This is a genomic window from Gaoshiqia sp. US2, assembly GCF_059705485.1.
On the sequence record NZ_AP048550.1, the window covers coordinates 2537113 to 2594783 of the forward strand.

Annotated in this window: 48 protein-coding genes and 2 tRNA genes (1 of these 50 running past the window's edge); 36 read left to right on the forward strand and 14 right to left on the reverse strand. The window is 45.0% G+C overall.

Annotation, left to right across the window (positions count from 1 at the left end; genetic code table 11):
- Positions 1 to 90: 90 nt before the first annotated feature.
- From AC6H3C_RS10090 to map, 3 genes are all read right to left on the reverse strand, one after another.
- A complete protein-coding gene (locus AC6H3C_RS10090) occupies positions 91 to 474 on the reverse strand; it encodes a co-chaperone GroES (RefSeq protein ID WP_497520645.1) in 384 nt (127 codons plus the stop codon).
- A gap of 63 nt (positions 475 to 537) precedes the next feature.
- The gene (locus tag AC6H3C_RS10095) at positions 538 to 1845 is read right to left on the reverse strand and encodes a sensor histidine kinase (protein WP_497520646.1); all 1308 of its coding nucleotides are present in this window, start codon (positions 1843 to 1845) and stop codon (positions 538 to 540) included.
- Positions 1846 to 1916: 71 nt separating this feature from the next.
- Positions 1917 to 2690, reverse strand: a complete 774-nt coding sequence (gene map, locus AC6H3C_RS10100; RefSeq protein WP_497520647.1) for a type I methionyl aminopeptidase — start codon at positions 2688 to 2690, stop codon at positions 1917 to 1919.
- A 92-nt stretch (positions 2691 to 2782) separates the two neighbouring features.
- On the opposite strand from map, the gene AC6H3C_RS10105 reads away from it, so the two are divergent.
- Positions 2783 to 3520 carry an acyl-[acyl-carrier-protein] thioesterase gene (locus tag AC6H3C_RS10105; RefSeq protein ID WP_497520648.1) on the forward strand — a complete coding sequence of 246 codons (738 nt, stop codon included), beginning with the start codon at positions 2783 to 2785 and terminating at the stop codon, positions 3518 to 3520.
- A 26-nt stretch (positions 3521 to 3546) separates the two neighbouring features.
- On the opposite strand, the gene miaA is transcribed toward AC6H3C_RS10105, so the two are convergent.
- On the reverse strand, positions 3547 to 4473 hold the full coding sequence (gene miaA, locus AC6H3C_RS10110; protein ID WP_497520649.1) for a tRNA (adenosine(37)-N6)-dimethylallyltransferase MiaA: 927 nt from the start codon (positions 4471 to 4473) through the stop codon (positions 3547 to 3549).
- Between the two features lie 60 nt (positions 4474 to 4533).
- Between miaA and AC6H3C_RS10115 the strand changes: the two genes are divergently transcribed.
- Both AC6H3C_RS10115 and smpB read left to right on the forward strand, forming a co-directional pair.
- The gene (locus AC6H3C_RS10115) at positions 4534 to 5118 is read left to right on the forward strand and encodes a YIP1 family protein (RefSeq protein ID WP_497520650.1); all 585 of its coding nucleotides are present in this window, start codon (positions 4534 to 4536) and stop codon (positions 5116 to 5118) included.
- The gene (gene smpB, locus AC6H3C_RS10120; protein ID WP_497520651.1) at positions 5108 to 5566 is read left to right on the forward strand and encodes an SsrA-binding protein SmpB; all 459 of its coding nucleotides are present in this window, start codon (positions 5108 to 5110) and stop codon (positions 5564 to 5566) included. Before AC6H3C_RS10115 ends, smpB begins: the two co-directional genes overlap by 11 nt.
- A gap of 5 nt (positions 5567 to 5571) precedes the next feature.
- Here smpB and AC6H3C_RS10125 read toward each other — a convergent pair whose 3' ends face one another.
- Together AC6H3C_RS10125 and udk are read right to left on the reverse strand one after the other, a co-directional pair.
- Entirely contained in the window at positions 5572 to 6294 is a 723-nt protein-coding gene (locus AC6H3C_RS10125; protein ID WP_497520652.1) for a ribonuclease H-like domain-containing protein, read from the reverse strand.
- Between the two features lie 4 nt (positions 6295 to 6298).
- The gene (gene udk / locus AC6H3C_RS10130) at positions 6299 to 6904 is read right to left on the reverse strand and encodes a uridine kinase (protein WP_497520653.1); all 606 of its coding nucleotides are present in this window, start codon (positions 6902 to 6904) and stop codon (positions 6299 to 6301) included.
- 128 nt (positions 6905 to 7032) lie between these two features.
- On the opposite strand from udk, the gene AC6H3C_RS10135 reads away from it, so the two are divergent.
- The 8 genes from AC6H3C_RS10135 to AC6H3C_RS10170 all read left to right on the forward strand — a co-directional run bounded on the left by AC6H3C_RS10135 (position 7033) and on the right by AC6H3C_RS10170 (position 12384).
- Complete coding sequence (locus AC6H3C_RS10135; protein WP_497520654.1) at positions 7033 to 7332, forward strand: Dabb family protein; 300 nt, start codon at positions 7033 to 7035, stop codon at positions 7330 to 7332.
- Between the two features lie 27 nt (positions 7333 to 7359).
- Positions 7360 to 8340, forward strand: coding sequence for a type I phosphomannose isomerase catalytic subunit (locus AC6H3C_RS10140; protein WP_497520655.1), 981 nt, complete (start codon positions 7360 to 7362; stop codon positions 8338 to 8340).
- A complete protein-coding gene (gene yihA, locus AC6H3C_RS10145; RefSeq protein WP_497520656.1) occupies positions 8340 to 8942 on the forward strand; it encodes a ribosome biogenesis GTP-binding protein YihA/YsxC in 603 nt (200 codons plus the stop codon). The genes AC6H3C_RS10140 and yihA overlap by 1 nt, the downstream gene beginning before the upstream one ends.
- 148 nt (positions 8943 to 9090) lie before the next feature.
- A complete protein-coding gene (locus AC6H3C_RS10150; RefSeq protein WP_423128114.1) occupies positions 9091 to 10029 on the forward strand; it encodes a ribose-phosphate pyrophosphokinase in 939 nt (312 codons plus the stop codon).
- 111 nt (positions 10030 to 10140) lie between these two features.
- Complete coding sequence (locus AC6H3C_RS10155; protein ID WP_497520657.1) at positions 10141 to 10716, forward strand: 50S ribosomal protein L25/general stress protein Ctc; 576 nt, start codon at positions 10141 to 10143, stop codon at positions 10714 to 10716.
- Between the two features lie 177 nt (positions 10717 to 10893).
- A complete protein-coding gene (gene pth / locus AC6H3C_RS10160; RefSeq protein WP_497520658.1) occupies positions 10894 to 11460 on the forward strand; it encodes an aminoacyl-tRNA hydrolase in 567 nt (188 codons plus the stop codon).
- Positions 11438 to 11839, forward strand: coding sequence for an RNA-binding S4 domain-containing protein (locus AC6H3C_RS10165; RefSeq protein WP_497520659.1), 402 nt, complete (start codon positions 11438 to 11440; stop codon positions 11837 to 11839). Before pth ends, AC6H3C_RS10165 begins: the two co-directional genes overlap by 23 nt.
- A 2-nt stretch (positions 11840 to 11841) precedes the next feature.
- Positions 11842 to 12384, forward strand: coding sequence for a DUF4924 family protein (locus AC6H3C_RS10170; RefSeq protein ID WP_497520660.1), 543 nt, complete (start codon positions 11842 to 11844; stop codon positions 12382 to 12384).
- On the opposite strand, the gene AC6H3C_RS10175 is transcribed toward AC6H3C_RS10170, so the two are convergent.
- Together AC6H3C_RS10175 and AC6H3C_RS10180 are read right to left on the reverse strand one after the other, a co-directional pair.
- Positions 12381 to 12785, reverse strand: coding sequence for a thiol-disulfide oxidoreductase DCC family protein (locus AC6H3C_RS10175; protein ID WP_497520661.1), 405 nt, complete (start codon positions 12783 to 12785; stop codon positions 12381 to 12383). The two genes, AC6H3C_RS10170 and AC6H3C_RS10175, sit on opposite strands and share 4 nt — an antisense overlap.
- Complete coding sequence (locus tag AC6H3C_RS10180; RefSeq protein WP_497520662.1) at positions 12782 to 13873, reverse strand: N-acetylmuramoyl-L-alanine amidase family protein; 1092 nt, start codon at positions 13871 to 13873, stop codon at positions 12782 to 12784. The genes AC6H3C_RS10175 and AC6H3C_RS10180 overlap by 4 nt, the downstream gene beginning before the upstream one ends.
- A gap of 91 nt (positions 13874 to 13964) precedes the next feature.
- Here AC6H3C_RS10180 and AC6H3C_RS10185 point away from each other — a divergent pair, with 91 nt between their 5' ends.
- The 20 genes from AC6H3C_RS10185 (at position 13965) to AC6H3C_RS10280 (ending at position 45179) form a co-directional block, all read left to right on the forward strand.
- The gene (locus AC6H3C_RS10185; RefSeq protein WP_497520663.1) at positions 13965 to 14741 is read left to right on the forward strand and encodes a 5'-nucleotidase C-terminal domain-containing protein; all 777 of its coding nucleotides are present in this window, start codon (positions 13965 to 13967) and stop codon (positions 14739 to 14741) included.
- Positions 14716 to 15654: a bifunctional metallophosphatase/5'-nucleotidase gene (locus AC6H3C_RS10190; RefSeq protein ID WP_497520664.1), complete on the forward strand. Its 939-nt coding sequence runs from the start codon at positions 14716 to 14718 to the stop codon at positions 15652 to 15654. Before AC6H3C_RS10185 ends, AC6H3C_RS10190 begins: the two co-directional genes overlap by 26 nt.
- Positions 15655 to 15658: 4 nt before the next feature.
- Entirely contained in the window at positions 15659 to 17254 is a 1596-nt protein-coding gene (gene lnt / locus AC6H3C_RS10195) for an apolipoprotein N-acyltransferase (RefSeq protein WP_497520665.1), read from the forward strand.
- A gap of 651 nt (positions 17255 to 17905) precedes the next feature.
- Positions 17906 to 17995, forward strand: a tRNA-Ser gene (locus AC6H3C_RS10200).
- Positions 17996 to 18017: 22 nt separating this feature from the next.
- Positions 18018 to 18092, forward strand: a tRNA-Pro gene (locus tag AC6H3C_RS10205).
- Between the two features lie 148 nt (positions 18093 to 18240).
- Entirely contained in the window at positions 18241 to 18849 is a 609-nt protein-coding gene (locus AC6H3C_RS10210) for an Arm DNA-binding domain-containing protein (protein ID WP_497520666.1), read from the forward strand.
- Positions 18850 to 19500: 651 nt separating this feature from the next.
- Positions 19501 to 23511, forward strand: a complete 4011-nt coding sequence (locus tag AC6H3C_RS10215; protein ID WP_497520667.1) for a hybrid sensor histidine kinase/response regulator — start codon at positions 19501 to 19503, stop codon at positions 23509 to 23511.
- 50 nt (positions 23512 to 23561) lie between these two features.
- Entirely contained in the window at positions 23562 to 23771 is a 210-nt protein-coding gene (locus AC6H3C_RS10220) for a hypothetical protein (RefSeq protein WP_497520668.1), read from the forward strand.
- 353 nt (positions 23772 to 24124) lie between these two features.
- Positions 24125 to 27316 carry a SusC/RagA family TonB-linked outer membrane protein gene (locus AC6H3C_RS10225; RefSeq protein WP_497520669.1) on the forward strand — a complete coding sequence of 1064 codons (3192 nt, stop codon included), beginning with the start codon at positions 24125 to 24127 and terminating at the stop codon, positions 27314 to 27316.
- Between the two features lie 8 nt (positions 27317 to 27324).
- On the forward strand, positions 27325 to 28908 hold the full coding sequence (locus tag AC6H3C_RS10230) for a RagB/SusD family nutrient uptake outer membrane protein (protein ID WP_497520670.1): 1584 nt from the start codon (positions 27325 to 27327) through the stop codon (positions 28906 to 28908).
- A gap of 17 nt (positions 28909 to 28925) precedes the next feature.
- On the forward strand, positions 28926 to 30149 hold the full coding sequence (locus AC6H3C_RS10235; protein WP_497520671.1) for a glycan-binding surface protein: 1224 nt from the start codon (positions 28926 to 28928) through the stop codon (positions 30147 to 30149).
- 127 nt (positions 30150 to 30276) lie between these two features.
- Entirely contained in the window at positions 30277 to 31764 is a 1488-nt protein-coding gene (locus AC6H3C_RS10240) for a cellulase family glycosylhydrolase (RefSeq protein ID WP_497520672.1), read from the forward strand.
- Positions 31765 to 31803: 39 nt separating this feature from the next.
- Entirely contained in the window at positions 31804 to 33765 is a 1962-nt protein-coding gene (locus tag AC6H3C_RS10245) for a glycoside hydrolase family 97 protein (RefSeq protein ID WP_497520673.1), read from the forward strand.
- 49 nt (positions 33766 to 33814) lie between these two features.
- On the forward strand, positions 33815 to 34087 hold the full coding sequence (locus tag AC6H3C_RS10250) for a hypothetical protein (protein WP_497520674.1): 273 nt from the start codon (positions 33815 to 33817) through the stop codon (positions 34085 to 34087).
- Positions 34088 to 34215: 128 nt separating this feature from the next.
- The gene (locus tag AC6H3C_RS10255; protein WP_497520675.1) at positions 34216 to 36639 is read left to right on the forward strand and encodes a glycoside hydrolase family 2 TIM barrel-domain containing protein; all 2424 of its coding nucleotides are present in this window, start codon (positions 34216 to 34218) and stop codon (positions 36637 to 36639) included.
- A 38-nt stretch (positions 36640 to 36677) separates the two neighbouring features.
- Positions 36678 to 38228, forward strand: coding sequence for an alpha-L-fucosidase (locus AC6H3C_RS10260; RefSeq protein ID WP_497520676.1), 1551 nt, complete (start codon positions 36678 to 36680; stop codon positions 38226 to 38228).
- A gap of 56 nt (positions 38229 to 38284) precedes the next feature.
- On the forward strand, positions 38285 to 40090 hold the full coding sequence (locus tag AC6H3C_RS10265; protein WP_497520677.1) for a glycoside hydrolase family 2 protein: 1806 nt from the start codon (positions 38285 to 38287) through the stop codon (positions 40088 to 40090).
- Positions 40091 to 40197: 107 nt separating this feature from the next.
- Positions 40198 to 40461, forward strand: a complete 264-nt coding sequence (locus tag AC6H3C_RS10270) for a Beta-galactosidase C-terminal domain (RefSeq protein WP_497520678.1) — start codon at positions 40198 to 40200, stop codon at positions 40459 to 40461.
- A 150-nt stretch (positions 40462 to 40611) separates the two neighbouring features.
- A complete protein-coding gene (locus AC6H3C_RS10275; protein ID WP_497520679.1) occupies positions 40612 to 43482 on the forward strand; it encodes a TIM-barrel domain-containing protein in 2871 nt (956 codons plus the stop codon).
- 110 nt (positions 43483 to 43592) lie between these two features.
- A complete protein-coding gene (locus AC6H3C_RS10280) occupies positions 43593 to 45179 on the forward strand; it encodes a glycoside hydrolase family 43 protein (protein ID WP_497520680.1) in 1587 nt (528 codons plus the stop codon).
- Between the two features lie 276 nt (positions 45180 to 45455).
- Here AC6H3C_RS10280 and AC6H3C_RS10285 read toward each other — a convergent pair whose 3' ends face one another.
- The 6 genes from AC6H3C_RS10285 to AC6H3C_RS10310 form a co-directional block, all read right to left on the reverse strand.
- Positions 45456 to 46190: an outer membrane lipoprotein-sorting protein gene (locus tag AC6H3C_RS10285; RefSeq protein WP_497520681.1), complete on the reverse strand. Its 735-nt coding sequence runs from the start codon at positions 46188 to 46190 to the stop codon at positions 45456 to 45458.
- 11 nt (positions 46191 to 46201) lie between these two features.
- Positions 46202 to 47473: an ABC transporter permease gene (locus tag AC6H3C_RS10290; RefSeq protein ID WP_497520682.1), complete on the reverse strand. Its 1272-nt coding sequence runs from the start codon at positions 47471 to 47473 to the stop codon at positions 46202 to 46204.
- Positions 47470 to 48645, reverse strand: a complete 1176-nt coding sequence (locus tag AC6H3C_RS10295) for an ABC transporter permease (protein WP_497520683.1) — start codon at positions 48643 to 48645, stop codon at positions 47470 to 47472. Before AC6H3C_RS10295 ends, AC6H3C_RS10290 begins: the two co-directional genes overlap by 4 nt.
- Before the next feature lie 23 nt (positions 48646 to 48668).
- Complete coding sequence (locus AC6H3C_RS10300; protein WP_497520684.1) at positions 48669 to 49358, reverse strand: ABC transporter ATP-binding protein; 690 nt, start codon at positions 49356 to 49358, stop codon at positions 48669 to 48671.
- A 44-nt stretch (positions 49359 to 49402) separates the two neighbouring features.
- The gene (locus AC6H3C_RS10305; RefSeq protein ID WP_497520685.1) at positions 49403 to 50542 is read right to left on the reverse strand and encodes a hypothetical protein; all 1140 of its coding nucleotides are present in this window, start codon (positions 50540 to 50542) and stop codon (positions 49403 to 49405) included.
- 83 nt (positions 50543 to 50625) lie between these two features.
- Positions 50626 to 51216: a TetR/AcrR family transcriptional regulator gene (locus AC6H3C_RS10310; RefSeq protein WP_497520686.1), complete on the reverse strand. Its 591-nt coding sequence runs from the start codon at positions 51214 to 51216 to the stop codon at positions 50626 to 50628.
- A gap of 223 nt (positions 51217 to 51439) precedes the next feature.
- Here AC6H3C_RS10310 and bcp point away from each other — a divergent pair, with 223 nt between their 5' ends.
- From bcp to thrC, 5 genes are all read left to right on the forward strand, one after another.
- Positions 51440 to 51907, forward strand: coding sequence for a thioredoxin-dependent thiol peroxidase (gene bcp, locus AC6H3C_RS10315; RefSeq protein WP_497520687.1), 468 nt, complete (start codon positions 51440 to 51442; stop codon positions 51905 to 51907).
- A gap of 2 nt (positions 51908 to 51909) precedes the next feature.
- A complete protein-coding gene (gene recA, locus AC6H3C_RS10320; RefSeq protein ID WP_497520688.1) occupies positions 51910 to 52938 on the forward strand; it encodes a recombinase RecA in 1029 nt (342 codons plus the stop codon).
- A 226-nt stretch (positions 52939 to 53164) separates the two neighbouring features.
- On the forward strand, positions 53165 to 55594 hold the full coding sequence (thrA, locus tag AC6H3C_RS10325) for a bifunctional aspartate kinase/homoserine dehydrogenase I (RefSeq protein ID WP_497520689.1): 2430 nt from the start codon (positions 53165 to 53167) through the stop codon (positions 55592 to 55594).
- A gap of 10 nt (positions 55595 to 55604) precedes the next feature.
- On the forward strand, positions 55605 to 56816 hold the full coding sequence (locus AC6H3C_RS10330) for a cofactor-independent phosphoglycerate mutase (protein WP_497520690.1): 1212 nt from the start codon (positions 55605 to 55607) through the stop codon (positions 56814 to 56816).
- 18 nt (positions 56817 to 56834) lie between these two features.
- Positions 56835 to 57671, forward strand: the 5' portion of a protein-coding gene (thrC, locus tag AC6H3C_RS10335) for a threonine synthase (RefSeq protein WP_497520691.1). It continues 465 nt past the right edge of the window; only the first 837 of its 1302 coding nucleotides appear in the window; its start codon is at positions 56835 to 56837; the stop codon falls past the right edge of the window.

Here is a 57671-nt window from a genome sequence, read left to right on the forward strand (position 1 = left end):
TTTTCTTATAAATTGAAATAAAAACCATGCAATTATTTAAAAATTGTAAATTATTTGTTAGAAATTGCCTGTTTAAACTTCGATTTGTAATTATTTGAACAAATCTTCATCCCGGATAATCATCATAATGGCCGAATGAGGCAAGATAATATACTTTTCTTTGTTGAAATCGATTTCAAATCCGCTTTTGTGCAGGTAAATGGCCAGATCGCCTGCCTGCGCCTGTAAGGGGACATATTTTACTTCGCTTTTCTTTTCTTTCCAGGGTTCCTCTTCATCGGTCATGGCCGGTATCGGATAGCCGGGACCCACTTTTACGATGTACCCGCTGTGCACTTTTTCATTTTCCTGAACCGAAGGGGGCAAATACAGGCCCGATTGGGTTTGCCCCGCCGGATTTTTAGGTTTGATCAGCACCCGGTCGCCCACCATAATGAACTTTTGCAAATCCTTTTCTTCAATAATCAGTGACATTTTGTTTTTCTGCAAAGATAATATTCGGCGTCGAGGATTTTGAATTTTGAGACAGAATCAAGGTTATTCGACCAGTGGAATCCGGAAAGTCACCTGCGTGCCTTTTCCTTTTTGACTTTCCACATGAAAATCGCCCCGGTTTTTTTGAAGGAATTCCCGGACCAAAATCAGTCCGATACCTGTGCCTGGCTCTTTCATGGTTCCCGGCGTGGAAAATGACACAGCAGCGTTCACCCGCATTAAACTTTGGCGCGACATGCCAACGCCGGTATCGGTTACCGTTACGGCCATCATGTCGTCCTCTTCGACAGCCGAGATCCTGACTTCGCCGCCAACATGAGAGAACTTAATCGCGTTTGATACCAGGCTTCGCAGAATGGCTCCAAGCATGTCTTCATCGGCGTAGATTTCGGAGTTGCTTCTCATCTTTAAAAAGAAGGACAACTTTTTTTCTTCAATCATCGGGTGAAAAAGAGCGACAATATCGCGATATATTTTTTCCAGTTTGATTGGTTTTGGGGTATACGGAATGGTTTCGCTTTGCGAAGTCGACCATTTCACCAGGTCGTACAGCAGTTTATAATTTTGCTGGGAAATATTGGCCAGATTGCGGATTAATTCCAGCCGTTTTTCTTCGCTCAACTCGTGGTATTCTTCGTTCAACAGGTTGGCAATCGCGGCAAAGCTCCCGATATGGTCGCCCAGGTTATTGGAAATCAGCGAAACAAAACGTTCTTTGTTTACAGCCAGATCTTTATAGCGCTGCTGGCTCACTTTCAGCGATTCCGACAATTTTTCGAGCCGCAGGTACAGCGTTTCGAATACGTATTCGTTGGAATAGGCCATAACTGATATCAACACAAAAACAATCCCTGTTCGGCTGATCATGTGTATGCTGTAATGCGGAAACCACAGGGTTTGATAAAAAAAGATAAAACCGACCAGATTGAGGAAAATGAAAACCACCAGAACAATAAGTCCCCACCGCTTTCCCAAAACAAGGATGGTAGGCAGCGGGATGAGCAGGGCAAAAACAAGGGCCGAATTTTCTATCCCTCCCGTTTGCAGTAAAAAGGTGGAGAACAGGGCTATGGTTACCACGAATACCGCTGAAACGATTATCAGCTGTTTTTTTACGCGGAACAGGTAAAATAAAGTAATTCCAATAAGCAAACCGGCAGCGTTGGCAAATAAATAAACCAGGTTTGAGGTAATCACGTTCCAGATCAGGAAGCTGCCAACTACCAGAAAGTAAAAATAGAAAAACAGGTTCAGCAGGATACTTTTTTTCCGTTCCTCGATTGCCGAATACGGGTTTATATCTGCACTTATAACGAGCCGGTTGAAGAGATTTGCCAATTGATTTTTCACATCACATTGAAATAATAAGCTAAAATAAGCCATTTCGGTGAACCGGCAAGCTTTTGCAATGTATTATTTTGTTAATTGTACTCGCCGCGAACATCGGTCAGCACCTCACAACCAGTTTCGGTAACCAGTACGGTATGTTCGAATTGGGCCGAAAGTTTCCCGTCGCTGGTGCGGGCTGTCCAGCCGTCAATTTTATCGACCCGGGTTGATGCTTTTCCTTCGTTGATCATTGGTTCAATGGTAAAAGTCATTCCGGGACGCATGATGTCGCCCGAATTACGTCGGGCAATATGGTCAACCTGCGGGGCTTCGTGGAAATCGAGGCCAACGCCATGCCCGCAAAACTCGTAAACCACGCTGTATTTTTGTGCTTTGGCATAACGTCCGATTACAAAGCCGATGTTGCCAATGTAATTTCCCGGTCGTACCTGCTGAATGCCTAAATCCATCGAATGCCGGGCAACCTGGATGATCTTTTCTGCTTTTGGCGAAATATTCCCGATCGAAAACATCCGGCTGGTATCGCCATAGTAGCCGTTTAAAATAGTCGTCACATCAATATTCAGGATATCTCCTTCCTTTAAAATGACAGCAGGGTCGGGGATACCGTGACAAACAACTTCGTTGAGCGATATACAGCACGATTTTGGGTAACCGCCATAGCCCAGGGTCGCCGGAACTGCACCATGGTCACGTACGAACTCATCAATTATTTTATTGAGATATTCAGTGCTGACCCCTTCTTTCAGAAATCCTTCGATCATAACCAACGCTTTTCCGGCAAGTTGACTGCTTTGTCTGATTCCCTCAATCTGTTCTGTTGTCTTAATAATAATATCGCTCATTCAAAAAAATTTTCGCAAAAGTCGTAATTGCTTCTTTATTTTCAAAGCTGAACAATACTTTTGTTGGAAAGTTTAAATAAAATCATCGTTGGATGGAAAAATATACCAGGAAAATCAATATTCAATCGTTTCACACAAATCAGTACGGTAAAGCTTCGGTTTGTTCGTTGTTTCAGTTTATGCTCGAAGCAGCCTGGTCGCATGCCCAGGTCATGGACTGGGGCTACGATCAACTTCAAAGTCAGCATATGTTCTGGGTGTTGTCCCGCATGTATATCGACGTGGAAAAATATCCTTCGTGGCAGGATACCTTCACGCTCAATACCTGGTCGGCAGGGACCGACGGCGTGTATGCCTACCGTGAATTTATTCTTGAAAATGAAAACAAGGAAGTGCTGCTGCGTGGCAACTCAGCCTGGCTGATCCTGGATACCGATAGTAAAAAGATCGTTCTGCTGAAAGATTACAAAGCAACGTTTCCCCGGTATAACGGCACGAGCGTTTGTCGGGAACCCAAACGGATCAGGCCGAAGAATCATCCGGAGCAAATGCTTTTTTCGCCGGTTTTATTCAGCGATCTGGATGTGAACAGGCATTTTAACAGCGTAAAAGTATTGGAGCGTGTGTTGGATCAGTTTGGAATCGATTTTCTGAATGAACATGAACCGGCTGCTGTCGAAATTAACTACCTGAAAGAAGGATTGGCCGGCGACCGCTTAGCGGTTGTGACCAACCAGCTGAAGGAAAATAAATATCAATCGACCATTGTGCGGGAAAGTGATTCAGCTGACCTGAGTACAATGGAAATTAGCTGGCGTGAAAGACGCTGAAAACAGGAGGGAGGCTGCCCCTGAGTTTACCGGCTCAGCCAGTAGCTGATTCGCTCAAGCTTTTCGGCAAGGGGCATGTAGCCGTCGAGCCAGTGAATGTCGGTACCTTGCCGTTCCATCCGGCGAAACCAGGTCATTTGTCGTTTGGCAAACTGGTGTATGGCAGTTTCGAGCCCGGTAAACATATCGCCGAAAGATAATTCTCCGGTTAAATGCTGAGTCAGGTACTTGTATTCGAGCCCGTAATAAGTTAGCTGGCCCGGAGTTAAGCCTTTATCGAGCAAGGCTTTTACTTCGTCCAGCATGCCGTTGTCCAGACGTTGTTTCAGGCGTTCGCTGATCCGGCGGCGACGGCTCAGCCGGTCAAATTTCACACCAACCACCAGGCTGTTGATGTCGGGCATCGACCGGTCGATATCCGGGTGATGTTGCAGGTAATCTTCAATTTCGATGGCGCGTAAAGCCCGTTTTTTATTTTCAATATCCGTTTTATTGTGCAAATCGGATTTGTAGTTTTTCAGGATTTCGGTTAGCTCGTCCAGTTCCTTATCCTGTAATTCCAAGCGAAGCGACTCATTGTGCGGAACCTGGATCAACTTGTAATTCTTCAAAACCGCTTCCAGGTATAATCCGCTCCCGCCGCATAAAACCGGAAATTTTCCGCGGCTGGTCACATCGGCGTAAGCGGCCAGAAAATCATGCTGAAACTCAAATACATTATACTCGTAGCCGGCATCCACCAGATCAATCAGGTGATAGGGAATTTGCACGCCATCTGCTTCATAATCGGCATAATCTTTTCCTGTGCCCAGATCCATTCCGCGGTACACCTGCCGCGAATCAGCCGAAATCACTTCGCCGCCGAGCATTTTGGCAGCATGGGCTGCAACCGTTGTTTTTCCCGAAGCAGTCGGTCCCAGGATCGTGAGCATTTGATATTTTCTGTCGTGCATGATGATTTCGTGATACTAATTTGCAAAATAATGTATTTTTGTAACGCAAAAGAAAGAAACATGGATTTTAAACAACAATACAACTGGATTTATCAGGAATGCACATCGATACTTGCCGACCCGAAAAAATTCTGGGATAAAAAACAGCCGGACTATTTTACCGAAAATATTGTTGTTCGTTTACTTCTGCCCCTGATTTTTGTTACAGGGGCGGCCGTATTTCTGGGAGAACTCATCAGTAAACCGGACTACCTGTTGTCTTTTGCTCTGATGAAAGCGGTGCGGATTATCGTGAGTTATTTCATCCAGTATTACCTCGCGCTTATTATTATTTCGGCCTTGCAGGTGAATTACGGAGGCTTACACGACAAGCAGTTTCTCAGTTATGTGATCGCTTTTACTTTGCTTCCCTTTGTGATTGCTTCGTTTATCACCGGATTATTTCACGGACTGGCTTTATTGAATATCGTCGGATTATACGGTTTCTACATTTTCGTTACGGGAGCGCAAACCAGCCTTGGGATACCCGAAGCAAACCGTTCGCGGTTTATTATGCTGTCAGTTTTGCTGATCCTGCTGATTTTTGGGATGACGAACATCGTCAGTTGGAAGTTATTATCTGTCATTTTTCCTTATGGCGCATAAACCACAAAATATCAATATCAAAAACAAACGGGCCTATTTCGAATACGAAATTCTCGAAAAGTTTATTGCCGGAATCCAGTTGGTTGGCACCGAAATAAAATCCATTCGAAACAGCAAAGCCAGTATTGTTGAAGCCTATTGCCGTTTTACACTGAACGAACTGTACGTGGTGAACATGAATATTTCGGAATACGATTTTGGCAACATCAATAACCACGAAGCCCGCCGCGACCGCAAGTTACTGCTGACGAAAAAGGAGTTGGAAAAACTTCAGAAAAAAATGAAGGAAAGCGGACTGACCATTGTTCCGCTCCGGATGTTTATGAACGACCGCGGCCTGGCAAAACTCGAAATTGGACTGGCAAAAGGAAAGAAAACATACGACAAACGCGAAAGCCTGAAACAAAAAGATTCGAAACGTGATATGGACCGGGCGATGAAGTTTTAGCAGAACTACACCACCTCCATGTTCTCCATCCCGATAATGGCTTCGCCTTTATAGCGCAACAACAAATTGGCCACGGCCAGGGTATCTTTCTCGCAGTAACGGATAATGCGGTCGAGGTCGCCTTGTTCATAATAGACACCCGCAACCTGGCTGCCGTCAATGTCGTCCTTCGGCGTCGGAATCTGAAATGCCGCGCAAAGTAAACTCAGCGATGTATAATTCTTGTAATCGCCAAACTTCCACAGTTGAAGGGTATCCATTAGCCGGTCTTTCACTTCCCAGGGTTTCATCCCGGCCATATCGAGTATTTTCGGTAACCGCAAACCGTTAATCAGGGTGCGACGGGCGATATACGGATAATCAAACTCCTGTCCGTTATGTGCGCAAAGGCATTTCCCGGGATGCGAAGTAAACTTGTTCAGCATGTTATTGAACGACGAAAGCAATTTTTTCTCATCGTCGTCATAAAACGATTTTACCCGGAAGTAAGGTTCTCCGGCCTTTTGAACAACAAAACCGACCGAAATACAGATAATCCGTCCAAACTCGGCATAAATACCGGCCCGTTCGTACACATCTCCCGGTTCCTGTTCTTCGGTGCGGAAATAGGTTGATTTCTGGTCCCAGAGTTTTTGAAAATTCTCCGGCAGCTCATGGTAGTCCGGATATTGGGGAACTGTTTCAATATCAAGGAATAAAACGTCTTCGATATTCAGGTTGTACAGCATAAGATTACAGGTTTTGTTTGATGAAATGGGTTAATATCCTGATTGCCACCCGGTTATTTCCACCTTCGGGAATAATGATGTCGGCGTACCGTTTCGAGGGTTCAATAAACTGAAGATGGCTGGGGCGTACCGTGTCTTCGTAACGGGTTAACACCTGGTGAACGTCGCGGCCGCGTTCAATAATATCCCGCTGAATGACACGCGACAAGCGCAGATCGGAGTCGCAATCAACAAATACTTTAATATCCATCATCTTGCGTAATTCAGGGTCGCATAATACCAGGATTCCTTCAACAATAATGACCGGTTTGGGATGAACCGTGCTTGTTTTTCCGGAGCGGGTGCAAGTCAGGTACGAATAGTCTGGTTCCTCAATTGGTTCGCCGTTTTTTAACCGCTGTAAATGCTCGACCAACAGCGTAAATTCAATCGAATCAGGATGGTCAAAATTCAGCTTTCGCCTTTCTTCAAGCGGCAGGTGGGCATTGTCTTTATAATACGAATCCTGCGATAAAACAGCGACTTCTTCAACCGAAAGCTTGTCCATGATTTTATTGACTACGGTTGTTTTTCCGGAACCTGTTCCCCCTGCAATGCCGATGATGATCATTTTCGTTTTTATATTCAAAGATAGCTAAGATGGAGGTATTTTTACTTAATCTACTTCTTAAATATGGATGACAGCACGGAAAGTATTACCTTCGCAGCGAAAAATAAATGCCCTAAACGAACAAGATTATGATTAACCATGTTGTTCTTTTCAAATTAAACGAATACCCGGAAGCCGAAAAACAGCAAGTTTTGATGCAGATTAAGCGGGCTCTTGAGGAATTAAAAGACAAAATAGCGGAAGTAAAATACCTGGAGGTGGGACTGAATTACGAACTTGAAAGCAAATCGTATGATATTTGCCTGATTTCACACTTCGAAAATCTTGCTGATTTGGATGTATACCGCGTTCACCCAGAACACCTGAAGGTTGTGAAACTGGTTGCCGGTACTACAACATCGAGAGTGGCCGTTGATTTTGAATTTTAACAGAACTAATTAGTGATTGCATATAACATGAAGAACCTGTATCCTTTAAAATTTTCGCCGATTTATATGGAGCGAATCTGGGGCGGACAAAAAATGAAGACTGCTCTGGGAAAAGATTTTGGCAATTTGCCAAACTGTGGCGAGAGTTGGGAATTATCCGGAGTTGACGGAAATGTTTCGGTTGTCAGCAACGGCGTTTTGGCCGGAAACAGCCTGGAAGAACTCATCGAAATATACATGGGCGATTTGGTTGGCGACAAAGTGTTTGAAAAATTCGGCATCGAATTTCCCCTGCTGATTAAGTTTATTGATGCCAATGACGATCTTTCGGTACAGGTTCATCCCAATGACGAGATGGCAAAGAAACGCCATCAGGCTTTTGGAAAAACCGAAATGTGGTATGTTTTGCAAGCCGACAAAGGCGCCCGCCTGAATGCCGGCTTTAATTGCGCCATCGATCAGGAAACTTATCTGAAAAAACTCGCGAATAAAGAGCTGACAGACATTCTTAATTTCGTGGAGGTTCAGGCAGGCGATGTATTTTTCATGCCGGCCGGTCGCGTTCATGCCATTGGAAAAGGCATTCTGGTTGCCGAAATTCAGCAAACATCCGATATTACCTACCGCATTTACGATTACGACCGAAGGGATGCCCAGGGTAACGAACGCGAGTTGCACACCGAACTGGCGCTTGATGCCATTGATTTTACTTACCACGATGATTACAAAACAAATTATTCACGGGAACTGAATAAAAGCAACCAGGTGGTTAGCTGCGGGTATTTTACGACCAACCTGCTGGAATTCAATGCCAAAATTGAAAAAGACATTTACGGACTGGACTCATTTGTTATTTACATCTGCGTGGAAGGTGAATACGAACTGATCGGCCCGGAAACAACCGAAAAAGTAAAAATGGGTGAAACGATCCTGGTTCCGGCCTCAGTCAGCCAGTTTCAGCTAAACCCGCTTTCTGATAAAGTAAAACTACTTGAAGTACACGTATAATGATGGAGATCAAGACAGCCCGCTTTTTGATGAGCAACTCGGACGTGAAAAAATGCCCCGCGCCCGACAAGCCCGAGTTTGCTTTTATTGGACGTTCCAACGTGGGCAAATCGTCCCTGATCAATATGCTCACCAACCATAAAAAACTGGCAAAAACATCATCGCGTCCGGGTAAAACACAGCTAATTAATCATTTCGAGATCAACAGCAGTTGGTACCTGGTTGACTTACCCGGCTACGGTTATGCCAAAGTCTCGCGTAAGGAACGGAACAAATTTCAGGCTTATATTATTGATTATATCCTGAAACGGGAGAACCTGTATTGCCTGTTTGTATTAATTGATTCCCGGCTTGAGCCGCAAACCATTGACCTTGAGTTTATTTCGTGGCTGGGAGAGAAGCAGGTCCCTTTTTCTCTGGTTTTCACCAAATCGGATAAACTGGGAAAAACAAAACTGGCCGGCAACCTGGCTTTCTATAAAAAAGAACTTCGGAAACAATGGGAAGAATTACCCGCGATTTTTGTCAGTTCGGCTGAAACAGGTCTGGGAAAAGACGAAATACTTAATTTTATCGCCGAAACAGCGCCCATGATCACTTAAATAACTACGATCCAGATAATTGGGCGGCAAATATTATTGTGAATCATTCTAAAAAACAAGAACTTGGTCATGTTGTCTTTAATATATCGTAAAGATTTTTTTACCTTTGCGCGCAATTCCAAGCTACTAAAATTTTAAAAAGGAAAATATGGGAAATAAGGCCCCGCTGAAGATTTTTACAGGCTCTGCTACCACGTATTTAACTACTAAAGTTTGCAACCATGCTGGTATTGAACTAGGAAAATCTTCCTGTCCTGTATTTGCAGATGGCGAGTTTGAACCCTGTTACGAAGAAACGATTCGCGGATCGCATGTGTTTATTGTTCAATCGACTTTTCCTCCCGGCGACAATTTACTGGAACTATTGCTGATGATTGATGCCGCCAAACGTGCATCGGCCTATAAGGTGATCGCGGTCATTCCGTATTTTGGTTTTGCCCGTCAGGACCGGAAAGACAAGCCGCGTGTTTCTATCGGTGCAAAACTCATGGCCGACTTGCTTTCGGCCGCGGGAGTCGACCGCGTGATTACGATGGACCTGCATGCTGATCAGATTCAGGGATTTTTCAATGTTCCGGTTGATCATCTGTATGCGTCAGCCTTGTTCATCCCTTTCATTAAACAGATGGGCTTGCGTGACATTGTTATCGCTTCGCCCGATGTAGGCGGTACAAAAAGGGCCAATACCTATTCCCGCATGCTAGGCACCGACATGGTGATCTGTCACAAATCGCGGGCAAAGGCAAATGTCATTGAAAACATGACCCTGATCGGCGATGTTCGCGACAAAGACGTCATCATTGTTGACGATATGATCGATACGGCGGGCACCATCACCAAGGCAGCCAGCCTGATGATCAAAGAAGGGGCCAACTCGGTACGCGCGTTTGCGGCACACGGCTTATTGTCTGATCCGGCTTACGAACGAATTGAAAATTCGGCTTTGAAGGAAGTCTATTTCACCGATACCATTCCGCCTAAAAAAGAATCATCTAAGATTAAGTACATTTCTGTTGCCGAAGCACTTGCCGAGGCTATCCAAATTGTATTCAATAATCAATCAATTAGTTCGATGTTTTACAAGTAATTTTATATCTTTGCACCGCTTTTTCCATACGGCATGAATGTTATGTATGCTGTTTGCCCTTTCACCAAAAGGGAGGACTGAGTACCATAATTAATTATTAAAATTCAAATAATGAAAACAGTAGTAATCAACGGCTCACAAAGAGCTGATCTTGGTAAAAAGGACGCTAAAAAATTAAGAGCTGAAGAAAAAGTACCTTGCGTACTTTACGGAGGAAAAGAAACCATTCATTTTCAGACAGATGCTGCCGAATTTCGGAAAATCGTTTATACGCCTAATGTGTATATGATCGACCTGAATATTGACGGTACTGAACACAAAGCCATTATGCAGGATGTACAATTCCATCCGGTAGCCGAGCAAATTTTACACGTTGACTTTCTGAGAATCCAGGAAGATAAACCAATCAAAATTGAAGTTCCGGTAAAAGTTGAGGGTTATGCAAAAGGGATGCGTTCGGGGGGTAAGATGAAACTCAACCTGCGCCGTTTGAAAGTGAAAGGCCTGGCCAAAAATATTCCCGATTCAATCAATATTAACATCGATAACCTGGAATTGGGGCAAAGTATCAAAGTAGGTCAGATTCAGGCTGAGAACCTGGAGTTCCTGAACTCTAAATCGATTCCTGTTGTCACCATCATGATTACAAGGGCTGCACGCGCTGCCATGAATGCTGCAGGAAAATAATCCGGTTTTGTTTGATACTCATTCATCCTTTGGATGTGAAAAATGATACAAACGTGAACTGAAAGAAAAAAAAATGAAATAGCCATGAGTGCTAAAGCCCGCACCAACCGAAAATGCATAAATGGCTATTCCATGAGTATGTGATAAGCTTCGATAAAGCAAAGACAATTTATACGAATGAAATATCTGATAACTGGATTGGGAAATCCGGGTAAAGAATATGAGAACACCCGGCATAATATCGGGTTTAAGATATTGGACGCTTTAGCTGAAGCGTCCAATATTGTTTTTAGCGACCGGCGATACGGCTATGTTGCCGAGTATAAGTTTAAAGCCCGGACATTTATTTTGCTGAAACCGACTACTTATATGAACTTAAGTGGCCGCGCCGTTAATTATTGGCTGAAAGAAGAAAAAATTACGGTTGAAAACCTGTTGGTTCTTACCGATGACCTGGCCCTGCCATTCGGCACGTTGCGCTTAAGGGCCAAAGGAAGCGATGCCGGACACAATGGATTGAAAAACATTCAGGAAACCATCGGGAGAAATGATTATGCCAGGCTTCGGTTTGGCATTGGCGATAACTTCAGAAGGGGCCAACAGATCGACTATGTGCTGAGCGAATGGTCGAAAGAGGAAGAAGCTGAGCTGCCTGAAAAACTGGATACCTGTATTCAGATTATCCAGAGTTACGGTACAATTGGCGTTGAACGGACCATGAATGAGTTCAATAAGAGGAAATAAAATGGAAACTCAGGTGCGTATTGATAAATGGCTGTGGGCGGTCCGTATATACAAAACCCGCAGTATGGCCACCGAAGCCTGCAAAAAAGGCCGTGTAATCATCGGCGATGTCCAGGTCAAGCCGTCACGCGTTTTGAAAGTGGGGGATGTTGTTCTGGTTAAAAAACCGCCAGTAACCTATCGTTATCAGGTAGTGGGTTTGGTGGAGAAAAGGGTAGGTCCCAAAATGACAGCCGAATTTGTAGTCGATCAAACGCCCAAAGAAGAACTGGAGATGCTGGAAATCAAAAAAAACATGTTATGGCTTCAGCGCGACCAGGGAACCGGACGGCCAACAAAAAAAGACCGCCGCGATTTGGATGATTTCTTTGAATTTTGATTATGCTGATTGCACGCGAAAAACGAAAAACAAATATCGCCGAATACATCCTGTATATCTGGCAGCTGGAGGACTTGCTCCGGGCATTAAATTTTGATTTGGATAAAATCGGCAAATCCCTCGTGTCACAGTTTGATACCAACGAAGAAACCCGGCTGGAAATCTATCAGTGGTATAAAAATATGGTTGTTATGATGCAAAAAGAACAGGTTGGCGAAACCGGCCATATCCAGGTTATAAGAAACCTGACCGACGAGCTGAACTATTTTCATCTGCGCCTGCTTCAGGAAACCAACGATTCGGCATACCGGGCTCTTTATCAGCTAGCCCAACCCCTGATCAACGAATTTCGGCTGAAAAGCAATGAAATTGAATCTCACGACATCCAGGTGGCGCTCCACACCCTGTACACGGTAATGCTGCTTAAACTTCAGCAAAAGGAACTGACACCGCCGACGGCCAATGCCGTGAAACACATCAGTAAACTGATGGGACACCTGGCCGCGAGGTATCGGCAATACGAAGAAGGTGAATTTGAGATCTAAAGAAACCGGTCACGGTACTTTTCTGAGGGCATCAAACAATGTTCACGGCTTCCCCACCAGCGGAAACGGTTTCGGGCAATCCATTGATACAGGCAATCACTCCATTTTTGAGGCATAACCTTGAAAATACGGAATAGCAGGAAAAAGCCGCCCAAAATACGGGCAATCTCCAGGACAGCTGCCGAACGGACATGGTAAGCATCCTGGCTTATCAGAACCACCGAATCGTCAGTTTCGGGAATCTGCCGTTTTTGCAGCCAGTATTTTGCAGTTTCGCTTGTTAAAGAAGCGAAAACAAAACGTCTCTTTTTATCGAACTTCAGAATGACCTGTACGGTATGGCTGCACAAATGGCAGTACCCGTCAAATAAAACGAGATATTTCCCTGCGGGCAGTTTCATTTGTTGTTTTTAAAATCCCGGATCAGGCCTTCGGCCAACCAATTCGCCACCGCCTGCCGGTTATTTTCCCTGACAAAACGTTGCTGGTCGCGATGATGGTTAATATTTCCCAGCTCAATCAGAACAGCCGGCGGATAAGAGTATTTCAACACATAGAGGTTCCGGTCGGATACCGTCCCGTGATAACCGCGGTTTGGCTGATGTTGCGCGTACTTCTCTTTGAAGGTTTGCTGGAGATTTAGGGCCATTTTCCGACCTGTTTTACTCACCTTATCGTGATAAAAGAACACGTCAATATTCTCCCCTTTACTGCGTGAATCCAAATGAATCTCGACTAATCGCTGGAATTTTCCTTTGTGTTCGGTGTAAAGCAGGTTTACGGCGTCTTTCCGTTGGCGGAGCCTGTTCAGGTGGTTGCGCGGAATCACCTCGTTCGGATAACAAACTTCATCCGAATCGGGCTTTAAATAGCTTTCGTCGCGAATGCCGTCATTATCATCGCGAACAATCATATAAACCAGCGCTCCGTGTTCAATCAGCCGCCTGGCCAACCGAAGCGTCACATCGTAAGCATATTCATCTTCACACAGCTGGTGCCCCTGGTAATTCCCGACAGCTCCCGGGTCTGGCCCTCCGTGTCCGCTTACCAGGTAAAAAACAGCCCCGTTCAACTGGTTACTGATCGGTACAACAAGCTGATATTTTTTTCCAAAAATCGGGTAGAGGGTTCCGCCCGCCGGCGGCGCAGCGGCAGGAGCAGATGCAGTGACGGTAACCTCCGCACCCGCCGATTCTGCCGGTACGGGAATATCGGCATTTTTCAAAACAGGAAGCCGGTAAGTCTGCCCGGCATATAAACTGTTATTTTTTCCCAGTTTCGGATGGTTGAGCTCGATAAATTCTTTCATGTATTTTTCAGGGGCCAGATCGTGCCTTTTCAATAAACCGTAAATTCCTTCTCCGTTTTCGGCCTTTGCTGTCTGGTAGTCCTGGGCCAGGGCAAACGAACTAAAAAGAAACATGAACAAAATTATCGCTGAAATTTTATATAATAGGCGCGTAAAAATCAGTACCTTTAAATTCTCCATTAAAATAAATATTTACAAAAAAACAAAATCGTTATTACAAAGTTTAAAATAATTGAATTCAAGTATAAAATTGAACTATAAATTATTCATAATGATCAAAACCAAATTCCAAACGCGAAGGGCAATTCTCGCAATTGTCATCATTTTGGGAATAATTTCCTGTAAAACTACCTTGTTCATTCATGATATCAAAATGGAGAATATCCCAAATAATGAAAATATTTCAACAATCGATTCCAGTATCATCCTGCTGGTTGCACCTTACCAGACTGAACTGAAAGAAGATATGTATGAAATAATCGGTACCAGCGATGCCGAACTGGTTAAAGGAAAACCGGAAAGCCTGCTGACCAACTATCTGTCGGATTTGCTTCTGGATGAAGGAGATAAACTGGCGGAAAAGTATACGCAAAAACCATATCCCGACCTGGCTTACCTGAATTACGGCGGAATCAGAACTGCGCTGCCCAAAGGCCCCATCACGGTCGGGAAAATATACGAACTGATGCCTTTTGAGAATGAGCTGGTTTTACTGAAAATCGGTGGAGAACAGTTGTATGAATTTGCCGAACAGATTGCGCGGCAGCAAGGCGATTGTGTTTCAGGCATCCGCCTGGAAATAAGAGATGGCGTCATTACCCGTTTTGATGTGAACGGAAAACCGGTTAACCGGACAGCCAGTTACTGGATGATTACCAACGAATATGTGGCTAACGGAGGCGATCAGATGAACATGTTGCTTAAAAGAAAAGAATACATTCAATTAAATATGAAAATCCGCGATTGCTTTATTAACCGAATGAGAAAGGATTATCAGGAGGGTAAAGTAATCTCGCCAAAACTTGACGGGAGGATTCGATATGAATAACCGGAGAAAATTCATTCGGCAGTTGATAGGTGCAAGCGCAGGCATATCCTTAGTCCATTTGCCTGATCATTTGTTTGCACAGGAAGAATTGCTTCGTTTAACCATTTTACATACCAATGATATTCATTGTCAGATCGATCCGTTCCCGGCAACCGATCCTTCATATGGGGGTCAGGGAGGTCTGGCGCGGCTTTCTGCCCTTGTCAATAAAATCAGGCAGGAAAACGGTAACATGATGTTGCTTGATGCCGGGGATATGTTCCAGGGAACATCGTATTTCAATTTCTACAAAGGAGAACTGATTTTGAGGATCATGTCGGAAATGGGTTACGATGCATCGACTTTGGGCAACCATGAGTTCGACAACGGGCTGAAAGACCTGAACCGCGACCTCGACTATGCCAAATTCCCGCATATTTCAAGTAATTACGACTTTTCTCAAACTATTTTGTATGACCGTTTTTCGAAATATGAGATTTTTCGCAGAAACGGGGTTAAGATTGGAATCTACGGGCTGGGAGTTGAATTAAAAGGCCTGGTCAGCGAAAAAAATTATGAAGGCACCATTTACAAGGATCCGCTTAAAGTGGCGCTCGAAATGGAATCATTCCTGAAAAACGAAAAAAAATGCGACTTGGTTATCTGCCTGTCACATATTGGATTGGAATACAAGGAAAACAAAATCTCGGACAAAACACTCGCCGCCCAAACTCACTTGACCGACCTGATCATCGGGGGGCATACGCACACATTCCTGGATAAACCGCTGGAACTTAAAAATGCAAATGGGAAAAAGATCATCGTCAACCAGGTTGGCTGGGGAGGATTGGTTTTGGGACGGATTGATTTTATTTTTGACATTTCAGGAAAAAACAAACCGGTCATCTTTTCTCAAAATACCTCTTTAAGCTAGTTTCATGAAACATTACCAGCTACTGGCGCTCACGCTGTCTTCGGCTATTTTGCTCAGCCTGCCGTGGTTAGGGGTGATGCCGGGATGGATCCTTTTACTTGCTTTTATTCCGTTGCTCATTGTCGAAGACCAGGTTCTTCTGAAAAAAGAGAAAAAGAAAAGCATTGTCTTTTTTGGCTATGCCTACCTGTGTTTCTGGTTGTGGAATGCACTGACTACCTGGTGGGTCATGCACGCGACTCTGGTGGGTATCATTTTGGTTGTTTTTCTGAATGCTGCTTTCATGGCCACGGTATGGTGGCTGTACCACCTGATGAAGCGGCATTTTAATGTCTCCTTATCAAATATTTCGCTGGTAGCCTTTTGGATCACCTTTGAATACCTTCACTTTAACTGGGATATTGAGTGGCCCTGGCTCACGTTGGGAAATGGTTTTGCCAACCAGATAAAACTAATACAATGGTACGAATATACCGGTGTCATGGGAGGGACACTATGGATACTGGCAACGAACCTGGTGATTTACCAAGTCTATAAAATTGTGGTTGAAAACCGGTTAAAACAGGTTGCAGGAACGATCGTTCCGTTGGTCTTACTAATTGCATTGCCGGTTTTCATATCTGTTTCACGTTACGATCGGCACATCGAAAAAGGCCCGGTTCGCGAGATTGTTCTTTTACAGCCGAATATTGATCCTTATAATGATAAATTTGATCGGATAAGCCCTGAAAACCAATTGGAATCCTTGCTTCAACTGGCCGATTCATTGATCACATTATCCACCGATTATGTAGTTGGACCGGAAACGGCGCTCCATCCGTTGTGGGAGAATGAACGAACAATCGATTATCCCTTCATTCTTCCATTTCATGAACGGTCAGTAAACCACGGCAAGGTGAAATTTGTATTGGGCGCTACCACGCAGATCTTGTTTTATCCCGAAGAAAACAAGCCGGAAACGGCGCGTAAACTTGAAAATGACCACCTGTTTTACGATATCTATAATTCGGCGCTTCAAATAGATCAGACCCGAGTTGTTCAGAGCTATCATAAAAGCATTTTGGTGAGCGGTGTCGAAAAAATGCCATTCGGCCAATATTTTTCTTTTATCGAAAATCTGATTATCGATTTGGGCGGGACGACCGGAAGCCTGGGCAGACAAAAAGAACCGACCAATTTGATTGCGACAGACGGACTGAAAGTAGCTCCCGTAATTTGTTATGAATCGGTATTTGGAGCCTATGTGATTAAGTTTATAAAAAATGGGGCCGGTTTAATTTTTATTATCACCAATGACGGTTGGTGGAAAAACACCCCAGGTTACAAGCAACATTTATCGTTTGCCCGGCTTCGCGCTATTGAAACCAGGCGCAGTATAGCCAGGTCGGCCAATACAGGTATTTCAGCCTTTATCAACCAGCGCGGCGATATTTTACAGCAAACATCGTGGTGGGTGAAAACAGCCTTGCGAGACCGTTTGCATGTAAACGATGAACTGACTTTTTATGTTCGGAATGGCGATTATATCGCGCGGATCAGCAGCTTTGTCGCGACGCTTTTATTGCTTTATTTGGTAGTTCAAACCAGATTGAAAAAGTAGAATCAGTAAAAAAATCCGCACTAATTCGATTGCGCAAAATCCCTGAATTACAGGATTTGAGTGCCGAAACGGTCAGACTTCCACCGGTAGCGAACTACTCATCCGGCAGTTGCCGGACTACAAGGCCTGTCTTTGCATTCCTAAAGCTTTCTCGGTTTATTGTAAACTGTTGAATTTGCCAATTTTGAATTAATGCGGACAATATCTTTTTAGAACGTTTTCTGTTTCAAAGATAAATTCAAAAGGGCTATTGTCCAAGTAAAATCAATGATTTTATAACATTCCCCCAATATCTGACTGATTCATAAATACATCTGAGAGCAGGAAAATTCATCATAGAACTTTCTTATGAATTCCCCGTAGAAATCCACTTGGAAGCCATTTCCATCCTTACTGTCCGGCAATAAATGTTTCCTTTGTCAGCAATCAAAAGGCCTCATTTTTTTATGAAAATAATTTTGCGAAAGTGAAAAGTAGTTCTATATTTGCACGCACGTTCAAAGGGGGAAAAGCAGCCCCCTGCATGATGAAAAAGAAGTGAGAGATTAAGCTGTTTGAATGGAATGATGGGTGAGTGGTTGGTCCGGCAACTGCCGGATGCTAAACAGCCGATCGTTTTTTAAGTAGTTCAAAAAGTTATTGAAGCCATCAGGAGAGATGGGTGAGTGGCTGAAACCAGCAGTTTGCTAAACTGCCGTACGGGTAACCGTACCGGGGGTTCGAATCCCCCTCTCTCCGCCACAATATTGACAATAATTATTTTCGGGATGTAGCGCAGTCCGGTTAGCGCACCTGCTTTGGGAGCAGGGGGTCCCAGGTTCGAATCCTGGTATCCCGACTTACTAAAAAGCCCTGGTAATCAAGCAAAAACAACGATTACCAGGGCTTTTTCTTTGTCTCATCCGGTGTGTTTTTCAGCATGTTTTGGGGTGTTTTTGGGGCAAAAAGGGTAGTTTTGGGGTAAAATCATTGCAAAAACATTGCAAATGGCAAATGCAAGAATTATTCTCGACACACGAGGCAAGAACGAAAACGATCTATGCCCGTTGAAACTTTCAGTAACACATAAGGAAACAAGGTTTCTCGGCATAAACATTTCTGTTTTGAAAGAGCAATGGTCCGGAGAAGAAGTAATTAACCACCCGAAGGCAAAGATATATAACTCGGTTGTGAAGGCTAAACTGGTTCATGCGGAAAATATAATACTCAGGCTTACCGCTACCGGAGAATTGGCGAGTATGAACGTCAACAAGCTTCGTGCGATCATTGAATCCGGGAACGATAATACACCTGAAACTTCAAAAACAAAACTACTCGACCACTTTGGTTATTACATATCAAATGCGCGGTCAAATAGGACAAAGGAATTATATCAGGATACGGCAAACAAAATAGAGGCATTTTTAGGCCGAAATCCCGACTTTTCAGAAATAAACCTGTCGTGGCTCAAGTCGTTTGACAAACATCTGTCAGAAAGCTGCAAAACTTTAATAGCATCCATTGGCTATCAGAAAGGTTGGTCGAATAGTGTTTCATGTGTTCTTAACAGTTTGGAAACCATTAAGTTAATGAAATATATTCATATAAACAACTGATAACCAATATATTAACTTGCTATTTTTGTAAATTTAAACAGTCTCTAATCGAGAAACCCAAATAATAAATTATAGATGCCCAGTTATTGGAATCAAGAAGGAATTCCACATAAAGGCTGGCGTTTGGAGAACGTGATTGATGTCAGGGAAGATGTTCAGCCCGAGTGGGACACAGAATATGAGACCTGCATGATGTGTGGACAACCTAAAATCAGGTATGTTCATATCGTAACGCACAGAGATGTTGCCGAAGAATTTAGAGTCGGATGCAATTGTGCGAAAAAATGACCGATGACTACATCAATCCACAAAGAAGGGAAAAAGAACTTCGGAGCAAAAATAGTCGAAGAATTACCTGTCTCAACAAGCAGTGGAAAATTAGAAACTGTTTAAATTTTATTTTTGAATTCTGTTAAGAATTTTAACTGAGATGATGACGGTATCATTCATAATACACTTTACAAATGCCCGCAAAAGCCTCCCGCAATAAATCCGCCTCCTCATGATCTTACATCAACTTAAAAGAAACACTACAGTACCGTATCTGATACATGACATACCCCTGTGACCGATTAGTAGTCGGCTGATATAAACGCATTTTTCATATCTTAGTGAGTTTAATTGACTGCGATGGGAAAAGGTGCTGAAAAGATGAAAAGTATATTCTGCTTGTTTATTTTAATTTTTGTGGTGCTTGTTCAGGCAACAGGACAGGCTACTTATGTTTTCCATCACCTGACAACAAAGGACGGGCTTTCCAATGGTAATGTCACGGCCATCATAAGAGACAGTTATGGTTTTTTATGGATCGGTACACAATACGGACTGAACCGCTATGACGGCTACGAATTTAAAGTATATACAGCCAAACCTGGTGTGCCGGACAATATGGTGTCTAATAATGTTGTGGGATTGCAGGAAGATGGCTTTGGCAATCTTTGGATTAGCAGTGTCTCCTACATGGTGTACAACCGCGATAAAGATAACTTCATCAGCGATGTCCCCAATTTTTTGGAAAGATTTGGAATTCATGTTGACCGCAATTACAAAATATATGTCGATAAAATGAAAGATTTATGGGTGTTGAGCGGGCAGCAGGCATTTTTTTATGACACACGTAAAAAAGCATTAAAGGTTTTTAATATCGAAATACGGCTGGACGAAGTCGTAACGGCCGAATTAAGCGATGACGGGGAGCGCTTGTATGGTATTTTAAAGCCAGGGCTTTTATGGCAGATAAACAAACAAACCGGTAGCCAGGAAGTGATTAAACTACCGGATAATCCCGGTCCAGGTCTATACGACAGATTGTATGCAGACCACAAGGGAGGGGTATGGCTTTGGTCCGGTAAAACAGATTTGATCAGTTACAGGAAAAGCCGGGGGGAGGATTGGGCACAATTGCAGCTAAACCCGGGCGCCCAATCCAGCCGGATGCTGCATTTTCTGGATGATAAAAACGGCCATATTTGGATTGGCACCGATCATAACGGGTTATTCCTATATGACATTTCCGGTGGTTCGGTTACGAACCTGTTGGAAGACCAACGGACAAGCTCATCCATTGCGTCCAACCATATCGAATGCCTGTATAGGGATGATTCAGGAATTATTTGGATAGGGCACAATAAAAAGGGTATTTCGTATTACCACTATAGCTTTCAGAATATTATAAATATTGAAGACCCTGCATGCAGGGACGTGAGCGTAATACTTGAAGACAAAAAAGGCCGCTTATGGTTAGGCACTGACGGAAATGGGCTGTTCCTGAAAGAGAAGGAAAGTGAAGTTAGGCAGCTTCCGATCCCGAAAAGTCCCATCGTATCGCTTTTGGAAGACCGGAAAGGCCGGATATGGATCGGGACCTATTTGGAGGGCCTTTATTGCTACGAAAACGGGAAATTTGACCGGTTTACCACTGAAAACTCCAACCTGGCAGCCAATAATATTTGGAGTTTAAAAGAAGACCGCTACGAAAACTTATGGATAGGGTCGCTGGGAGGGGCGATACAATGTTTACGCAAAGGGGAAGGGAATTTTAACACTTTGGAAAACCTGTGCGAAGGCGTACAGCACCCCCTGGATATGTTTTACGACGGTGGCGATAAACTGTACATTGCGACTGTTTATGGCCTTTATGCCGTTGATATTAAAACAAATGATTGCAGCATCTATATGGGGAATAAAGCCGGGACACAAAGTTTCAAGCAAAATCTGATAAGCTGTGTCTTCAAGGACAGCAAGAGTAACATTTGGCTGGGGCACACCGAAGGATTGAGTTTATGGGATGTAAAGGAAGATATAATTTATTATATTGATAAGGCAAATGGCTTGCGGGACAACATCATTCGCGGCATTGCCGAAGATGACCACCAAAACCTGTGGGTAACCACAAGCAATGGTCTTTCAGTTCTTTCTGCAGAGCCCGATGCCCGGGGAAATTTAAAGATTACCTTTAAAAACTTCACGGACAAAGATGGCCTTAGCGACAATTATTTTAATAGTAATGCTATTTTTAAGACCCGCAGCGGAGATATCCTTGTCGGAGGGACGGAAGGATATTCTATTGTCAATCCGAATAAAATGGTGGAGAAAAACCAGCCTTTGGTCAAAGTGACTTTTACCGGATTGAGCGTCGGAGGGAAGGATATTGATGTTGATTCGCTTTATAACGGGAATAAATTGCTCGAGCGGCCGATCGAACAAACCAGCTCGTTGACATTCAGGCATAGTGATAAACTTATTTCCTTCCATTTCACTACAGGCGACATGCTGTATGCCGATAAGGTAAAATATGCCTATAAACTGGACGGGTTTCATGATCAATGGCAAACCACTTCCGAAAACAGGATCGTATTTTCATCATTAACGCCCAACGACTATAAACTCTACATAAAGGCATGTAACAGTGATGGCGTATGGGGCGATCAGGTTTCATTTTTGAACATTACCGTAACACCACCCTTTTATTTGTCGGGCTGGGCAATAGCCCTGTATATCCTTTCAACGATTAGCATCTTCGTTTATATTGTGCATCGCACCCAAAGAAGGCACAGGATAAAGCTTGAAACGCAAAAAATGCAGATGGAGCGGGAGCAGGAAGCCAACCTGAACGAAATGAAACTTCGGTTTTTTACCAATATCAGTCACGACCTGCGTACGCCGCTTACGCTGATCCTTACTCCTTTGCAAACCCTGTTAAACGCACCATTGGAGGCAGGATTGCGCAAAAAGCTTGATACGATAAACAAAAGTGCTGAGCAACTGCTGCATATGATTAACACCTTGTTGGATTTCCGTAAATTAGATGTGGGGGCCGAGGTTTTGCGTCTGAAAGCCAGTGATTTGGTGAGTTTTATCAGGGAATTATGTTTCCCGTTTCATGGTTATGCCATCGAACGTCAAATAGAGTTTTCTGTTGACAACGAGATGGAGAGCCTGACGACGCAATTTGATCCGGACAAAATAAGGAAGGTCATATTGAACCTGCTTTCCAATGCGTTCAAATTTACGCCCGATGGAGGAATTATAAACATTCATATTTACCGGGAGGAAGATGGTATTTGTGTCGTGGTGTCTGATTCGGGAGAGGGGATTAGCGATGCTGATAAGCCACATGTTTTCGAACGGTTTTATCAGTCGCCCCGGCACCAGGAGAAAACAGGCAGCGGAATAGGGTTGCACATCGCGAGTGAATATGTTCGGATGCATGGCGGTAGTTTTGCTGTTGAGGATAACAGGCCCCGGGGAAGTATATTTACCGTCAGGCTTCCGGTCCGGGAAACCGACCTGATAGAAGAGTTTCCTCCTGAAGCAACAGAAAATGAAGAATTATTTGAACAGGAGAAGGAACAAGGGCAAGAACTTCCTGCAAATCCCGTACTTCTGTTTGTTGATGATAACAGGGACTTTTGCGAGTTTATGGCCGATAGTTTGTCGGATGAATACACTGTATTGCTGGCCTATAATGGACAGGAAGCTTTGGAGGAGTTGCAGAAAAACGATGTCAACGTTGTGGTGAGCGATGTGATGATGCCCGTGATGAGCGGGACAGAGCTTTGCGAACGGATAAAAACCAACATTCAATGGTCTCACATTCCGGTAATTCTGCTTACTGCGCGTACAACTGAAGAATATCAACTAGAAGGGCTGAAATTAGGTGCGGATGATTATTTAACTAAGCCTTTTAATTTCAATTTATTAAAGTTGCGTATTCGCAAATTTTTGGAGTGGACAGAAAAATGCCATCGTTCGTTTAGCCAAAAGTTGGATATTTCGCCAAGCGAGATCACGATCACCCCCCTGGACGAACAACTGATCGGGAAGGCGATCAAGGCGGTGGAGGAACACATCAGTGAACCTGAATTTTCAGTAGAGGAATTGGGTATGGCTGTTGGGCTCAGCAGGGGCCACCTGTATAAAAAGCTGATGAGCATCACGGGTAAAGGACCGGCGGAGTTTATCCGCACGATTCGCCTCAAACGGGGAAGGCAACTTCTGGAGAAAAGCCAGTTGCACGTAGCCGAAATCGCTTACGCAGTTGGATTCAATTCTCCCAAACGGTTCACCATCAACTTTAAGAGTGAATTCGGCATTTCACCATCAGACTATCTTCGCGGCCTGGTAAATAAGACTGAGACAGATTTAGATACCCCACAGTGAACACAATGGTCTTTTTTATAGTTGTAAACCGGACTAATTTTAGTGTTTGAATGAACCAATTACTTAAAAACAGAGAGTTACAATTATTCGCAGAAATGAAATTAGGGCGTAAAGAGTCGTTCAACTATTTCTTCGATTACTATTACTCCGGTTTATGCCTTTATGCCAACACCTATATCAGGGACCTGAGCGCTTCGGAAGAAGTCGTGCAGGACGTGTTTGTACGGTTTTGGGAAAAACGCCGAAATATTGCCACCTGACCGAAAACGCCCTGCAGCTCATCCTTGTAAGTGATAACGGCGGCATTTGGTTATGTTGGAATTATATTGAGAAAGATTATTACGATTCTCTTTAATAAATAGTAACACTCCTTTTTTACTGGTATTATATCCCCCGGAGCAAATTGTTCCCGGGGGATTTTTTTTGTCTGGTCCCTCCCTTTCTTTTTCTCTTGCCGATGTAGGGGTTAAATTGCTGTTGACAGCCCGGTAAAACACATGAATACCCCCAATACGATACATGGCGGACCCTCTGCTTTAAATATTGACCATACTTTTACCATCTGCAATAGCCTGATTGACTATAGACTTAATTTTTAACTAATCTATTCATTATGGAATTAAAAGCGAATGTACGCATTAAGTGGCTGCATGGCGGGTTGAGGTACCTGCTGGCCATCGCGCTGATGATCTTTCTTGTGTTGCCCGGTTACGGGCAGAAGATCCCCATCTCGGGGACTGTTAAATCCGGTTCCGACGGGAGTTCTCTTGTTGGTGTTACTATTCGGTTGAAAGGTACCTCCACGGGCACAATAACCAATGCGCAGGGAACTTATTCACTTGAAGCGGAAACCGGGCAGACCCTTGTTTTTACCTACATTGGCTTTACACCGCAGGAAGTTGAGGTGAAGGGCCGGAACGTTATCAATGTAACCATGCAGGAAGATGTCAAGTCTATTGATGAAGTGGTGGCCATTGGTTACGGCTCTGCAAAAAGAAAAGATGTCACCGGCTCGGTATCTTCTATTAAAGCGGATGAAATTAAACAATCGAACCCGGTAACTGTTGAACAAGCACTGCAGGGAAGGGTGGCAGGGATCGTTGCCATGCAAACTTCAGGACAACCGGGGGGTGGTATGAACATTCAAGTTCGGGGTATCACTTCTCTGGGAGGGGCGTACCCATTGTATGTTATCGATGGTGTCCGGGTCGCCGTTGCTGGATCGCAAGATGGGGGGATGAACCCTTTAGCTGGTATCAACCCTTCTGAAATCGAATCGATTGATGTATTAAAGGATGCTTCGGCAACAGCCATTTATGGTTCAGCGGCTTCTGATGGCGTTATTTTAATTACGACCAAAAGAGGACGGGTTGCACCACCAAAGGTTTCTTATCAGTTTTCTACAGGTGTTCAGCAGTTAGCCCAAAAACTCCCGACAATGAATTTGCGCGAATTTGCAGCCTTCACAAATGCTCGTGCTACCGTTTGGGGGTTTGACGCCAGGGAGGGTTTTGAGAATCCCCGGTATTTAGGCGAGGGAACTGATTGGCAGGACGTCCTGTTTAGAGATGCACCCAGAAGTGAACATACCGTTTCTGTAAGCGGTGGAGATGAACGAACCCAATACTTGTTTTCCGGGTCTTATAACAAAGAGGAAGGTATTGCTTTTGGGTCGGAGTTCGAACGTTTGTCTTTTCGTTTAAATTTGGACAATAAAACAACCGATTGGTTAAAAATTGGTACAAGCCTTCAGTTGGTCAACATCGATGAAAAAATTAATTCGACCACCGGTGATGTAATTGGAAAAGCCCTTAGTATGACTCCGGATATTGCAGTAATGAATTCTGACGGTTCCTGGGGAGGGGCTCACAATGATAATCCCTGGATTCCACGCATAGAAAACCCTCTTGCCATCGCCCTTATTAATAAAGATGAGGCCAATAGAAAGCAAGTTTATGGAAATGCCTACGCTGAAATTACTTTTGCCAAAGGATTGGTATTAAGGAATACCGCGGGGGGAAACTTTTCTATCTATAAAAGGGACAGGTTTTATCCCAGCTACAAAATGGGGAACCTGACAAGGGAGCGTAATGAAGGTTCGTATAGTTACGATGAGACCAACCATGCCGAAATTAGCAGTTACCTTACCTATACCCACCTGTTTGCGAATAAGTACAGTTTAAATGCCATGGCCGGACATGAGGCGATACTGAACAAGTCCGAGAGTGTGTATGCCGCTCGTAAAGATTTTCCTTCAGACAATGTCCAAACCATTGGCTCCGGCGACCCGGCTACGGCGACGAACGGCGGAGGTAAAGGACAATCTGCGGTAGAGTCGTATTTTGGACGTTTGAACTTTACGATTAACGATAAGTACCTGCTGACAGGTAATGCCCGTTACGACGGGAATTCGATGTATTACAAAGCAAACCGTTGGATTTTGACCTATTCCGGCGCTTTCGCGTGGAAGATTAATAATGAGAATTTTTTAAAGAGCGTAAATAAAGTCAATGAACTGAAATTGCGTTTGGGCTACGGTTTAACCAACAGGGCCGGCGGTAGGGATTATGCTTACTCAAGTTCGCTCCGGACGGTATCTACGGGCCTTGGAGGCGTTGCTTTGGTGAACAATGAAATTGGTAATCCCGATTTGAAATGGGAACAAACTAAATATGGGAACGTTGGGCTTGATGGAACGTTTTTCAACTGGCGGTTGAATTTTGCTGTTGATTTTTACCTTCGCCGGACCGACGACCTTGCTATGCAAATCACGCTGCCGTTGTACTCGGGAACAGCTACATCAAGCTGGCCTCCGGGCGCTTTGAAAGCGCCTTATGCGAATATTGGTTCCATGGAGAACAGAGGGTTTGATTTTAGAATAAGTTCAACCAACATTAAAAGCAGGAATTTTACCTGGAAAACTGACCTGACTGTATCACACAACGAAAATAAGGTGGTCAAACTTAACGCCGAAGGAGCCTCCATTGACAGGACGTATAGCAAGACTGTTGCAGGACGGTCGATGGGTGATTTTTACGGGTATATTGTAGAGGGTGTTTTTGCTACTGCCGTGGATTTTTTGGGTGATGAAGAGACCGGTATCCTTCCACATGCCAGACCTGTAAGAAACGGAGAAGAGTTGCCTGTTGGCAATGCCGGCGGTAGTATTTGGTACGGCGACCTAAAATTCAAAGATATAAATAAGGATGGGGTTATTGATGAAAGGGATCAGACATTCCTTGGATCGCCGATACCGAAGGTACAGTTGGGTTTGAATAACACCTTTACCTATAAAAACTTCGAATTGAATGCATTTTTTAATGCCAGCATTGGCAATAAAATCTATAACGTAACGCGTAAAGACCATGAGAGCCCCAGAAACAACACTGCTTATTTTAGGGGAGCGAGTAATTATGCAAAACTTGGGTTAATTGATTCCGAAGGATCGGCATCTGATATCAACAATGTGTACGTAACGAACCCCGATACAAAATTATTCGGGTTGAGAAATGACAATACCAATGGGAACGACAGAGTGACAGACCTTTATGTGGAAGATGGTTCTTATGTGAAGTGTAAAAGTGTGACTTTGAGCTATAATTTCTCTGAGCAATTATTACAAAAAGTACACCTGGGGGCCTTAAGGGTTTATGTGACGGCTACTAACCTGTTTACGATTACCAACTATTCCGGTATGGATCCTGAAATTGGGTCTTGGGATCCGCTTGGGGCAGGTATTGACAATGGCTACTATCCTCAGCCACGCGTGTTTACAGTTGGTGTAAACTTATCATTATCAAAATAATAAACGCTATGAAAATAAGATCGAAAATAATTTATGCGGTGCTTGCCATTTCCGGTTTTCTAGCATCGTGTAGTGACTCGTTCCTGGACCGTCCTGCTCTGTCAGAGATTATGAGCAACAATTTTTACCAAAATTCCGGTGACCTGAAAAAAGCAACTGCCGCGTTATATGCCGGCGAAATATGGGGAGAGTGGTCTGCGGAATGTTATTTGCCCATTGGTGAAGTGATGAGCGGTAATATGGTACTTGGATATAACCCTGGTTCCGTTCAATTAAACAACTTTGCTCTTAACGGCCTAAATCCAAATTTGATCGCCGAGTGGAGGTCAATGTACATGTTGATTGGGCATTGTAATACCGTTATCCATGCCATAGAAGAAGTGGGAGCAAGCGACATTCCGGAGGCAGACGTTAATGCTGCTATTGGAGAGGCAAAATTCTTACGTGCTTATGCCTATTACAGATTGGTAACGCTTTTCCGCGAGGTGCCTATCATTGAAGATAACAGGGAGCTGTTTAGTGATCCTCTGATTAATAGGAACCTGAGTGGCGATGTCTATCAGTTTATTGTAAATGATCTGCTTTATGCGTCGGAAAATTTGCCGGTAACCAGTGCTGATTGGGAAGCTGGCAGGGTTACCACCTGGTCGGCGCAGGGTTTGTTGGCAAAAGTGTATTTGTCATGGTCTGGTTTGGATCAGAACGGTACCCGGAACCAAACGCTACTGAATGCTGCCAAAGAAATTGCTGGCCATGTTTGTAACAACAGTGGATTGTCATTGATGACTAATTATGCCGCTGTTTTCAAATATGAAAACAGCGGCAACCAGGAATCCTTGTTTGCCCTTCAATGGTCAACAACTGGTGGGGGCTGGTATGGGGGTAATATGCTCCAACTATTTAGCAACGCGTTATTGATCAATGGTAATGGAGGCTATTTTGGTATTGAGGTTACTTATGACATGTACCTTCACTATACTGAAGCTGACCTACGGCGGAAGCCTACTTTTATGTACAAAGGAGACGAGTACCCTGAGTTAAATACAAATAAAGGGGGCCTTACATTTAGCGGCAATAGTGGTTTGAAGAAACATATTATCGGTAATGAGGTAGATCTTAATTTACCGCTGATGACGAACACTGCTTCACCGGAACATACCATATTGCTAAGGCTTGCTGATATCTATTTAGTGTATGCCGAAGCTATTCTTGGTAACAATGCCACAACAGCGGATGCAGAAGCGTTGTATTTTTTTAACGCGATCAGGACCAGGGCCGGACTTGAGCCGGTGGAGTCAATTGACGCAGAAATGTTGCGTAAAGAAAGAAGAATTGAGCTGGCAGCCGAAGGTGAATATTGGTTTGACCTTGTAAGGCTCTCCTATTATAACCCACCAAAAGCAATTGCACTGCTTAACGGAGAACAGCGAGTCAAAATAGAGATTGACGATGATGGAGTAGTAACACCGGGGGACCCTTATGGCGTAATTACACCCGCGGAAATTAGTTCATTCAGGCTACCGATACCATCGTCTGAAATAACGGCTAACCCGAAGTTGTTGGATGATGCAGTACCCTATATTTTTGATTAAATTAAAAAGATACAATTATGAAAAAGATATTATTCAATCGAATTCATTTTTTGGTCCTTTCTTGCCTGGTGCTTCTTGTTTTGCAATTAAGCTCATGTAAAGATGAGGGTCAGGATGGTCCTGTTATCACAGCTGTACGTAATTATGCCCCGGCGCCCAACGATACCCTTATTAATGTATTGGTACCGGGTCAGTTTGTGGTCATTGAAGGCGCAAATTTGCAGGAAGCTTCATTGATAACTTTTGCTGGAATACCTGCAACCTTTAACAAGGCTCTGTTTTCATACAATTACGCTGTTGTGAGAGTGCCCGATGTAATACCCTTCCCATTGGTTGCTGAAGAGGATATGAACAAAATCAGGTATGTTACCCCCGGGGGGGAAACGACCTTTAATTTTGATATCGTTGCCGGTGCACCGATGATTTTGGGTATTTTTAATGAGAACCCGGTAGAAGGAGAGACTGTTATGATTGCTGGAACCAACTTGTTCCTTATTGAAGAAGTTCGTTTCGGTGGGGCCATCATTACTGATTTTGAGGCTTCCATTGATGGTACTGGGGTAGCTTTTACAATGCCTGCCAGCTCAACAAGCGGCCCCCTGTCTATAACCACGGTATCGGGTACAGCCGAAACCACGTTTAATGTGAATGACCTAACAACAGGTATGCTTTGCAATTTTGATGATATAGGCAGCCTTGCTTGGGGCACAGGAACTAGTAATAGCGATCCTGATTTTGCAGGTAACCATGGTTGGTACCCTATTCTAAATACTGGTATTCTTGGTTCTGGTGACTGGTCTTGGTGGAATGGAGGACGTAGTATTAATATCGACGGAGTACAATGGCTCCCGGTTGAAGAACTTGATCAGCCTATGGCTAATTATGCCCTTAAGTTTGAAATGAATATTTCAGGGGAGTGGAACGGTGTAAGTTTATTTATTCTTAAAGATTACAATTGGTCTTATTTATCGCGTTTTGAACCATGGAAAATCTCAGCAACAAAAACAACTAATATTTCCACTGGTGGAAAATGGCAAACAGTAACAATCCCTTTAACTGAATTCCGTGATAAAAAGGATGGCCAAGATGGCACAGGAGATTCAGCTACAAGCTTGACTCAGTTACTTGGTTCATCCGGAGCTGGCGGAATAAACTTTTTTACGATCAATGCAGGGAGCGCTCCAACACCAGTTGGTTTCCGTGCTGCTATTGACAATATAAGGGTAGTAAAAATCAAATAGCATTGTTGATGTAACGCAAATAGCAGTTTTATAAAGTTTGAATAAGATCTGCGGATATTCAGTGTAAATTGAAATATTCCGTAGGTCTTTCCTCCATGAGAAATGATTAATTAAAGATTACAAGAAAATGAAAATAAGGTGTTTAAATATGATTTTGGTTTTTTCTATTGCGGTTTTGTCTCTTTTTTCATGCCAAAAAAAGGGGATAGTTGATCCTGTTCTAATTGTTTCTCCGGGTGAAATTACATTTGAACCAGATGGAGGAGAGGCTAGTGTTACGATAGAGTGTAATGATGAATGGGTTATCAACAACTCTGCATCTTCTTGGTTGCAAACCGACAAGACTAAAGGAGCGAGTGGCAATACAACATTAAATCTGATTATAAATGTAAATGAAACAGGAGCCAGCCGTACCGGCATTGTGAGCATTAATGCTGCAAATGAACAGTCAAGGAGGGTCGTGGTTAAACAAGGGGCGCGGTTATTCCCCTCTTACAATACCTCTCCTAAAGCACCGGATGCAACCGGAATGGGCAGCAATGCGATGGAGTTGGCTGCGAAAATGAAACTGGGCTGGAACATTGGCAACACCATGGAAGCTCCCGGAGGTGAAACGGGCTGGGGCAACCCTGTTATCACCGAGGATTATATCAAATTTGTCAAGCAGTTAGGTTTTAATGCCATCCGAATCCCTTGTGCGTGGGACTGGAATTGGGACAAGCAATGGTATGGGGACAATTACCATATTGCTGATCGCAAAACTGCCCGTATAAAAACCGAATGGCTTAACCGGGTAAAAGAAGTGGTTGGCTATTGCGTGAATAATGATATATATGTCCTGCTGAATATCCATTACGATGGGGGCTGGTTGGAACATAACATCACGAAAGCAAAGCAAGATTCGGTCAGTGCTAAACAAAAGGCATACTGGGAGCAAATCGCTACCGCTTTGCGTGATTTTGACGAGCACCTGATGTTTGCCAGTGCCAACGAACCGGCGGCTGATAATGCTGAGAAGGTAGGAATACTTTTGTCACACCATCAAACATTCATCAATGCCGTTCGTTCGACAGGTGGAAGAAACAGCTACCGCGTTCTTGTTGTTCAAGGACCAAATACATCGATGTCGTTGACATCTGAATTGATGAGCACACTTCCAACCGACCCGGAGGCCAATCGCCTGATGGTTGAAATACATAATTATACTCCGGCACAGTTTTGTTTCCTGAATGAAGACGTTAGCTGGGGTAAAATGTTTTACTACTGGGGCCGGGGCCATCATTCGACCATTGAACCTGATCGTAACGCCACATGGGGCGAAGAAGATGTGCAGCTTGCTGACTTCGCGAAGGTGAAAGCGGCATTTGTTGATAAAGGGATTCCCGTGATACTGGGAGAATATGGCGCTTACCGTCGAAATAACAATGCAAATGTTCCCTTAGACCTGGAAACCCACAATGATGCTGTTGACTATTGGGCAACTTTTGTGACCAAACAAGCCATCGCCCATGGTGTAGTTCCATTCTGGTGGGATACGGGAGGGGCGCTTGACAGAGCCAACAATATCGTGAAAGATCAGCGCACCATTGACGCTATTATCGCCGGGGGAAACTAACAAAACTTGACAAGGCAATAAATCACAATAGGTTTGAAAATGAGTTTAAAAAATACAATTCTTTTAGTTTGGCTCCTCCTGATTGTGAGTGCTTGTGGGAGCAGTATATTTAATCAGTCGCAGGCACAGCAGGTTGCTCAGTTACAAAGTCCGGACAAGTCCGTTGTGTTGAGGGTTTCTTTATCAGCTTCGGGTGAAATTCAGTACAGCATCCAAAAATCAGGCGTTGACGTTATTCAACCTTCGGCTTTAGGCGCGATGATGAAGGGGCATGATTTTACACAAGGCTTGAAATTAGTGACAACATCAGAACCGGAGCATATAACAGATAGCTACCAAATTAAGAATGCAAAAAAAAGCAGCATTCTATACCAGGCCAATCAGTTGGTGGTGTCTTTTGCTAATGACGAAGCGGAAAAAATGGATATCATATTCCGGTTATCCAATGACGGAGTGGCGTTTCGGTATTCTTTTCCATGGATAAAGGATGATGAAACGATTGTTAAAGAACTTTCCTCATTTGCATTTGACAAAGAAACAAGAGCCTGGCTGCAACCCATGAGTGAAGCAAAAACAGGGTGGGAGAGTTGCCATCCGTCTTATGAAGAACATTATTTGCAGGACATTCCCGTCGGCACAGTATCGCCATTAAAGTCAGGTTGGGTGTACCCGGCATTATTTAAAACAAAGGAAACCTGGGTATTGATCACCGAAGCAGCGCTTGACGGTACTTACTGCGGTACACGATTGGTCAACGATTCGGCTTCCTCAGTTTATTCAATCGGATTTGCCGATCCGAGAGAGGTGTTTACAGACGGTGGCCACTTGCCGGTAAACAATAAGCCCTGGCTTACGCCGTGGCGCGTTCTAACCATTGGTAGTTTGCAAACGATCGTAGAATCAACATTGGGGACCGATTTGGCGCCAAAAGCGATTGATATGGACCAATCGTTTCTTAAGTTTGGCAAAGCATCGTGGAGCTGGATTAACAGCAAAGATGATATGGTCGTTTACGATGAACAAATAAAGTACATCGACTTCGCTGCGGCTATGAACTGGCAATATTGCTTAGTTGATGCAAACTGGGACACTCAGATCGGATACGAAAAGATAGCTGAATTGTCAACGTATGCAAAACAAAAAAATGTGGGTTTGCTCGTGTGGTATAACTCTGCAGGAGATTGGAACACCATTACGTCTTATCATCCCAAAGATCTATTATTGACGAAAGCGGGGCGTGAAAAGGAATTCAGCCGCCTGCAGGCAATGGGTATCAAAGGTGTTAAGATTGATTTCTTCGGTGGCGATGGCCGGAGCATGATCCAATACTACATCGACATTTTGAATGATGCTGCAAAGTATCAGTTACTTGTAAATTTCCACGGAGCTACTTTACCAAGGGGCTGGCAAAGAACATATCCTCATTTGGTAACGGCCGAAGCAATTTATGGGATGGAGATGGTGACATTTGACCAGAAGGCGGCCGATAAGCAAGCCAATCATTGTGCCATGTTGCCCTTTACACGGAACGCATTCGATCCGATGGATTTTACACCCATGAACCTGACAGGGCTCACCAATTCCAATTGTATCCGAAAAACTACACCAGCCTTTGAATTGGCCCTTTCGGTATTGTTTTTATCCGGAATTCAACATTATGCACAGGCGCCGGAAGGAATGGCCGAGGTTTCCGATGATGTAAAGAATTTCTTAAAAAACCTACCCGACTATTGGGACGATGTAAAATTTTTGGAAGGTTACCCAGGAAAGTACGTGGTTATTGCCAGGCAAAGTGGCAATCGCTGGTACATTGCCGGCATTAATGGAGAAACTAATGAAAAGAAGGTAAATCTTGACCTTAGCTCATTCAAGAAAAGCAAGGCGACGCTGTTCACGGACGGTACAGATGAGGAACTATTTTCAAAAACAATCCTGAACAAGACAAAGAAATGCGACCTTATCATGAATGCCAATGGTGGATTTGTAATGGTGCTTGAATGATTGTAAGAATCATTTTTTGATAGGTTCAATTGTATATAAAACCAGCCAAATGAAAAAAACGGTCACACTCATTTTGCTTCTTCAATGTTCGGTTTGGGCAGGTGCGCAGCACCAAACTCAATCGAACAAAACAGATTCAAAATATTTCCTGAATCCTGTTTTGCCGGCGATTACCCCGACACAAGTATCCTTCATGACGGTGATACCTATTGCTTGGTGCATTCGTCGTTCGAGTATTACCTATGCACCACAACGTCCTCAGCGGGTTTCTGGGCTTAAGGATCGGATTGTGATCCATTGGAAAAGGCGCCGTGACATTTAAAAATTTCAGGTATAAACAAGTTCAATAAAAGTATTTCAATATGAAAACAATATTCGCGACTGTGTTTTGTGTTCTGTGCAGTTTCGTGTTATCGGCGCAAAAGAACGATACCTAAACTATTTGTAGACGTGAAAAGATTATTCCAACCCATCGCATTATTGTGTTACGTTGCATTGTTATCTTGCGAAGACAATCAGCCCAAAAATGACACCAAAATTCCTTTCGATTTTGACTGGAAGTTTGCATTGAACGATCAGTCTGGTGCCGAACAGCCCGGCTTCAACGATTCAGACTGGCGCTTGCTCGACGTGCCGCACGATTTCAGCATTGAACATCCTTTTGACTCGGCATATGCTACCGGATCTGGTGGTGGTTATACCTACAGTGGTATTGGCTGGTATCGAAAAACCTTCCCTACAGAACCTGATTTTTCAGAAAAAAAGGTTTCGGTATTATTCGACGGCGTTTACCGAAACAGCGAAGTATGGATTAACGGGCAGTATCTAGGTATCCGGCCTTATGGTTATTCCTCTTTTTATTACGATCTGACACCTTATTTAAACCCGGTTGGCGAAAACAACCTGATTGCGGTCAAGGTAAATACTTCGGAACAGCCCAATTCTCGTTGGTACACGGGCTCGGGCATTTATCGCCATGTTTGGCTGATAGCCAAAAACAAGTTGCACATCAAACAATGGGGTGTGTTTGCCCGTACAGTAAAAGCGAATGAAAACGAGGCCAGCGTCGATGTGACGATCGAACTGAACAACAGCAACGAAACCGATCAGCTTTGCACCGTGGTGACAATGCTGGTCGATTCGGCAGGCAAACAAGTTGCGTTGTCCGAAACACAAGTCGATGTAAAAGCGGGGCAACAACAGAAAATCGATCAAAACATGGTGATTGACAATCCCCGGTTGTGGTCTGTCGGACAACCCAATCTGTACCGTTTGCAGGTTGAGATCAGGAGCAGCGATGAGGTGGTTGATAATTACGCAACGGCTTTTGGTCTCAGGACCTTTCAATTCGATCCCAATAAAGGTTTTTTCCTGAATGGAAAACATGTAAAACTGAAGGGGGTGAACAACCACCACGACGGAGGGTCGTTGGGCGCTGCCGTGCTGAACCACACCCACAAACGACAATTGGAGATTTTAAAGAAGATGGGCTGCAATGCGCTTCGTATGAGTCATAATCCGCCGTCGCCGGAATTGCTCGCTTATGCCGACAGTTTGGGCTTTGTGGTGATCGACGAGATTTTTGACGAGTGGATGGACGGGAAAACACCAGCAGGATATGCCCCTCATTTCGAAGAATGGTATGAGCGCGATGTCGAAAACTGGATCCGGCGCGACCGCAATCATCCTTCGGTTGTTGCCTGGAGTATTGGCAACGAAGTAAGGGAACAGTACAACAAAGACAACGCGCATAAAACAATACTGATGTTGCTTGAGTCGGCGCGCAAGCATGACAATACGCGCCCCTTCACCCTGGCCTGCAACGAGATTGTTAACTTCAACTCCTTTGGAGTGCTTGAATTACCCGATATTGTCGGTTACAATTACCAGGAAGCTTTTTATAAGGAAGACCACGAAAAATACCCGAACCGGGTTATTTTTGGTTCCGAAACGGTGATGTACCCTTACCACGACCACAAAGCATGGCAAATGCGCTCATATCAGCAATGGCTCGATGGCCAGTTGGAAGATTATGTGGCGGGCGAATTTCTGTGGACTGGCTTTGACTATCTTGGCGAAGCCGGCATTGGGCATGTAGGCACCGGCTTCGAATTTTGGAAAACCTGGCCAAACTGGCCGTGGCGCGGCGCCGATTGTGGCGTTATTGACATGTGCGGTTTTCCCAAGCCCGGCTACTGGTTTCGAAAAGCGCTTTGGAATGATGAGCCGATGGTTTACATCGCTGCACAAACCGACGTATCAGCGCGAGACAGGAACATGGCTTCTTTTTGGAACTGGCCCAAAGTTGAAGCCCACTGGAACCATAACAAAATTGGAGATACCTTGGCGGTACATGTGTACACCAATGTTCCCGAGGTAGAACTGCTATTAAATGGAAAATCATTGGGAGCCCGCCAATGGGATTTAAAGCAGGAAGCCTTTTTGTTTTGGGAAGTGCCCTATGAGCCCGGAAGACTGGAGGCTGTTGGCAAAACGGCTGATGGCATAACCGTGTCGTTTGCCGTACAAACAGCCGGCGAACCAGCGAAAATCGTGCTAATGCCTGACCGTCAAAAAATCAAGGCGAACAAGCAGGATTTGTGCTACGTGACAGTACAACTGCTCGATTCCAATGATGTGCCGGTACCATTTGCCGGCAATGTCATTGAATTTGAAGTGAACGGATCGGGCAAACTGCTTGCGGTGGGCAACGGTGACCAGAAGAGTCACACCTCTTTTAAAGGAGGAAAAATGGAAGCGCATTTAGGGAGCTGTCTTGCCGTGATACAGTCAACCGATCAGACAGGGGAAATTACCATTGTTGCTAAAAGCGGCACACTTCCGGTTGCAACGGCTGCTTTAGTGGCCGAATAATTCGGAGAATTAATTAGTTATCATAAAAAACAGAACAAATGAATCAACTTAAAAGAACCTTAAAAACAGCTTGTTTACTGTCCATAGCTTGCACTTTACTTAAGTGTACTCCAAATCAATCCAAACAGACCGTAAATATTTATGAGCCAAGCTGGGAGTCGTTAGCTAAACACAATACCGAACCGGAATGGTTTAAAGATGCCAAACTTGGGATTTATTTTCACTGGGGAATTTATTCCGTACCTGCATTCAGTTCAGAATGGTATCCCGCATGGATGTATTATACAAACCTTGAAAAAGGACAATGGGGAGCTGATGTTCGCGATTACCATGTAAAAACCTATGGGCCTCATTTTAATTATCATGATTTTATCCCCATGTTTAAAGCCGAATATTTTAATGCTGCAGAATGGGCAGAACTGTTTCAAAAAGCAGGCGCCAAATTTGCCGGCCTTGTTGCAGAACATCACGATGGTTTTGCGATGTGGGACAGCGAGATCAATCCGTGGAATGCCGCAGATATGGGACCCGAAAAAGATATCGCGGGAGAACTTTTGACGGAACTTAAAAAACGGGATATGAAAACCATAACGACCTTTCATCACGCCCGAAATCTGCAACGTTATGCAAACGACAGCACCCTTTGGGCCAATAGCGGAAAAGTTGGCTGGAACAGTCATTACGCTTATGATCCGAACGGGATTACAAGTACCAAAGATGAAAAACTTAAATATCTGTATGGCAACATACCGGCTGACGAGTTTTATGACTATTGGTTAGGACAAGTGAACGAGGTCGTTGATAAATATGCACCGGATATGATTTGGTTCGACTCGTGGTTGGATATGATTCCGGAGCAATACCGGCAAAAAATGGTGGCCCACCATTATAATACTGCTGTGAGTCGTGGTCAGGAACCAATAGCTTTCTATAAACAGGAAGACTTGCCGGATAGTGTCGCATTGGTTGACATTGAGCAGGGCGGGAAAACTGATATTTCAGAAAAATACTGGCTGACAGATATCACCATCAGCGACGGTAGCTGGTGCTACACCAACGGGCTGAAATATAAAGAAGCTGATTTGATCATTCGCAACATGATCGATGCATGGAGTAAAAAGGGGGTGGTCCTGTTAAATGTGTCTCCGATGGCAAATGGCATCATTCCGCATGAACAGCAGGATGTTTTAAAAACAATTGGCGTATGGATTAAGAAACATGAAGAAGCCGTTTATAACACTCGCACACATTCAATTTTTGGTTATGGAATTGCTGAATTTGAGAAAGGACATTTTGGCGGTCAGTCAGCTACAATGAAATACACCCGGGACGATGTCCGGTTTGCCAAATCGAAAGATGGAAATACCTTATATGTTTATTTATTGGGCTTGCCCGAACCCAATAAGGAAATCGAACTGCAACATGTGTTTGAAACAAACCAAAATCAGCAGATCTCAGGTGTTCGTGTGGTCGGAAGCGGCGGTGAATTGAAATGGTCGGTTAGTGGAAATAAACTAACAGTTACAATGCCTGGTGACGATGCAATGGATGAAATTGCCACCGTTCTCAAAATTGAGTTTAAATTGTAGTACACGGATGTTTGTCTGAAATGTCGGGCGAGGCGTCCGGTAAACGATATTTTATAATGAAGGAATACTTAAAGACAGTAATAAAGGAATGGATATTAGTTTGGTTGGTTTTTATCCTTCTCATGAGTAGTGTGAACGCCCAGACAGCCATGATAAATGTGCAGGGCAGAAACAATACCACCAGCCTAAATGGCAAGTGGACAGTAATCCTTGACCCAGCCGGTGCAGGCGACTACAGGCAAGTTTGGCAGGAAAAAAAGCCCCAGAAAAAAACCGATTTCGTGGAGTATTCGTTTGAAGGCGGCCCTACGCTGAATGTGCCGGGCGACTTCAATTCCCAATTGTGCGAACTGACCTACCTGGAAGGCATGGTTTGGTACAAAAAGCAGTTCACCTATACGGGAAAGTCAGGCAAAAGATTGTTCCTGCATTTCGGAGCGGTGAACTATTTGGCCGAGGTCTATCTGAATAGCGAAAAGATCGGTAGCCACGAAGGCGGTTTTACCCCGTTTCAGTTTGAAATTACCGGCCAGGCAGTCGATGGCGTCAACAACCTGATTGTAAAAGTTGACAACAGGCGTTTGAAAAACGGGCTGCCCGGTGTTGATTACGACTGGTTTAATTATGGGGGCATTACCCGCGACGTGAATTTGATCGAAACCAGTCAAACTTTCATCGAAGATTATTTCATCCAATTAGAGAAAGGGAGTCTGAATACCGTTTTGGGATGGGTTCAGCTGAACGGAACAAAAGCCGCGCAAAAAATTACAATACGAATTCCGGAGCTCAACCTATCGTACCAAACTAAAACAGACGGCAAGGGTATTGCCCAGGTTGAATTTTCATCCGATTTTCAGCTTTGGTCGCCTGATGACCCTAAACGATACCAGGTAATTGTTGAAAGTGAAACGGATACTGTTGTGGACGAAATTGGTTTCAGGTGCATGGAAGTGCAGGGGAACAAAGTACTGCTGAATAAAGAGCCGATCTTTTTGAAAGCGGTAAATATCCACGAAGAAAACCCGTATCGGAAGGCCCGGGCCTTTTCAAGCGATGATGCACGGGTTTTACTGAATGCGGCAAAAGAATTGGGTTGTAACCTAGTCCGGTTAGCCCATTACCCCCATAGCGAAAACATGGTTGAGGAAGCTGAAAAAATGGGATTAATGGTTTGGAGCGAACTTCCGGTCTATCAGCATATTCAATTCCCGGATAGTTTGGTACCCCAAAAAATGGAGACCATGCTTAACGAAATGGTCCGCAGGGACAAAAACCATTGCGGGGTGGTTGTATGGGCGCTTTCCAACGAAACATATCCCGGCACCCCCAACCGCAACGAAGCCCTGATTGGGCTCACCCAAAAATGCAAGGCATTGGACACCACCCGTTTGATTGTGCATGTGGTCAATACCCAGGGCTATGACAACAACACATTTAATGTGTGGGACCCCCTCTACAACTATTCCGACCTGGTTGCCGTCAACGAATACATCGGCTGGTACATCCCCTGGCAAGGTAAACCTGCGGATACGAAATGGGAAGTTGCGTTTCCCGACAAACCGGTTTTTATATCAGAATTTGGAGGTGAAGCTTTGTTCGGGAACCATGACGGCCCTGCTGATGAAGCTGCTTACTGGACGGAAGCCTATCAGGAGAAAATATTCATCGACCAGGTGGAAATGTTTAGCACTATCCCCAACCTGTGCGGGGTATGCCCGTGGTTGTTGTTAGATTACCGATCGTTGGGCCGCATGAACCAGGTTTATCAAAACGGCTACAACCGGAAAGGTTTGCTATCTGAAAACGGTGAAAAGAAAAAGGCCTGGTATATCATGAACGAATATTATAAGAGAAACAAATGAGCATTTCTTTAAGAGTGTCAGCCGTAACAAATCATCAATACGCTATATGAATTTTAAAGTAACGTTAATTGCAATAATCTGCCTTGTCGTAATTCGTGCTAATTTGTATGGACAAAGCCAGGTTGTCGACATCTGGCGTCGATACCGACGATTCGAGCCTGGGAAAAGACATTTTGCACGATATATACCGGGTTGCCGGGGCGACTACAGAAAATTATCCGGAAGGTGTTTACGTTTACTGGCGCGATGGATTCAATGTTGCAGTGAATTATTCGTTCACCGATTATGAGATGAATATACCCGCAACCGCAAAAATCCTTGTTGGCGAGAAAAACTTGAAACCGGCTGGAGTTTTAGTTTGGGCTGAATAAAAAAAGAAATTTATCGCGATGAAAAAAAGCGCTCACCCGAGCAATTCCGTCATTTGATACGTCATCATACCCTATAGGACACATAAAATCCCCGGGAACCATCATCCTTTTCGGAACTTAGTGTCCTGATAAATCTAATAAAAACCCGAAATGAAAAGTAAAAGGATTCATTTGAGTTTATTTGCCGGCCTGCTGTTTGCAGCATGTTCTGTACCGCAATATCAATTAACAGAAGATGGCGTTATTTTAAGCCTCAGGCAGGAAAAAAAATCAGAAGCAAACAAGCTTCGGTTGCAAGTAGTGAGCGACGAAATAATCCGCGTGTCGGCAACTCCCGATAAAGATTTTCCAAAGGATTCAAGCCTGATCATCGTTCCCGGTATTCAAACGGTACCTTTTGATGTGGACGATGCAGGCGATTCGATCCTGTTGAGCACTGCCCGGCTGACCATATCGGTTTCGAAGTTGAATGGGGGGCTGAAATTTAAAAACAAAAACGGCGGTGTGATCCTGGCAGAAAAGCCGGGAGGAGGCAGGACATTTATCCCGGTTGAGGTAGAAGGAACGAAAGCTTATTCCATCAGGCAACTATTTGAATCGCCTGCCGATGAGGCATTTTACGGGTTGGGACAACATCAGTCGGATGAATTCAACTATAAAGGAAAAAGCGAAGAGCTGTTTCAATACAACACCAAAGTTTCGGTGCCTTTCATCGTTTCCAACAAAAATTACGGACTTTTATGGGACAGCTATTCGTTAAGCCGTTTTGGCGACAGCCGCGAATACAAACAATTGAACCGGGCCTTTCAACTCTATAATAAAAAAGGGGAGCATGGAAGCCTGACCGGCACATACCAGCGTTGGAACGGAGATTTGCAGCAACTGGTACGCGCTGAAGATTCGCTTTATTTTGAAGACATTAAAACAATAAAGAACTTGCCGGAAAATTTTCCTTTAAAAGAGGCTAACGTGACCTATGAAGGAGAGATTGAGGCGTCGGAAAGCGGAACCTACCGCTTCATTTTGTACTACGCCGGCTATATAAAGGTTTACCTGAACAATGAGCTGGTGGTGCCCGAACGTTGGCGGACAGCATGGAACCCCAACACGTATAAATTCACGTTTGATCTCGAAGCCGGCAAACGGGTGCCTTTGCGTGTTGAGTGGAAGCCCGACGGCGGAAGGTCGTACTGCGGCTTACGTGTCCAAACACCTCAACCCGATGAAGAACGTAACAGCCAGGTTTGGTGGAGCGAGATGAATAAAAAACTGGATTATTACTTCGTGTATGGCGATTCGATGGACGAGATCATCAAAGGCTACCGCAGCCTGACCGGGAAATCTCAGGTGATGCCCAAATGGGCCATGGGTTTCTGGCAAAGCCGCGAACGGTACAAAACCCAGGATGAGATTGTGGGTGTATTGAAAGAATTCAGAAAAAGGAAATTCCCTATTGATAATATTGTACTGGACTGGAACTACTGGCCGGAAAATGCCTGGGGGAGCCACGACTTTGACAAAAGCCGTTTCCCCGATCCGAAAGCAATGGTCGATTCAATCCACGCCATGAACGGCAAAATGATGATTTCGGTATGGCCGAAGTTTTATGTCACCACCCAACATTTCAGGGAGTTCGATGAAAAAGGTTGGATGTACCAACAAGCGGTAACAGACAGCATTCGCGACTGGGTAGGCCCCGGTTATGTAGGCTCGTTCTACGATGCTTATTCAGCAGGCGCCAGGAAACTGTTTTGGAACCAGATATACGAAAAATTATATCCTTTAGGCATTGATGCCTGGTGGATGGACGCCAGCGAGCCAAATGTACTCGACTGTACCGATATGGAATATCGCAAGGCTTTGTGTGGGCCGACTGCATTAGGACCTTCTGCGGAGTATTTTAACACCTACGCCTTAATGAATGCTGAAGCCATTTACAACGGCCAACGCGATGCCGATCCGGATAAACGGGTTTTCTTGCTTACCCGGTCCGGTTTTGCCGGCTTACAGCGGTATTCAACGGCAACCTGGAGCGGCGATATCGGTACCCGCTGGGAGGACATGAAGGCCCAGATTTCTGCCGGCTTAAATTTCGCCATAAGTGGCATTCCCTACTGGACCATGGATATTGGCGGCTTCTGTGTTGAAGACCGTTATGTTGCCGGACAAGTGGAGTATAACAAAAGCGGAAAAGAAAATGCCGGTTACAAAGAATGGCGTGAACTGAATACGCGTTGGTACCAATTCGGGGCGTTTGCACCCTTATACCGTTCGCACGGGCAGTACCCATTCCGCGAAGTGTGGAACATTGCCCCGCAGGGACATCCGGCTTATAATTCTATTTTGTATTATACCAACCTGCGTTACAGGCTAATGCCATACATTTATACCATGGCCGGTATGACTTATTTCAACGATTACACCATGATGCGGCCATTGGTTATGGATTTTTCAGCAGATAAAAAAGTTGAAAATATTGGCGACCAGTTTATGTTTGGCTCCGCTTTGATGGTATGCCCGGTTTATACCTACGAGGCTCGCGACCGCGAAGTCTATTTTCCGGAAGGGATAAACTGGTACGATTTCTATACCGGACAACATATCAAAGGTGGGCAAAAGTTGAAAGTAGATGCCCCTTACGAACGGATCCCCTTGTACATCCGCGAAGGTGCTATCATCCCGATTGGCCCTGAAATTCAATATACCGATGAGAAGCAAGCAGAGACAATTGTTCTGTATGTTTATCGCGGTCAGGATGGAAATTTCACCCTCTACGAGGACGAAGGTGTAAATTACAATTACGAGAAAGGCGCCTACTCAAATATCCCCTTCAGTTACAACGATGTAGAAGGAACGCTGACAATCGGTGACCGGCAAGGCGAATTTGACGGGATGCTGAAAGAGCGTACGTTCGTGATTGTACCGGTAAGCAAAGACGAAGCACCGGGTTTTAAATTCGATGACACAGGTCAACGGGTGAAATATGACGGACGCAGGCAGGTGGTTTTCCTGTCAAAATAAACCAAACAGAGATATGAATTTAAACGCGAATGAATAAATGGTTATCGGTGCATTGGAGCATCGAATGAAAATCCGAACCCGGTCAAAACCTATTTTGAAAATATAAAGATATGACACCGATTAAAATTGCTTTTTTTCTTGCCTGCATTGTCAGCCAGCATTTGATAAGCTTTGGCCAGGGATATAAAAATCCGGTTATCCCGGGCTTTCATCCCGATCCCAGCGTTTGTAAAGTTGGTGATGATTTTTACCTGGTAACCAGCAGCTTTGAGTATTTCCCCGGAGTGCCGGTTTTCCAAAGTAAAGACCTGATCAATTGGAAAAAAATAGGGCACTGCCTGACGCGCCCGTCACAAATAAACCTTGACAAGACACGGCCTTCTGGTGGGATTTACGCGCCTACAATCCGATATCACGAGGATGTTTTTTACATGATTACAACAAACGTTTCGGATAAAGGCAACTTCATTGTTCACACCAATGACCCCTCAGGCGAATGGTCGGACCCGGTATGGCTGGACCAAAAAGGGATTGACCCTTCGCTGTATTTCGAAGGCGATAAATGTTACCTTACGTCTAATCCCTCTAATTGCATTTACCTGTCCGAAATTAACCCGGTTACAGGCGAGCAGCTATCCGAAAGCCGTGCTATCTGGACGGGTACAGGCGGGCGTTATCCCGAGGCTCCCCATATTTACAAGAAAGATGGTTGGTATTACCTGTTGATTTCCGAAGGGGGAACCGAGTACGGACATAAAGTAACCATTGCTCGCAGCAGGAGCATCGACGGGCCATACGAGTCCAATCCGGCAAATCCCATTCTGACTCACATGAATGTGAATGCGCAGAACAATCCAATCCAGGGTACGGGCCATGCCGATTTGGTGCAAGCCAATGATGGATCCTGGTGGATGGTGTTCCTTGCCTTTCGTCCTCAATCCGGCCTTCACCACCTGTTGGGGCGCGAAACTTTCCTGGCTCCCGTACGCTGGGACAAAAATGCGTGGCCGGTTGTCAACGGCGATGGTACCATCAATTTGAACATGGAGGTGCCCACCCTGCCGTTGAGCCCATTTCCAAAAGGCTCGTACAGCGCCGGTTTTGATGAAAACAAATTAGGCTTTGAATGGAATTATTTAAGAAATCCTAATTTCGAAAACTATTCCTTGCAGGAACGAAAAGGGTACCTACGGTTGAAAGCAACTCCCGTGTCGATTGATGATGTTGACTCTCCGACTTTTGTTGGGCGCCGGCAAGAGCACATCAACTTCACGGCTACAACGGCAGTGGATTTTCACGATGCCCGCAAGGGGGATGAGGCTGGTCTGACGGTATTTATGAATAATACTGCGCATTACGACTTAATCCTGAAGCAAGGCGAAGGGAAGAAGCGTGTCCTGGTGCTGCGCTACCGTTTGGGGGTGTTGAACCATACCGAACGCGAGGTTGAGGTCCCCAATGGCGAGGTCCATTTGCAGGTGAGCAGTAGCAGCGATTACTATTCGTTCGCCTATTCGCTGGATGGTAAAAAATTTGAACTCCTTGGCAAAATGGACGTGCGGTACATCAGTTCCGAAACAGCGGGAGGTTTCACCGGGATTTATCTGGGGCTGTTTGCTACTTCATCCAGTAAAAGCTCGAACGCTTACGCCGACTTCGACAAGTTTGAGTATATTCCACATGAGTCACGTCAATAGTGGCCCTCTGGAATGTAAGCCGCGGGGAAATTGAATTATTTTGTATAATTGTATGTAACAAGCTCATCTCAAGCTGATTGAAAACCGATTAAATTTCAGGTGAGTTAAACGGTGAGTTCTTTCTGGAAAACATTTTGATATCTTTCTGATAATAAAATACTTACAGGACGCAGGACGAATCCTGGTATCCCGACAGAAAGAGAAATTAATGTAAGTCAGAAGTCGGCAAAGTACATGATTTACAGTATTTTATGTCTTTATCAGATCATTTTTTTCTTATTGTTTCAATGCAGCCTTTGTGAAAATATACTCCGGAATTTTTTGGTTGAATTTGATGTCGGTCATTTTAAACTCGGTGCCTTCACCCTGTTTCAGCATGTCTTTGTAGAGGATTTTAGTCGGAAACCAACGCCCCTGCACCTGGATGACCTCGCTCATGGCCGAACGTTTCAGTAATTGGCCGCTTTTGGCGTATAGTTCCTCTTTAAGCGGAATAAACCGCTCCCGGTCAATCCATACCTTGCGTGACGCGTACGCCACATCCGGGACTTTGGCCGTCAGGCTGAGCACCCAGCATTGGCGGCCGTCAACAGTTTCTTCGCCGGTCACTTCCGCGCTGTACACCTCCGTCAGTTTGCGGTCGTCCATCATGTCTTCGTACGACAAATCGGACCCCATGACCGATTGCCGCAACATGTGCCCTGAAATTTGGATGATGCGGTCGGTTGAGGGAGAGTAAATCCACAACTGGTTTTCAAGTTTCAACATTTTTGTTCCCTGCTCACGCGCCGGGGATAGATATTCGGTGAATGATTTTTTGTCGCCTACCGAATAAGATTTTGAAGTGATTGTCCGGCTGCTCCGTTTCCCGTGGATGGTCATCGACGACTCGAAGACCCGGTTCTCTGCCGACATATTTTTGTCCACTTTTTCAAGGATTTCATCAGCATTGGGCTGACAGAAACCAGTCACTGCAATGAAAGTTAAAAGGCTTATGATGATTGTTTTCATGATTCTTCAATTTAAGTTTCCAGTTCTTTAAATAATTGGGCGGTTTTCCGCTGGTAAATACCGATCCCCGACAGGGCTGTGCCGATCACGGTTGAAAGGACGCCCGGAATAAAACCCAGGTAAAAATCGACCGGGGCAATGTGTGTCCGGATCGTTGAAGGCATCATCACCGAAGCGCCTTTCATCATGCCGCTGATGTCGATGCCGTAAGTCTGGATCAGCCAGGAAACCGACAAGCCCAAAGCTGTGCCGGCAACCGAACCCACGGCTCCGATCATGACAGATTCGGCAATCATCGATCCGTATACATGGTCCTTTTCTTCGCCCATCGCCAGGCGCACACCGATTTCGCCATAACGGCGCAGGCCGCCAAGCAAGCCGGCATTCCACAACACCAGCGACATGGCCAGCATAAAAACCAGGGTCACAATCAGCAATATGCTTTTCGACATGTCGACAAACATCGCCATGTTCTGGTCGCGAAGGCTGACCATTGCCGGGGCGAATTCGTCGTTTTCGTTTTCGTACTTCGAATTGAACTTCCCGACAACTTCCTCAGCCCAATCCTGCTCGTAATAACCAGTTTTGAAAAACCCGGCTATTTCGCCTGCTGCATCATACATATCCAAGGCCGTCCGTATATCTTCCAAATCGGCGATTACGGTGCCGCGGTCAAGCGCTGCAGAACCAAAAAGCACAGTCCCGGCAACCGTGAAATTTTGCATGCTCATGCTTCCGTTCATGGTCGAGCTGATCAGGGTGATCTCATCGCCCGGATTCGCCTTCAACTTTTCAGCAAAAGCATCGCTTAGCAACACTTCACCCGGATTGACAGGCATGGAGCCTTTTACAAGTGATTTTTCCAGGTTCAGGCGTTCTGCTTCCCCGCTTTTCCCCGAAAGCAGGTCCAGGGCCATTCCCATGGCGGACCCCTGCGAACGCGTTTCGCCCGTCTCATCCGGAACATCCACCAGTCCGCCAAAGTGAATTCTTGGCGCCCAATCCATCCGGGGAAACTCCTGTGCAAGGTTTTTCACCAATTCATCGACATCTGTCAATGCCAGATCGTTCGGCAACTGGTTACTGTTGTCGGCATAAGCTCTGGTCATCACTTTAACATGGCCGGTATTAAATTTGGCATTCATTTCAATCGTGTCGCCCATCACGCCGGCGACGTAGGTGTGCATCAGCACGGTCAGCATCACGCCGGTTGCCACCACCAACACGGGCAACAGGCTTCTGCTTTTGTCGCGCCATAATCCTTTTAACAGAAATCGTATCATTGTATTTTCCCTCTTAAAGCGTCCGTTGGATTCATTTTAGCTATTTTTCTTGAAGGCCAGTAACTCACTGCCGCCGTGGTCAGCATCACGATCAGCACAGTTGAAACCACCAGGCCGAAACTGTACATCGGGTACAAGGTTTGCGCCATCGCCATGCCATAATCGCTTGCATCTCCGGGCATGGTCCGGCCGGTTTTGGCTTGCCAGGCGAGCAGCGGAATGCCGTAAACGGCAGCCACCAGCGCCGCCAGCACCGAGTGCATGGCGCCTTCGACCGTAAACAGGCCGACCACTTCGCGTTTGGTGTATCCAAGCGCCACATAGGTGCCAATTTCTTTTTGGCGCCGGAAAATAGAGAGCACCTGCGTGTCGAAAATGGCCAGCATGGCCAGCAGCAGCAGAATGATATAAAAGATCGATTGTCCGATGGTTTTTGTTTTGATCACTTCGTCGATTTCGGCGGTTAGTTCTTTTTCAGAGCGGTGCACCCAGTTTTCAAACGCCGGCCGTTCCTGGCCGTTATCACGATAAGTAAGCGTGGTTGCTTTGCCCGGCAGCAAAAGGATCGACTGAAGTTGTTCCAATGCGATCCAAACCTGTCCCACATCAACTGAAGGCACGTTCGTCGAAAAAATGTCGGTGATCAACAGTTCGGCAGCATCAAACGTGCCATTGGTGTCGCGCCACTGCATGGTGACATAATCGCCAATTTTCAGCTTATTCGTACGCGCCATATTGGCCCCGATGATGGCGGGTATCGCATTCACGGCCGTGTCGAGCTTTTGGGATGGCAGCGCCAGCAAGTTCTGATTGGGATTGATCCCTTTGATCAGGACGGACTGCATCCTTCCGCCCGGATAGATCGTCCCCTGGGCAATCAGCACCGGTTCCATGCGTCCGTTTTCAATTTCGTTTTTTACGCCATCAGGAATGGGCGCGTGGCTTTCGGTGAGCGTGAACGGATCATACGGATCGTATGCTTCGTGCCAGTATTGGGCGCCGCCGATTTCCCAGTTTTTCATATCGGTTTTGGCCTGGTAATCCCATCCGGCAAGAATGCCTTTCGCCCAAATGATCACCACAAACGAAAACGACAACACGATCACGTTGAGCCAGGTGCGAAGCCCAGCGCCGATCAAATTCCGGTATGCCAGTTTTATCGCGAGTTTCATGATTTTGTTTTTTAATTCTTTGTTCACTGTTCACTCTTTTCATCTTTATCCAGCTTGCCGTCGCGCAGGTAAATTTTCCGGCGGAGGTAGCTGATCACTTTTTCATCGTGCGTGGCAAAAAGAAAGGTGGTGTCCAGTTCTTTATTGAGTGTTGTCATCGTTTGCAGGATGTTGTGCGAATTGGCAGCATCCAGGTTGGCGGTTGGCTCGTCGGCCAGCACCAGCGACGGCTTTTTCACCATAGCGCGGGCAATGGCAACACGCTGGCTCTCGCCTCCGGAAAGTTGTGGCGGTTTCGATTTTGCTTTATCGGTCAAACCGACCCATTCCAATGCATCCATCACCATTTTTTTTCGTTCTGATTTGGTATAATTCAAAAGCAGCAAGGGAAATTCCACGTTCTCAAAAACCGTGTGCACCGCGAGCAGGTTATAACTCTGAAAGATAAAACCAAGATTTTCTTTGCGCAGGCGGGCCGCCTCTTTTGCCGAAAGCCTGCTGACAGGCAGCCCCAGCACCGTGGCTTCACCTGAGCTTGGCGCGTCCAATGAGCCGATAATATTCAGCAAAGTAGTTTTACCGGAGCCGCTTGGTCCGATCAGCCCGGCAAATTCACCGCGGCCAATTGTCAGGTCAATGTTGTTCAACGCGGTAAACTTTGATTTTCCCATGGGGAATGTTTTTACCAATTTTTCAATTTCAATGATTTCCATATGCTTCAATTTGTAATTGATGACCGGTACTCAGTGATCGGTCATTAATGATTATACACAAACATCACCTGCACACCGCTGCCGGCGTATAAATTCTCTCTTGCTCCGGGTGTGGGAATATGGTAATTTTTCGGGTTAACGTAGCCCATCAGGAACAAGGATATGTTATTGAACTTTTTCTGCCAATTCACAAAATTATAAGTGTTGCGGTTGGTCCAATCGTAATAAACAATCAGGTTCAAGTTATCAATCAGGCCGATTGGATACGACAGGTTTAGCATAGAGAAAGTGATGGGTTCTTCAAATTGAAAAGCCTTTTCATCGAAGGCAGCAACCAGTTGTTCAAAAGTTGTGGTGAGGCCGTTTCCCAAAGCAAAAGTATAATCTGCGCCCAAGTTGATGATTTGCTGATTGGTCAAACGTCCCACGTTCTTATTTTTACCGGTCCATGAAGCTTCAATCCAATAACCAACCACGCGGTCGAATTTCGCATCAAACCCAACCCGGTTTTCGGAGATTTTGGCAAACTGAAATTCGGTTTCGGCAAGTTCCCGGCTGTCGGCAACACGGTAATGATAGCTAAGAGCCGCCTCGCCGTTTGGCACAGCTATTTGGAAGCGGCCACCGATTTCCGGAATATTTTGATTGGTTTTTATTGATTCCCAGCCCTTGGGATTTTTATTTCCGTACAACACCCACAGCCAGGCGTTGGCATTGTTCAAAAAATAATATCGTCCGAGTACGCCCCAAACGCCGTCGGTAAGTTGCAAGGGGTCGCGCGGATCGAGCTGGTCGAACCACATGAGCGGCCGCAGTAACGAGGCCGAACCGAAGTTGATTTTTTGAAGGCCGGCCCGCAACTCGAACTGTTGGGTCGAATAGCGCGCCCACAATCGGTAAGGTTTTAAATTGCCGTCAACATTTGTTGAATCAAACAGCTCGAAACCCATGTTGCCATACAGATTGGCTGAAGCTTCAAAATCAATTAAACCGCCATCAGCCGAACTTAGCTGGTAGTTGAGCTGCGGAAGGTAACGGGCGCCGGTCCATAACGGAAGGGTATTTTCGGGGTTGAAATGTCCCCATGCCGAGAACTGCCCTTTAAAATCAGGCGAATTTTGTGCCCATCCTGCTGAAAAGCAACCTATCAATCCGACCGCTATCATATTTCCTAAAAACTTCATCTGTTTATAAAATTAGTGTTCAGTCTCAGTGTTCGGTGTTCGGTCTCAGAAGCCGTAACTGACTGCGACTGTAAACTGGCCACTTATTTCCCGTCCCGGTTCGAGATGCCGTATGAAACGAAGTTGGCATACTCCATAATCAGTTCCTGTGGCGACCCGTACAGTTTCAGCAGGTTTTCATCTTTCATCATGTCCACGATTTTAAAAGAAACGTGGATCAGAAATTCAGGCTTGAAATCTTTCCTGAAAACTCCTTCCTGTTGCGCCTTTTTAAAATCGTTCAACATTTCATCCCAGACTTTTCGGGTGGTTTCTTCCACGTAGGCTTTTAACTCGGGTTCTGTGCCCAGGTAAAAATCTTCGAGGAATTCTTTGCTGATATCCTGCGTGCTTTCCTCCTTCATCAATATCATGCCCTTTATTTTTTCAGAAGCCGGCAGGTCCGATGCCATCAATTCTTTAAATTTCTGCCTGCCTTCTTCCACCACCCCGTTAAAAACCGTTTTTGCCAGTTCAATTTTATTCGGAAAAAAACGGTAGTAGGTCATCTTGCTTACGCCTGCTTTTTTACAAAGTTCTTCAATGGTGACTCGCCTGAATCCGTGCTTCCAAAATAAATTATGCGCGGTACGAACAATGTCGTGGTACTTCTGATTTTTTAAATGTTCTTCCATCTGGTGTTACAAATTGAGCTCAAATATACGATAATTATAAAAGTAAACAAAAATCGTAATATTTCATTTTAAACGTAAATAGCTGTTTTCAGGCACAAATGACCGATGAAAATCATTCTGAACGAGTTTTTCAGGAGAATTTATTGGGTGAGAATTAATCCAAATTCAAGACTTATTGTTATCATTATTTCAAGTATATTTGTCTAATTAAACAAAAGAAAAAATGGCTTTATTGGCGAAAGGGGACAAAGCTCCTGATTTTATGGGGGTAAATCAGAACGGTGAAACAATTTCGCTTGCCGGTCTTAAAGGGAAAAAGCTAATTCTGTATTTTTATCCCAAAGATGATACTCCCGGTTGTACAGAAGAATCGTGTAACCTGAACGATAGTTACGATGCCTGGCTGGCTAAGGGCTACGAAGTGATTGGGCTTAGCCCGGACAGTGTGGCCTCGCACAAAAAATTTGCGAGTAAATACAACTTTAAGTTCAACCTGATTGCCGATACCGAAAAGGAAATCTTGCAGGCTTATGGCGTTTGGGGCCCAAAAAGCATGTTTGGAAAAAAATACATGGGTGTTTTGCGTACAACCTATGTTATTAACGAAGAAGGTGTGATTGAAGAGGTCATTGAAAAAGTAAAAACAAAAGATCATACAAAACAAATAATCAAAGCTTTAGATTTGAACTAGCTATGGCAAAAGAAGAACAAAGCAATGTCAATAAGGAAAAGCTGAAGGCGCTTCAGCTGACCATGGATAAAATTGAAAAAAGTTATGGCAAGGGTGCCATTATGAAAATGGGCGACCGCCCGGTTGAGGACGTTCCTGTTATTTCTTCCGGGTCAATCGGACTGGATATTGCCTTAGGCGTAGGTGGTTACCCCAAAGGTCGGATCATTGAGATTTACGGACCTGAATCTTCAGGTAAAACCACGCTGGCGATTCATGCGATTGCCGAAGCGCAAAAAGCCGGAGGTATTGCCGCCATTATTGACGCGGAACATGCCTTTGACCCGTATTATGCAAAAAAATTAGGCGTCGACACCGACGAACTGCTGATTGCCCAGCCCGACAACGGCGAGCAGGCGCTCGAAATAGCGGATAACCTGATTCGTTCGGGCGCGGTTGATATCGTCGTGATCGACTCGGTAGCAGCTTTGACACCGAAGGCTGAAATTGAAGGCGATATGGGCGATTCGAAAATGGGTTTGCAAGCCCGTTTAATGTCGCAGGCTTTACGGAAACTCACGGCCAACATCAGCAAAACCAGGACCTGCTGTATCTTCATCAACCAATTACGCGAGAAAATTGGCGTGATGTTCGGAAATCCCGAAACCACGACAGGTGGTAATGCGCTGAAATTCTATGCCTCGGTTCGCCTTGATATCCGGCGTATCGGCCAGATTAAAGACGGAGAAGAAGTTCAGGGAAATAATGTCCGCGTAAAAGTGGTGAAGAACAAAGTCGCGCCTCCGTTCAGGAAAGCAGAATTCGACATCATGTATGGCGAAGGCATTTCAAAAACAGGCGAGATTATCGACTTGGGCGTGATCTATAACATCATCAAAAAAAGCGGATCATGGTTTAGTTATGGCGAAACCAAATTGGGGCAGGGACGCGAAGCCGTCCGCGCCATTTTGATGGATAACCAGGAACTGGCCCAGGAACTGGAAACGAAGATTTTTGAAGCTGTAACCAAGTCGGCAACGACCGCGGTTTAAAAATACATGTGCAGTAAAGTCCGGGTGTGGCCATGCTGCTTCACCCGGACTTTTTTGCGCATACACGAAACTGAAAACAGGTAAAGTGAAAAAAACGACTCGCCGGATTCTTATAATTGAATATTAAGTGCACGATGTAATTGTAAGTTTCTTCGCTGTTTTTTTACGATTTGAAATTTTTTGATTGTATTTTTGGCAAATCTGAAAGCATAATTTACTATACGAAATGAAAGTGTTGAAATTTGGAGGTACCTCAGTCGGAAGTGCAGAAAACATCCGCAGGGTAAAAGAAATTACGGATAGTCAGGACGACGATGTGATCGTTGTTGTTTCTGCCCTGGGCGGAATCACTGACAAGATATTAAATGCCTCAAAAATGGCCGTTCTCGGAACGGAATATTTCAATACCGAAATCACAGGAATACGCGAAAGACACGAAGAAGTCGTTGAGTCGTTGTTTGTCGGCGACAAAAAGGCCGAAGTGAAAAAGCAGGTGGGACAGCTGTTGGACGAATTGGCAAAAGTTATTCAGGGCGTTTCCATGATTGGCGAACTTACCCCCAAAACATTGGATAAAGTGGGTGGTTTTGGCGAGCGCCTTTCATCCTATATCATCAGCGAATTTATTAGCGGTTCACAATGGATTGACTCGTCTCAGCTGATTAAAACCGACAGCGCTTTCGGAAAAGCACAGGTGGATTTTGACTTGACAGAACGTTTAATCAAAGAAAAATTCAGCAATTTTACCGGCGTTTGTGTTGCTCCGGGTTTTGTGTCCAGCAACCTCGACGGCGAATATACGACCCTTGGCCGTGGCGGTTCCGACTACACGGCTGCGATTTATGCCGCGGCATTAGATGCCTCGGTGCTGGAAATATGGACCGATGTAGACGGTTTCATGACGGCAGATCCACGGGTGATCAACAAGGCTTATGTGATTAAATCACTGAGTTATGCCGAGGCGATGGAACTGTCTCATTTTGGGGCGAAAGTAATTTATCCTCCCACTATTTTGCCGGTTTACAAGAAAGGAATCCCTACCTGGATTAAAAATACGATGCGGCCCGAAGCCGAAGGGACCCTGATCACGGAAAGCCGTAAAAACGGAAAAGATTTGCCGATTAAAGGGATTTCGTCTATTTCGAACATCAGTCTGATGACCGTTCAGGGACTGGGGATGGTTGGCGTGACCGGCATTTCCATGCGTTTATTTGGCGCGTTGGCGAAAGAAAACATCAACGTGATCCTGATTTCGCAGGCCTCGTCCGAAAATTCCATTTCGGTTGCTGTTGATACGCCCAAAGCCCGCTTAGCCGAAGATGCCATTCGTTGCGAGTTTGAACGCGAAATTGCCATTGGAAAAATCAATAAGGTGGAGGTGGAGAGCGAGCTTTCCATTGTAGCCATCGTGGGCGAAAATATGAAACATTCGACCGGTATTGCCGGAAAACTGTTTAATACCATTGGTAAAAACGGGATTAACATCATCGCCATCGCCCAGGGCGCATCGGAGCTCAACATCTCGTGGGTGGTGAAAAACAGCGATTTGCGCAAAACACTGAATGTGGTGCACGAATCGTTTTTCCTGTCCGAAAATGTCGAAGTCAACGTGTTTCTGCTGGGTATTGGGTTGGTTGGCGGAAACCTGCTGAAACAAATCAGGCAGCAGCAGGAAAAATTGCTAAAGGAGAAACACCTGAAAATTAAACTGGTTGGCGTGGCCAATTCGAAAAAGATGTTACTCGACCGCGAAGGAATTTCCATCGACGGTTTCAGGGAGCAACTCGAACAGGAAGGGCAGCATTCCGGTTTACAGTCATATAAACAAGCGGTGATCGACATGAATATTTTCAATTCGGTATTTGTCGATTGCACGGCTTCCACAGCTTCCGCCGATTTATACGGCGAACTGCTTGGCGCTAATGTGTCCATTGTAACGGCCAATAAAGTAGCGGCTTCATCGGAGTACGAAAATTACCTGCGATTAAAGCGGATTGCCAAAAACAAAGGCGTCAAGTTTTTGTTTGAAACCAATGTTGGCGCCGGTTTGCCGATTATCAACACCTTGAACGACCTGGTAAATGCCGGTGATCGGATATTGAAAATTGAAGCGGTACTTTCGGGAACCTTAAACTTCATCTTCAATACAATTTCGGAGAAAATTCCTTTTAGCCAAACCATCCGGATGGCGAAAGATGAAGGTTATTCCGAGCCTGATCCGCGCGTTGACCTGAGCGGGATTGATGTCGTCAGGAAACTGCTGATCCTGGTTCGCGAGTCGGGGTACAAAATTGAAAAAGAAGATGTTGTTATCAATAAATTTATCCCGGATGAATATTTTGCCGGAAGTATCGATGATTTTTGGGCGGGAATTCCCAGCCTGGACGATGACTTCGAGACCCGGCGAAAGGTGCTGGCTGCCGAAAATAAATGCTGGCGCTTTGTAGCCAAATACGAGGACGGAAAAGCTGAAGTCGGTTTGCAGGAAGTGTCGCAGGGGCATCCTTTTTTCGATTTGCAGGGAAGCAATAACCTGGTGATGTTTACTTCGGAACGCTATCATGAGTTTCCGATGATCATTAAAGGTTATGGCGCAGGCGCCGCGGTGACTGCCGCCGGCGTTTTTGCCGATATCATCCGGGTGTCGAATATATAAGTCAGTTTTTATGAAGTACATTATCGTTTTAGGGGACGGCATGGCGGATGAGCCGTTGGAAAATTATGGCGGGAAAACCCCTTTACAAATGGCGAACATACCCGAAATTGACCGCTTGGCCAGGTTGGGCCGCTGCGGGCAGTTGGTTACCGTGCCCGAACGTTTGCACCCGGGAAGTGAAATTGCCAACCTCTCGGTATTGGGTTACGATGTGGAAAGCGTGTTTGAAGGCCGCGGAACGCTTGAGGCGGCCAGCATGGGCGTGGTTCTCGAAGAAGGCGACCTGGCGATGCGTTGTAACCTCATTTGTGTGGAAGGAGAAAACATCAAAAATCACTCTGCCGGCCATATTTCAAATGAAGAATCGCATGAACTGATCGATTTTCTGAATGAAAAGCTGGGAACCGACCGGGTTACTTTTCACAAAGGTGTTTCATACCGGCACCTGCTGGTGGTAAAAGGCGGCAGGAAACAGATGAATTGCACGCCGCCTCACGATGTTCCCGGGAAACCGTATAAAAACTACCTGGTAAGAGCCAAAGAAACGGAGGCGCGTAAAACCGCCGAGATCTTAAATGATTTGATCGTCCGGTCGATGGTTTTGTTGCCGGAACATCCGGTCAATCAAAAACGAAAGGCTGCCGGGAAAGATATGGCAAACAGTATCTGGCCCTGGTCGCCGGGGTATAAGCCGCAAATGCCAACATTGAAAGAAATGTACGGAATTGAGCGGTCGGCTGTTATTTCGGCGGTCGATCTCATTCAGGGCATTGGCGTTTATGCCGGTATGGATGTGATTAAGGTGGAAGGCGCCACCGGTCTGTATGATACCAACTACGAGGGAAAAGCCCGCGCAACCATCGAGGCACTGAAAGATCATGATTTGATATACCTGCACATTGAGGCCAGCGACGAAGCCGGTCATGAAGGCGATGTGGAACTGAAAACAAAAACGATTGAATACCTTGATCAGCGGGTGGTGAAGTACCTGGTTGAAGAAACCGCGAAAATGGACGAGCCCGTTACCATTGCCGTGTTACCTGATCATCCCACACCCTGTGCAACCACGGTGCATACCAAAGATCCGGTGCCGTTCCTGATTTATAAACCGGGAACTGAACCCGACAGCGTGGCCGCTTACGACGAATTTACAGTGAAAAAAGGCAGCTATGGCCTGATTCACGGCGCCGGTTTTATTCAGGCGCTGATAAGCCCGGTTTAATATTGAAAAAATAAATAAATGAAATATTACAGTACCAATAAATCAGTGGCGGAAGTGTCGTTGAAAGAAGCCGTAACCAAAGGGCTGGCCGACGATAAAGGATTGTTTATGCCAGAGCGTATCGAAGCATTTTCGCCTTCATTTTTTAAGAACATCCATCAGCTTTCTTTTCAGGAAATCTCCTTCGAAGCAGCCAAAAAATTCTTTGGGGAAGATATTCCTGAAAATGAGCTGAAACACATTGTTTACGATACCCTAAGCTTCGACTGTCCGGTGGTGCAGGTGAGCAAACAGATCTATTCTCTGGAGTTGTTTCATGGGCCTACGCTGGCTTTTAAAGATGTGGGCGGTCGTTTTATGGCCCGTTTGCTGGCCTATTTTCTGAAGGGAAATACCGGGCAGGTAAATGTGCTGGTAGCTACTTCGGGCGATACCGGAAGCGCGGTGGCAAATGGTTTTCTGGGCGTTCCGGGTATCCATGTTTATGTGTTGTATCCCAAAGGTCTGGTCAGCGAAATCCAGGAAAAGCAGTTTACTACCCTGGGCCAAAACATTACGGCCATCGAAATCGACGGTACTTTTGATGATTGCCAGCGTTTGGTAAAAACGGCTTTCCTCGATCAGGAGTTGAAAAGCGCCCTGACTTTAACCTCGGCCAACTCCATCAACGTGGCCCGCTTTTTACCTCAGGCTTTTTACTATTTCAACGCCTATGCCCGGCTGCGGGAAAAAGGAATCACCGGCGAACTGGTGGTTTCGGTACCCAGCGGGAATTTTGGCAACCTGACTGCCGGTTTGTTTGCCAAAAAGATGGGCTTGCCGGTTAAACGGTTTATCGCGGCCAATAACGAAAAC

Coding starts and splice junctions, on each gene's coding strand:
- AC6H3C_RS10090 (WP_497520645.1), bottom strand. CDS start 474: ATGTCACTGATTATTGAAGAAAAGGATTTGCAAAAGTTCATTATGGTG.
- map (WP_497520647.1), bottom strand. CDS start 2,690: ATGAGCGATATTATTATTAAGACAACAGAACAGATTGAGGGAATCAGA.
- AC6H3C_RS10105 (WP_497520648.1), top strand. CDS start 2,783: ATGGAAAAATATACCAGGAAAATCAATATTCAATCGTTTCACACAAAT.
- miaA (WP_497520649.1), bottom strand. CDS start 4,473: ATGCACGACAGAAAATATCAAATGCTCACGATCCTGGGACCGACTGCT.
- AC6H3C_RS10115 (WP_497520650.1), top strand. CDS start 4,534: ATGGATTTTAAACAACAATACAACTGGATTTATCAGGAATGCACATCG.
- smpB (WP_497520651.1), top strand. CDS start 5,108: ATGGCGCATAAACCACAAAATATCAATATCAAAAACAAACGGGCCTAT.
- AC6H3C_RS10125 (WP_497520652.1), bottom strand. CDS start 6,294: ATGCTGTACAACCTGAATATCGAAGACGTTTTATTCCTTGATATTGAA.
- udk (WP_497520653.1), bottom strand. CDS start 6,904: ATGATCATCATCGGCATTGCAGGGGGAACAGGTTCCGGAAAAACAACC.
- AC6H3C_RS10135 (WP_497520654.1), top strand. CDS start 7,033: ATGATTAACCATGTTGTTCTTTTCAAATTAAACGAATACCCGGAAGCC.
- AC6H3C_RS10140 (WP_497520655.1), top strand. CDS start 7,360: ATGAAGAACCTGTATCCTTTAAAATTTTCGCCGATTTATATGGAGCGA.
- yihA (WP_497520656.1), top strand. CDS start 8,340: ATGATGGAGATCAAGACAGCCCGCTTTTTGATGAGCAACTCGGACGTG.
- AC6H3C_RS10150 (WP_423128114.1), top strand. CDS start 9,091: ATGGGAAATAAGGCCCCGCTGAAGATTTTTACAGGCTCTGCTACCACG.
- AC6H3C_RS10155 (WP_497520657.1), top strand. CDS start 10,141: ATGAAAACAGTAGTAATCAACGGCTCACAAAGAGCTGATCTTGGTAAA.
- pth (WP_497520658.1), top strand. CDS start 10,894: ATGAAATATCTGATAACTGGATTGGGAAATCCGGGTAAAGAATATGAG.
- AC6H3C_RS10165 (WP_497520659.1), top strand. CDS start 11,438: ATGAGTTCAATAAGAGGAAATAAAATGGAAACTCAGGTGCGTATTGAT.
- AC6H3C_RS10170 (WP_497520660.1), top strand. CDS start 11,842: ATGCTGATTGCACGCGAAAAACGAAAAACAAATATCGCCGAATACATC.
- AC6H3C_RS10175 (WP_497520661.1), bottom strand. CDS start 12,785: ATGAAACTGCCCGCAGGGAAATATCTCGTTTTATTTGACGGGTACTGC.
- AC6H3C_RS10180 (WP_497520662.1), bottom strand. CDS start 13,873: ATGGAGAATTTAAAGGTACTGATTTTTACGCGCCTATTATATAAAATT.
- AC6H3C_RS10185 (WP_497520663.1), top strand. CDS start 13,965: ATGATCAAAACCAAATTCCAAACGCGAAGGGCAATTCTCGCAATTGTC.
- lnt (WP_497520665.1), top strand. CDS start 15,659: ATGAAACATTACCAGCTACTGGCGCTCACGCTGTCTTCGGCTATTTTG.
- AC6H3C_RS10210 (WP_497520666.1), top strand. CDS start 18,241: ATGGCAAATGCAAGAATTATTCTCGACACACGAGGCAAGAACGAAAAC.
- AC6H3C_RS10215 (WP_497520667.1), top strand. CDS start 19,501: ATGAAAAGTATATTCTGCTTGTTTATTTTAATTTTTGTGGTGCTTGTT.
- AC6H3C_RS10220 (WP_497520668.1), top strand. CDS start 23,562: ATGAACCAATTACTTAAAAACAGAGAGTTACAATTATTCGCAGAAATG.
- AC6H3C_RS10225 (WP_497520669.1), top strand. CDS start 24,125: ATGGAATTAAAAGCGAATGTACGCATTAAGTGGCTGCATGGCGGGTTG.
- AC6H3C_RS10230 (WP_497520670.1), top strand. CDS start 27,325: ATGAAAATAAGATCGAAAATAATTTATGCGGTGCTTGCCATTTCCGGT.
- AC6H3C_RS10235 (WP_497520671.1), top strand. CDS start 28,926: ATGAAAAAGATATTATTCAATCGAATTCATTTTTTGGTCCTTTCTTGC.
- AC6H3C_RS10240 (WP_497520672.1), top strand. CDS start 30,277: ATGAAAATAAGGTGTTTAAATATGATTTTGGTTTTTTCTATTGCGGTT.
- AC6H3C_RS10245 (WP_497520673.1), top strand. CDS start 31,804: ATGAGTTTAAAAAATACAATTCTTTTAGTTTGGCTCCTCCTGATTGTG.
- AC6H3C_RS10250 (WP_497520674.1), top strand. CDS start 33,815: ATGAAAAAAACGGTCACACTCATTTTGCTTCTTCAATGTTCGGTTTGG.
- AC6H3C_RS10260 (WP_497520676.1), top strand. CDS start 36,678: ATGAATCAACTTAAAAGAACCTTAAAAACAGCTTGTTTACTGTCCATA.
- AC6H3C_RS10265 (WP_497520677.1), top strand. CDS start 38,285: ATGAAGGAATACTTAAAGACAGTAATAAAGGAATGGATATTAGTTTGG.
- AC6H3C_RS10270 (WP_497520678.1), top strand. CDS start 40,198: ATGGACAAAGCCAGGTTGTCGACATCTGGCGTCGATACCGACGATTCG.
- AC6H3C_RS10275 (WP_497520679.1), top strand. CDS start 40,612: ATGAAAAGTAAAAGGATTCATTTGAGTTTATTTGCCGGCCTGCTGTTT.
- AC6H3C_RS10280 (WP_497520680.1), top strand. CDS start 43,593: ATGACACCGATTAAAATTGCTTTTTTTCTTGCCTGCATTGTCAGCCAG.
- AC6H3C_RS10285 (WP_497520681.1), bottom strand. CDS start 46,190: ATGAAAACAATCATCATAAGCCTTTTAACTTTCATTGCAGTGACTGGT.
- AC6H3C_RS10290 (WP_497520682.1), bottom strand. CDS start 47,473: ATGATACGATTTCTGTTAAAAGGATTATGGCGCGACAAAAGCAGAAGC.
- AC6H3C_RS10295 (WP_497520683.1), bottom strand. CDS start 48,645: ATGAAACTCGCGATAAAACTGGCATACCGGAATTTGATCGGCGCTGGG.
- AC6H3C_RS10300 (WP_497520684.1), bottom strand. CDS start 49,358: ATGGAAATCATTGAAATTGAAAAATTGGTAAAAACATTCCCCATGGGA.
- AC6H3C_RS10305 (WP_497520685.1), bottom strand. CDS start 50,542: ATGAAGTTTTTAGGAAATATGATAGCGGTCGGATTGATAGGTTGCTTT.
- AC6H3C_RS10310 (WP_497520686.1), bottom strand. CDS start 51,216: ATGGAAGAACATTTAAAAAATCAGAAGTACCACGACATTGTTCGTACC.
- bcp (WP_497520687.1), top strand. CDS start 51,440: ATGGCTTTATTGGCGAAAGGGGACAAAGCTCCTGATTTTATGGGGGTA.
- recA (WP_497520688.1), top strand. CDS start 51,910: ATGGCAAAAGAAGAACAAAGCAATGTCAATAAGGAAAAGCTGAAGGCG.
- thrA (WP_497520689.1), top strand. CDS start 53,165: ATGAAAGTGTTGAAATTTGGAGGTACCTCAGTCGGAAGTGCAGAAAAC.
- AC6H3C_RS10330 (WP_497520690.1), top strand. CDS start 55,605: ATGAAGTACATTATCGTTTTAGGGGACGGCATGGCGGATGAGCCGTTG.